The organism is Nocardia sp. NPDC004860 (assembly GCF_040609015.1).
Classification (GTDB): Bacteria; Actinomycetota; Actinomycetes; order Mycobacteriales; family Mycobacteriaceae; genus Nocardia.
In genome coordinates, this window is record NZ_JBEXJI010000006.1 from 226917 (window position 1) to 284587 (window position 57671).

25 protein-coding genes (2 of these 25 cut by a window edge) are annotated in these 57671 nt (G+C 69.8%); 8 read left to right on the plus strand and 17 right to left on the minus strand.

Annotated features, from left to right (window positions below):
• The 5 genes from ABZV44_RS15580 to ABZV44_RS15600 all read right to left on the minus strand — a co-directional run.
• Positions 1–34945, minus strand: the 5' portion of a protein-coding gene (locus ABZV44_RS15580; protein WP_354836403.1) for a non-ribosomal peptide synthase/polyketide synthase. It extends 9320 nt beyond the left edge of the window; the window shows 34945 of its 44265 coding nt (coding positions 1–34945); the start codon lies at positions 34943–34945; its stop codon lies off the left edge, out of view.
• A 303-nt stretch (positions 34946–35248) separates the two neighbouring features.
• Entirely contained in the window at positions 35249–36007 is a 759-nt protein-coding gene (gene cobM, locus ABZV44_RS15585; protein ID WP_354836405.1) for a precorrin-4 C(11)-methyltransferase, read from the minus strand.
• A 57-nt stretch (positions 36008–36064) separates the two neighbouring features.
• Complete coding sequence (locus tag ABZV44_RS15590) at positions 36065–36490, minus strand: PPOX class F420-dependent oxidoreductase (protein WP_354836407.1); 426 nt, start codon at positions 36488–36490, stop codon at positions 36065–36067.
• Positions 36491–36508: 18 nt separating this feature from the next.
• Positions 36509–37144 (minus strand): response regulator transcription factor, encoded by a 636-nt coding sequence (locus tag ABZV44_RS15595; RefSeq protein WP_033090529.1) that lies wholly within the window; start codon positions 37142–37144, stop codon positions 36509–36511.
• Complete coding sequence (locus tag ABZV44_RS15600; protein WP_354836410.1) at positions 37141–38319, minus strand: sensor histidine kinase; 1179 nt, start codon at positions 38317–38319, stop codon at positions 37141–37143. The genes ABZV44_RS15595 and ABZV44_RS15600 overlap by 4 nt, the downstream gene beginning before the upstream one ends.
• A 130-nt stretch (positions 38320–38449) precedes the next feature.
• On the opposite strand from ABZV44_RS15600, the gene ABZV44_RS15605 reads away from it, so the two are divergent.
• Complete coding sequence (locus ABZV44_RS15605; RefSeq protein WP_354836412.1) at positions 38450–39499, plus strand: ABC transporter permease; 1050 nt, start codon at positions 38450–38452, stop codon at positions 39497–39499.
• Positions 39500–39534: 35 nt separating this feature from the next.
• Positions 39535–40260 (plus strand): ABC transporter ATP-binding protein, encoded by a 726-nt coding sequence (locus ABZV44_RS15610; RefSeq protein ID WP_354836414.1) that lies wholly within the window; start codon positions 39535–39537, stop codon positions 40258–40260.
• A gap of 385 nt (positions 40261–40645) precedes the next feature.
• On the opposite strand, the gene ABZV44_RS15615 is transcribed toward ABZV44_RS15610, so the two are convergent.
• Positions 40646–41614, minus strand: a complete 969-nt coding sequence (locus ABZV44_RS15615; RefSeq protein ID WP_354836416.1) for a YafY family protein — start codon at positions 41612–41614, stop codon at positions 40646–40648.
• A gap of 92 nt (positions 41615–41706) precedes the next feature.
• On the opposite strand from ABZV44_RS15615, the gene ABZV44_RS15620 reads away from it, so the two are divergent.
• The 4 genes from ABZV44_RS15620 (at position 41707) to ABZV44_RS15635 (ending at position 44884) form a co-directional block, all read left to right on the plus strand.
• Positions 41707–42861, plus strand: a complete 1155-nt coding sequence (locus ABZV44_RS15620) for an epoxide hydrolase (protein WP_354836418.1) — start codon at positions 41707–41709, stop codon at positions 42859–42861.
• Between the two features lie 33 nt (positions 42862–42894).
• Positions 42895–43476 (plus strand): TetR family transcriptional regulator, encoded by a 582-nt coding sequence (locus ABZV44_RS15625; RefSeq protein WP_354836420.1) that lies wholly within the window; start codon positions 42895–42897, stop codon positions 43474–43476.
• An 81-nt stretch (positions 43477–43557) separates the two neighbouring features.
• Positions 43558–44319 (plus strand): SDR family oxidoreductase, encoded by a 762-nt coding sequence (locus ABZV44_RS15630; RefSeq protein WP_354836422.1) that lies wholly within the window; start codon positions 43558–43560, stop codon positions 44317–44319.
• 136 nt (positions 44320–44455) lie between these two features.
• Positions 44456–44884 (plus strand): DUF4254 domain-containing protein, encoded by a 429-nt coding sequence (locus tag ABZV44_RS15635; protein ID WP_354836424.1) that lies wholly within the window; start codon positions 44456–44458, stop codon positions 44882–44884.
• A 6-nt stretch (positions 44885–44890) separates the two neighbouring features.
• On the opposite strand, the gene ABZV44_RS15640 is transcribed toward ABZV44_RS15635, so the two are convergent.
• Genes ABZV44_RS15640 through ABZV44_RS15665 form a run of 6 tightly spaced genes read right to left on the minus strand, consistent with a single transcriptional unit; the run spans position 44891 to position 52943 of the window.
• Positions 44891–46825 (minus strand): acetoacetate--CoA ligase, encoded by a 1935-nt coding sequence (locus ABZV44_RS15640; protein WP_354836426.1) that lies wholly within the window; start codon positions 46823–46825, stop codon positions 44891–44893.
• A gap of 11 nt (positions 46826–46836) precedes the next feature.
• Positions 46837–47670: a CoA ester lyase gene (locus ABZV44_RS15645; protein ID WP_354836428.1), complete on the minus strand. Its 834-nt coding sequence runs from the start codon at positions 47668–47670 to the stop codon at positions 46837–46839.
• A complete protein-coding gene (locus ABZV44_RS15650; RefSeq protein ID WP_354836430.1) occupies positions 47667–48191 on the minus strand; it encodes a MaoC family dehydratase in 525 nt (174 codons plus the stop codon). Before ABZV44_RS15650 ends, ABZV44_RS15645 begins: the two co-directional genes overlap by 4 nt.
• The gene (locus tag ABZV44_RS15655; RefSeq protein WP_354836432.1) at positions 48188–49348 is read right to left on the minus strand and encodes an acyl-CoA dehydrogenase family protein; all 1161 of its coding nucleotides are present in this window, start codon (positions 49346–49348) and stop codon (positions 48188–48190) included. The genes ABZV44_RS15650 and ABZV44_RS15655 overlap by 4 nt, the downstream gene beginning before the upstream one ends.
• Positions 49345–51363: an acetyl/propionyl/methylcrotonyl-CoA carboxylase subunit alpha gene (locus ABZV44_RS15660; RefSeq protein ID WP_354836577.1), complete on the minus strand. Its 2019-nt coding sequence runs from the start codon at positions 51361–51363 to the stop codon at positions 49345–49347. The genes ABZV44_RS15655 and ABZV44_RS15660 overlap by 4 nt, the downstream gene beginning before the upstream one ends.
• A gap of 17 nt (positions 51364–51380) precedes the next feature.
• Positions 51381–52943, minus strand: a complete 1563-nt coding sequence (locus ABZV44_RS15665) for a carboxyl transferase domain-containing protein (RefSeq protein ID WP_354836434.1) — start codon at positions 52941–52943, stop codon at positions 51381–51383.
• A 112-nt stretch (positions 52944–53055) separates the two neighbouring features.
• Between ABZV44_RS15665 and ABZV44_RS15670 the strand changes: the two genes are divergently transcribed.
• Positions 53056–53646, plus strand: coding sequence for a TetR/AcrR family transcriptional regulator (locus tag ABZV44_RS15670; RefSeq protein ID WP_354836436.1), 591 nt, complete (start codon positions 53056–53058; stop codon positions 53644–53646).
• A gap of 221 nt (positions 53647–53867) precedes the next feature.
• Here the strand turns inward: ABZV44_RS15670 and ABZV44_RS15675 are convergent, their stop codons facing one another.
• Positions 53868–54632: an enoyl-CoA hydratase gene (locus ABZV44_RS15675; protein ID WP_354836438.1), complete on the minus strand. Its 765-nt coding sequence runs from the start codon at positions 54630–54632 to the stop codon at positions 53868–53870.
• 21 nt (positions 54633–54653) lie between these two features.
• Complete coding sequence (locus ABZV44_RS15680; RefSeq protein ID WP_354836440.1) at positions 54654–55097, minus strand: SRPBCC family protein; 444 nt, start codon at positions 55095–55097, stop codon at positions 54654–54656.
• Between the two features lie 95 nt (positions 55098–55192).
• Between ABZV44_RS15680 and ABZV44_RS15685 the strand changes: the two genes are divergently transcribed.
• A complete protein-coding gene (locus tag ABZV44_RS15685; protein ID WP_354836579.1) occupies positions 55193–56413 on the plus strand; it encodes a TetR family transcriptional regulator in 1221 nt (406 codons plus the stop codon).
• 3 nt (positions 56414–56416) lie between these two features.
• On the opposite strand, the gene ABZV44_RS15690 is transcribed toward ABZV44_RS15685, so the two are convergent.
• The 3 genes from ABZV44_RS15690 to ABZV44_RS15700 form a co-directional block, all read right to left on the minus strand.
• Positions 56417–56620 (minus strand): hypothetical protein, encoded by a 204-nt coding sequence (locus ABZV44_RS15690; RefSeq protein WP_354836442.1) that lies wholly within the window; start codon positions 56618–56620, stop codon positions 56417–56419.
• Between the two features lie 524 nt (positions 56621–57144).
• Positions 57145–57333: a hypothetical protein gene (locus ABZV44_RS15695; protein WP_354836444.1), complete on the minus strand. Its 189-nt coding sequence runs from the start codon at positions 57331–57333 to the stop codon at positions 57145–57147.
• Between the two features lie 115 nt (positions 57334–57448).
• Positions 57449–57671: the end of an acyl-CoA dehydrogenase gene (locus ABZV44_RS15700; protein ID WP_354836446.1), read on the minus strand. It continues 1547 nt past the right edge of the window; 223 of the gene's 1770 nt are visible here — the last part of the coding sequence; the start codon falls outside the window, past its right edge — the gene reads right to left on this strand; its stop codon occupies positions 57449–57451.

The following is a 57671-nucleotide window of genomic DNA, read 5'->3' on the forward strand; positions in this document are numbered from 1 at the left end:
CGTCGATGCGGATGTCGATCTTGCCGCCCGCGAAGGTCTGCACCGCCGGGCGCGGCCGGTCGGCCGGGAGGTCCAGCTGATCCGGCAGGCCGGCGAGCGCCTGCGACCAGTAGGCGACCTGCTTCGACGCCAGCGATTCCGGATCGTCCTCGCTGCCCAGCAGTTCGCGCTGCCAGATGGAGTAGTCCGCGTACTGCACCGCCAGCGGGGTCCAGCCCGGCTTCTGCTTGATGGAGCGCGCCGCGTAGGCGGTCATCAGGTCGCGGGTCAGCGGGGCCACCGAGGAACCGTCACCGGAGATGTGGTGGATGACCAGGGCCAGTACGTATTCCGCGGGCGCGGGGCCGTCCGGGTCCACGACCGGGAACTGGCCGGTGGGCTCGATATCGGCGAAGTCGAAGGTGTAGGCCGCCGCGTGCGCCGCCGCCTCCGACGGCCCGCGCGTCGCGGGACCGGACTCGGCCGCGGGAGCCGGGACCTCACCCTCGATCTTGAACAGCGCCACCTTGATCGGCACCTCGACGGTCACGTCGAAGGCGGTGGAGGTCAGCTCGACCACCGCGCCCACCACCTCGTCGGCGGTGACGGTGCGCACCTCGAGCTCCGGCACGGCCTGCGCCGGCGGCAGGATGACCTGCACCGGCCCGTCCTCGGTCTGCGGGTAGATGGTCCGCAGGATCTCGTGGCGGGCAACCACATCCGCGATGGCGGCACGCAGCGCGTCCTCGTCCAGCAGGCCCGACAGCCGCACCGCGACCGGCACGTTGTAGGCGGCCGAGGCGGTGTCGAAGCGGTTGAGGAACCACATGCGCTGCTGGGCCAGCGACAGCGGAATGTTGTCCGGCCGCGGTCCGGCGGTGAGCGCCTTGCGGCCGCCCGCGCCGGCGTCGCGTTCCACGCGGGCCGCGAGTGCGGCCACCGTGGACGCCTCGAACAGCAGTCGCACCGGCACCCGGGTGTTGAGCGCCTCGCCGAGGCGCGCGGCCACCTGGGTGGCGAGCAGCGAGTTGCCGCCCCACGCGAAGAAGTCGTCGTCCAGGCCGATGCGGCCGGATTCGACGCGCAGCACCTCCGCGAACACGCCCGCCACGATCTGCTCGATCGGGCTGACGGGGGCGCGGAAGACCGCCTTCTCGAAGGTGGGCTGCGGCAGCTCCTTACGGTCCAGCTTGCCGTTGGCGTTGAGCGGCAACGCGGTCAGCGGCATGAAGACCGACGGGATCATGTACGACGGCAGTTCAGCGGCCAGCGCCGACTGCAGCTGCTGCTTGTCGGGGTCGCCGTCGCTGCCGACGATGTAGGCCACCAGGCGGTCGCCGAGCACCGGATCGGTGTGCGCGACCACGGCCGCCGAGGCGACGGAATCCAGGCGCAGCAGCGCGGATTCGATATCGCCGAGCTCGATGCGGAAACCGCGGATCTTCACCTGGAAGTCGGTGCGGCCCCGGTACTCCAGCTCCCCGTTCTCCTGCCAGGCCACCAGGTCACCGGTGCGGTACATGCGGGAACCATTGCCGGCGAACGGATTCGCCACGAACCGGTCGGAGGTGAGGTCCGGGCGGCCGTGGTAGCCGCGCGCCAGCTGCGCGCCGGCCAGGTACAGCTCGCCGGAGACGCCCACAGGCACCGGCCGCAGGCGTGCATCCAGCACGTACACCTGGGAGTTCCACTCGGGCGAGCCGATGGACACCGACAGCTCGTCGCGGGCGGTGACCCGGTGGTTGGTGATGGACACCGCGGCCTCGGTCGGGCCGTACAGGTTGAACAGCTCGGTGCGCGGCCGCTCCCGCAGCACGCGCTGCGCCAGCGGGCCGGGCAGCGCCTCACCGATGGCCAGGATGCGCCACAGCGAATCCGGCAGCCCGTCGGCGAGCAGCGCGTCCAGCATGGACGGCACCACGTGCAGGGTGGTCACCCATTCGCGGGCCATGAGCTCGTTCAGGTACGCCGGGTCCTTGTGGCCGTCCGGCGCCGCGATGACCATGCGGCCACCGCAGGCGGCGGCGGACCAGAACTCCCAGACCGAGAGGTCGAAGGTGGCGGCGGTCTTGAGCAGCACCGCGTCGGCCGGGTCGAGGCCGAATTCGGTGACCTTCCACAGCAACTGGTTCACGACCGCGCCGTGCGGCAGCGCCACACCCTTGGGACGGCCGGTGGAACCGGAGGTGAAGATGACATACGCGGTGTTCGCGGCCGTCAGCTCGCGCACCCGCTCGGCGGCCCCGATCGGCTTGGCCGAGTGGCCGGACAGGTCCAGCTCGTCGATGCGCAGCACCTCGGCCAGCTCGGATTCGAAACCGACTGCGGCCGTGGTGAGTACGGCCTTGGGCGCGGCCGTCTCCAGGATGTAGCCGACGCGCTCGGCGGGCTGATCCGGATCGATCGGCACGTAGGCGGCACCGGACTTGGCGACCGCGTACATGGCGACCACCAGGTCGGTGGACCGCCGAATGGCCAGGGCCACCCGGTCTTCCGCGCCGATGCCGCGTGCGATGAGCTCGCGGGCGAGCTGGTTCACGCGGGCGTCGAGCTCGGCGTAGGTCAGCTGCTCGGTGCCCTCGGCGGTGTCGGCGACGATGGCCACGGCCTTCGGGTCGTCGGACACCGCCCGGTCGAGCAGCGAGACCAGGGTGGCCTCGGAACCGCCGTCCATGACCGACTCCACGTCCTGCGCGGTGTTGTTCCACCGCTGCAGGATTCGCGCGTTCTCGTCCTCGTCCAGCAGGTCGAGGTCGCCGACCGCGACGGTGGTGTCGGCCAGGATGGCGTCCAGCACCCGCACGAACCGGTCGGCGAAGGACCGCACGGTCGATTCGTCGAACAGGTCGGTGGCGTAACCGAATTCGGTGAGGATCTCGGCCGGGGTGCCGTCCTCGGTGTACCGGTCGTAGAGCGTGACGTGCAGGTCGGTCTTGGCCAGCTGCGAGTCGAATTCGACCGCGGCCACGTGCAGGCCCGGCAGCTCGAAGGCGGTCTCGGCCAGGTTCTGGAACGACAGACCCACCTGGAACAACGGGTTGCGCGCGGTGGAGCGGACCGGGTTGAGCACCTCGACCAGGCGCTCGAACGGCACGTCGGCGTTGGCGAAGGCCTCCAGGTCGCGCTCGCGCACCTCGGAGAGCAGGTCGGCGAAGCTCGCGGCGCCGTCGACCTGGGTCCGGAACACCAGGGTGTTCACGAACATGCCGATCATGTCGTCGAGTTCGCGTTCACCGCGGCCCGCGATCGGGGTGCCGACCGCGATGTCGTCGGTACCGGACAGGCGGGCCAGCAGCACCGCCAGCGCGGCGTGCACGACCATGAACAGCGAGGCGTTGCTGGCCCGCGCCAGCTCGTGCAGCTTGGCGTGGCGCTCGGCGTCGATATCGAAGCGCAGCGCCTTGCCGTGGAACGACTGCGCCGGGGGACGCGGCCGGTCGGTGGGCAGCTCCAGCTGGTCCGGCAGCCCGGTCAGGGCGCGGGTCCAGTACGAGACCTGCTTGGCGGCAAGCGATTCCGCGTCGTCCTCACGGCCGAGCACCTCACGCTGCCACAGCGCGTAGTCGGCGTACTGCACCGGCAGCGGAGCCCACTGCGGCACATCGCCGTTCACCCGGGCCACGTAGGCGGCCATGATGTCGCGCGCCATCGGGCCCATGGAGGAGCCGTCGGCGGAGACGTGGTGGACGGTGAAGGCCAGCACGTGCTGGGTGGTCTCACTGTCCGCGATGCGGAACATCTTGACGGCGAGCGGCACCTCGACGGTGACGTCGAAGGTGGTCATGGCGAATTCGATGACCTTGCCGAGCAGTTCGCCCTCGGTGACCTCCTCAGGCACCAGCGACAGATCGGTCTGCGAGGCGGGCAGCACAACCTGGTGCGGGCCCTCCGCCGACGCTCCACCTCCCTGCGCTTGCGGGTACACCGTGCGCAGCACCTCGTGGCGGGCGATCACATCGCCGATGGCCTGCTTCATGGCGTACAGGTCCAGGGCGCCGGTGAAGCGCACCGCCAGCGGAATGTTGTCGACCGCCGAAGTGCTGGTGTCGAACTGGTTGAGGAACCAGTAGCGCTGCTGCGCCGGGGACAGCGGCAGGTGCGCGGGACGCTCACCGGGGATCAGGCGCGGACGCGCCCCGGAACCGGCATTGCGCTCCACCCGCGCGGCCAGCGCCGCGACCGTGGACGCCTCGAACAGATCGCGCACCGCGAGCTGGGTGTCCAGGGCCGCGCCGAGGCGAGCGGTGACCTGGGTGGCGATCAGCGAGTTGCCGCCGAGCTCGAAGAAGTCGTCGTCCAGGCCGACCCGTCCGACGCCGAGCACGTCGGAGAAGGTGCCCGCCACGATCTCCTCGATCGGGGTGGACGGGGCGCGGAAGACCTTGGCCTCGAACACCGGCGCGGGCAGCTGCTTGCGATCCAGCTTGCCGGAGGCATTGAGCGGGAAGGCGTCCAGCACCACGAAGGCGGTCGGAACCATGTAGCCGGGCAGGCCGTCCTGGAGTTCGGCACGCACGGCGTCGAGGTCGACGCTGTGGCCGGCGGTCGGGATGACATAGCCGACCAGCTGCTCGCCGAGCCGCTCGTCGCTGCGGACCACGACCACCGACTGGGCGATGGCATCGATGGCGGTGAGCGCGGACTCGATCTCGCCGAGCTCGATGCGCAGACCGCGCAGCTTCACCTGGAAGTCGGTGCGGCCCAGGTACTCCAGCTCCGCTCCGCCTCCCCACGCTTCGCGACCGGTCCACTTGACGAGGTCGCCGGTGCGGTACATGCGCTCGCCGTCGTGGAACGGGTCCGCGACGAAGCGATCGGCGGTCAGCTCCGGACGGGCGACGTAGCCGCGCGCCAGCTGGACGCCCGACAGGTACAGCTCACCCGCGACACCCGGGGCGACCGGGTGCAGGCGCGAATCCAGCACGTACACACGGGTGTTGAAGACCGGCGCGCCGATCGGCACCGACAGCGTGTCGGTGTCCTCCACCTCGTGGTAGGTGACATCGACGGCCGCTTCGGTCGGGCCGTACAGGTTGTGCAGCCGCGCACCGGTGAGCTCGCGCAGCTTCTGCGCGGTCGGCGCGGGCAGCGCCTCACCGGAGGCGAAGACCTGCTGCAGCGAAACACATTCGGCGGCCTTCTCCTCCGCCACGAACACCGACATCATCGACGGCACGAAGTGCGCGGTGGTGACACCGGTCTCGATGATCAGGTCGGCCAGGTAGCCCGGATCGCGGTGGCCGTCCGGCTTGGCGATGACCAGGGCAGCGCCGATCTGCAGGGGCCAGAAGAACTCCCACACCGACACGTCGAAGGTGGCCGGGGTCTTCTGCAGCACGACATCGTCGTCGAACAGGCCGTACTCGGTCTGCATCCACACCAGGCGGTTGACGATGGCGGTGTGGCTCACCGCCACGCCCTTCGGACGGCCGGTCGAACCCGACGTGAAGATCACGTACGCGACATTGTCGCCGCGCAGCGGGGCGGTCCGGTCGGCGTCGGTGATCGGGGCGTCGGAGTAGCCCGACAGGTCCAGCTCGTCGATCAGCAGGGTGCGCGTGGTGGTTTCGAACCGGTCCCCGCGGGTGCTGAGCACGCACACCGGCCGCGCGGTGTCGAGCACGTACTGGTTGCGCTCGGCCGGGTGGTCCGGGTCCAGCGGCACGTACGCGCCACCGGCGACCGTGACGGCGTACATGCCGACCAGCAGCTCGAAGGAGCGGCGCATGCCCAGGGCCACATAGGTGTCCGGTCCGACGCCCTCGGCGATGAGGTGGCGGGCCAGCGTGTGCACGCGAGACGCGAACTCGCCGTAGGACAGACTCGTCCCCTCGAACACCAGCGCGGTGAGGTCGGGGGTCTGTTTCAGCTGGGTCTGGAACATCGACGCGAGGGTGACCTCGGCGTCGATCTTCTTGCCGCCCAGGGCGACGCGCTCGACGTCGTACTCGGTGGCGTTCCAGGTGCGCAGCACCTGGCGGCGCTCGGCCGCGTCCAGCAATTCGATATCGCCGACCAGTGCGGTCGGCTCGGCGACCACGGCCGACAGCATGCGCAGCAGGCGCTCACCGAAGGCGGCGATGGTGGCCGGGTCGAACATGTCTGTGGCGTAGGCGAATTCGGCGGTCATGCCGTCGCCGTCGGCCCGCTCGGTCACGTTGAGGTGCAGGTCGAACTTGGCGGTGACCACGTCCAGCGGCACACCGGCCACTTCCAGCCCGGGCAGGGCGAAGGTCGCCGCGCCGGTGTTCTGGAACGACAGCATGACCTGGAACAGCGGGTGCCGCGCCTGCGAGCGGGCCGGGTTGAGGATCTCGACCAGGCGCTCGAAGGGCAGGTCGGCATGGCCGAACGCGGCCAGGTCGGTGTCCTTGGTGCGGGCCAGCAGCTCGGCGAACTTCTCCCCCGAGTCGACGGCCGTGCGCAGCACCAGGGTGTTGACGAACATGCCGATGGCGTCGTCGAGCACCTGCTCGCCACGGCCCGCGACCGCGGTGCCGATGGCGATGTCGTCGCCGCCGGACAGGCGCGCCAGCAGGGCCGCGAAGGCCGCGTGCACGACCATGAACAGCGAGGCGCCGTGCTCACGGGCCAGGCCGTTGAGTCCGGCCAAGAGGTCGGCGTCGATCGAGAACTCGTGCACCCCACCGGCATTGGATGCCACCGCGGGGCGCGGGCGATCCGTGGGCAGGTCGATCTGGTCGGGCAGCCCGGCCAGTTCACTGCTCCAGTAGGAGACCTGCTGGGCGATCAGCGAGTCCGCGTCGTCCTCGTCGCCGAGGGTTTCGCGCTGCCACAGCGCGAAGTCGGCGTACTGCACCGGCAGCGGCGCCCAGTGCGGCGCTTCACCGGTGGCGCGGGCCGCGTAGGCGACCATGACGTCGCGAGCCAGCGGGCGCACCGACCAGCCGTCGCCGGAGATGTGGTGCACCACGAAAATCAGTACGTGCGTGGGCTGTCCGGCATCCGAGACCCGGAACAGTCCGGCGCGCACGGGGGCCGCGGCGGTCACGTCGAAGCCGGTGAGGACCAGCTCGGCGATGCGCTCGCGCAGGTCGGCCTCGGCCACCTCGACCGGGGCCAGGCCGGTGCCGCCGCCGTGGATGCCGGCATTGGCGGCCGAGTCCAGGCGGACCTGGCCGGCGGGCAGGATGACCTGCACGCCACGGCCTTCCGCGTTCTCCGGGTAGACGGTGCGCAGCACCTCGTGCCGCTCCAGCACGTCGCCGACGGCGGCCAGCAGGGCGTCCACATCGAGGTCGCCGGTCAGGCGCACCGCGAGCGGGATGTTGTTGACGGCCGAGGCGGTGTCGAAGCGGTTGAGGAACCACATGCGCTGCTGGGCCAGCGACAGCGGGATCTCGTCCGGCCGGGCCTGGGCCACCAGCGCACGGCGGCCACCGATGCCCGCCTGCGTTTCCACGCGCGCGGCCAGGGCGGCCACGCTCGGGGCATCGAACAGGGTGCGGACGGGGATGCGGGTGTCGAGCGCCGCGCCCAGTCGCGCCACGACCTGGGTGGCGATCAGCGAGTTGCCGCCCAGCTCGAAGAAGTCGTCGTCCGCGCCGACCGGGTTCTCGAGTCCGAGCACCTCGGCGAAGACGCCGGCCACGATCTCCTCGGCACGCGTTGCGGCGGACCGGAATTCGCGGGCGGCGAACTCCGGCTCGGGCAGTGCGCGGCGATCCAGCTTGCCGTTGGCACTGAGCGGGAACGCGCCCAGGGCCACGAAGGCGGCGGGGACCATGTAGGACGGCAGCTGCGCGGCCAGGTGCTCGCGCACGGCCTCCACGTCGAGGGCGTCCGCGCCGAGCGCGACAGGTTCGGTCGAAGCCGATTGCGCCGGAACCACGTACGCGACCAGCTGGTCACCGGTGCGGGCATCCGAACGCAGCACCACGACGGCCTGGGCGACCGACTCGTGGGCGGTCAGCGCGGCCTCGATCTCGCCGAGCTCGATGCGCAGACCGCGCAGCTTGACCTGGAAGTCGGTGCGGCCGATGTACTCCAGCTCGCCGTCCGCGGTCCAGGTGACCAGGTCACCGGTGCGGTACATGCGCTTGCCCGGCGTGAACGGGTTGGCCACGAAGCGATCCGACGACAGGTCGGGGCGCGCCACGTATCCGCGCGCCAGCTGCACGCCGGCCAGGTAGAGCTCGCCCGCCATGCCGGGCGCGACCGGGTGCAGGCGCGAATCCAGCACGTACACCTGGGTGTTGAACACCGGGCGGCCGATCGGCACGGTCTCGGTGTCGGCGTCGGTGACCTGGTGATAGGTGACGTCGACGGCCGCTTCGGTCGGGCCGTACAGGTTGTGCAGGGCGGCGCCGGTGACCCGGCGCAGCTGCTGGGCGGTGGTCGCGGGCAGCGCCTCACCGGAGGCGAAGACCAGGCGCAGGCTCGTGCAGTCCGCGGCGGCCGGTTCCGAGACGAACACGGCCAGCATCGACGGCACGAAGTGCGCGGTCGTGACGCCTGCGCGGGCAATGGTCTCGGCCAGGTACACCGGATCCCGGTGCCCGTCGGGCTTGGCCACGACCAGCTTCGCGCCGATCTGCAAGGGCCAGAAGAACTCCCACACCGACACGTCGAAGGTGGCCGGAGTCTTCTGCAGCACCACGTCGGCGGCGGTCAGGCCGTACTCGGCCTGCATCCAGACCAGGCGGTTGACGATCGCCGAGTGCGGCACCGCCACACCCTTCGGGCGACCGGTCGAACCCGAGGTGAAGATGACGTAGGCGGTATTCGAAGCCCGCAGCGGCGCACTGCGATCCGCGTCGGTCAGCGGCGCGTCGGAGTAGCCCGACAGGTCAACGCCGTCCACGGCCAGCACCGGCACGCTCGGGTGGGTGAACCCGTCGCGCTCGGTGGTGAGCACGCACACCGGAGCAGCGGTCTCGAGCACGTAGTCGATGCGGTCGGCGGGCTGGTCCAGGTCCAGCGGCACGTACGCGCCACCGGCCTCGACGATCGCGTACATCGCGACCACCAGGTCCACCGAACGGCGAATGCCCAAGCCCACCAGGCTCTCCGGGCCGACCCCGGCCTCGATGAGGTTGCGTGCCAGCTGATGCACCCGTGCGGCGAACTCACCGTAGGACAGACCTGTCCCCTCGAAGCTGACCGCGGTCGCCTCGGGGGTCCGCTCGGCCTGGGCCTCGAACAGCGCGACCAGGGTCTCGCCCGCGTCGCCGGAGGCGCTGCGCACGATCTCGCCCTCGGCGGTGGTCTCGCCCGAGAGGGTGCCCGAGGTCAGTTCCGCCAGCACCGAGTAGACGTCGGCGGTGGTGCGGTTCCAGTCGCGCAGCACCCGGGTGCGCTCGCCGGAGACCAGCAGGTCGATATCGCCGATGGCCCGTTCCGGCTGCGCGGCAATGGCCTTCAGCAGACGATCGAACCGGTCGGCGAAACGCTCCATGGTGGCCGCGTCGAACAGGTCGGTGGCGTAGATGAGTTCGGCGGTGATGCCGGAGGGGGTCGCACCGTGGCCGTTGCCCACGACATCGCTGGTGCCGAGCTGCTCGGTGAGGACCATCTGCAGGTCGAACTTGGCGGTGTCGATCGGGAGATCGACGGCGCTCACGGTCAGGCCGGGCAGTTCCAGTTCGGTGATGCCGGTGTTCTGGAACGACAGCATGACCTGGAACAGCGGGTGCCGCGCCTGCGAGCGCGCCGGGTTGAGGATCTCGACCAGGCGCTCGAAGGGCAGGTCGGCGTGGCCGAAGGCCTGGATGTCGGTGGCGCGCACCGTGTCCAGGAGCTCGGTGAAGCCGGCGCCGCCGTCCACCTCGGTGCGCAGCACCAGGGTGTTGACGAACATGCCGATGAGGTCGTCGAGGGCGCGTTCACCACGACCGGCGACCGGGGTGCCGATCGCGATGTCCGCCTCACCCGACAGCCGCGACAGCAGCGCCGCCAGGGCGGAGTGCATGACCATGAACAGCGTCGCGCCGCGGGTGCGGGCCAGTTCGGTCAGCTTGGCGTGGGTGTCGGCATCGACGGTGAAGACGTGCGTCGCACCGCGGCCCGACGCGACGGCCGGACGCGGCCGGTCGGCGGGCAGGTCCAGCTGGTCGGGCAGGCCGCGCAGCGAGTCGCGCCAGTACGAGATCTGCTGGGAGATCACGGATTCGGCGTCGGTCTCGTCGCCGAGCACCGCGCGCTGCCACAGCGCGTAGTCCGCGTACTGGACATCCAGCGGCTGCCAGCCGGGCTCGCCGCCCTCGACGCGAGCGCCGTAGGCGGTCATGACATCCCGGGTGAGCGGGCCCATGGAGAAGCCGTCGGCCGAGATGTGGTGCACCACCAGCGCGAGCACGTGCTCGGTGGGGCTGACTTCGAACAGGCGGGCCCGGAACGGCACGTCCACGGTGACGTCGAAGCCGCTCAGCACCAGCTCCGAGAGTGCCTGCGGCAGTTCGGCTTCGGAGACCTCGACCGGGGTCAGGTCCGGAATGACCTGTGCCGTGGGAACGATCTCCTGGAACGCCTGCGCTCCGCCTCCCCGCGCTTCACCGATCTCCGGGTACCGGGTGCGCAGCGACTCGTGCCGCGCCAGCACGTCGGCGACGGCGATCTGCAGGGCCTGACGGTCCACCAGACCCGACAGGCGCACGGCCGCCGGGATATTGTCCACGGCCGATTCGGGATCGAACCGGTTGAGGAACCACATGCGCTGCTGGGCCAGCGACAGCGGCAGCCGCTCCGGCCGCTGCTGCGCGATCAGCGCCTGGCGAGTGCCGGCGCCGGAATGGGTTTCGGCGCGCGCCGCCAGGGCGGCCACGGTCGACGCCTCGAAGATCTCGCGCACACCCAGGTGGGTGTCCAGCGCGGCCGAGAGGCGCGCCGCCACCTGGGTGGCGATGAGCGAGTTGCCGCCGAGCGCGAAGAAGTCATCGTCGAGGCCGACCCGCTCCAGGCCGAGGATCTCGGCGAACACGCCTGCCACGATCTGCTCGACCGGGGTCACGGGCGCGCGGAACACCGCGGCCTCGAACACCGGCGCGGGCAGCGCCTTGCGGTCCAGCTTGCCGGAGGCATTGAGCGGGAACTCGTCGAGCGCCATCAGGACCGACGGCACCATGTACGCGGGCAGGCTCTCGCCGATCTCCAGGCGCACCTTCTCGACGTCCACGGTGTGGTCCGCCGCCGGGATGACATAGGCGACCAGCTGATCGCCGGTGTGCACGTCGCTGCGCACCACGACCACCGACTGCGCGATGGAATCCAGTGCGGTGAGCGCGGATTCGATCTCGCCGAGTTCGATGCGCAGACCGCGCAGCTTGACCTGGAAGTCGGTGCGGCCGATGTACTCCAGCTCGCCGTCCGCGGTCCAGGTGACCAGGTCACCGGTGCGGTACATGCGTTCGCCGTCCCCGAAGGGGTTGGCCACGAAGCGATCCGACGTGATGTCCGGGCGCGCGACATACCCCGTCGCGAGCTGATCGCCCGCCAGGTACAGCTCACCCGCGACACCCACCGGAACCGGACGCAGACGCGAATCCAGCACGTACACCTCGGTGTTGAACACCGGGCGGCCGATCGGCACGGTATCGACGTCCGCGTCCACGACCTGGTGGAAGGTGACGTCGACCGCGGCCTCGGTCGGGCCGTACAGGTTGTGCAGCTCCGCGCCCGTCAGCTCACGCAGCTTGTGCGCGGGCTTGGGCGACAGCGCCTCACCGGAGGCGAAGACCTTGCGCAGGCTGGTGCACCGCGCGGCGGCCTCCTCGGCCACGAACACCGCGAGCATGGACGGCACGAAGTGGGTGACCGTCACACCCTCGCGGGCAATGAGATCCGCGAGATACGCCGGGTCACGGTGGCCTTCGGGCTTGGCCACGACCAGCGTCGCGCCGATCTGCAAGGGCCAGAAGAACTCCCACACCGAGACGTCGAAGGTGGCCGGGGTCTTCTGCAGGACGACGTCGGCGGCGGTCAGCCCGTAGGCCGCCTGCATCCAGACCAGGCGGTTGACGATGGCCGAGTGCGGCACCGCCACGCCCTTCGGGCGGCCGGTCGAACCGGACGTGAAGATCACGTACGCGTTGTTCGACTCCCGCAGCGGCGCACGGCGATCCGCATCGGTGAGCGGAGCGGCCGAGTAGCTGGCCAGCTCCAGCATGTCGATGCGGACCTGCGCGGTATCGATCGGCAGATCCTCGCCGGAAGTCAGCACGGTCACCGGGTCGGCGGTCTCGAGAATGTACTCGATGCGCTCGGCCGGGTGATCCGGGTCCAGCGGCACGTAGGCGGCACCGGCGACGGTGACGGCGTACATGCCGACGACCAGGTCGATGGAACGCCGCATGCCCAGGGCCACGAACGATTCCGCTCCGACACCACGCTCGACCAGCCAGCGCGCCAGGCGGTGCACCTGGTCGGCGAACTCGGCGTAGGACAGAGTCGTCCCCTCGAAGCTGAGCGCGGTCGCGTCGGGCGTCCGCTCCACCTGCGCCTCGAACATCGCGACCAGGGTCGCGGCCTCGGCCTTGTGCTCGGTGAGCACGGCCTCGACGTCGAAGGCGGTGTCGTTCCAGCGCTCGACGACCAGCTCGCGTTCGGGCGCGTCCAGCAGTTCGATATCGCCCACGGCCGCAGCGGGTTCCGTGGTGATGGCGGTCAGCACGCGCACCAGGCGATCGGCGATGCGGTGAACGGTGTCCTCGTCGAACAGGTCGCGCAGGTAGCCGGCGCGGATGCGCAGGCGGGTGTCGAGCTGGGCGATGAGGGTCAGCGGGTAGTGGGTGGCGTCCGCGGCGTCCAGGCCGGTGACAGCCATGCCGTCGATATCGGCGGCCTGGGACCGGATACCGTCGGCGTCCACGGGATAGGACTCGAAGACGACCAGGGTGTCGAAGAGTCCGCCGATGCCCGCCGCCGTCTGGATGTCGGCCAGGCCCACGTAGTGGTGGTCGAGCAGATCGGCCTGCTCGCCCTGGGTGCGGGTGAGCAGCGCGCTCGCCGGCTCGGCCGGGTCGAAGGCGACCCGCACCGGCACGGTGTTGATGAACAGACCCACCATGGACTCGACGCCCGACAGCTGGGCCGGGCGGCCGGACACCGTGGTGCCGAAGAGCACGTCCTCGCGGCCGGTGAGGCGGCCGAGCAGGATGCCCCAGGCGACCTGGAGCACGGTGTTCGGGGTGACGCCGAGGTCGGCGGCCAGCGCGGTCAGGCGCGCGGTCGCGGCCTCGTCCAGGTCGAAGAAGTACTCGCCGGACAGGGCGGTGATCTCGCGGCCCGCGTCGGGGCGGGTGAGCAGGGTCGGCTCGGAGACGCCGTGCAGCGACCGCTGCCACGCCGCCAGCGAGGCCGGACGGTCCTGCTGCGCAACCCATTCCAGGAAGTAGCGGTAGGAGCGCACCGGCGGCAGCACCGCGGTGTCGGAGTGCGTGGCGTACAGCACCAGCAGGTCCTGCATGAGCAGCGGCATGGACCAGCCGTCGAGCAGGATGTGATGGTTGGCCACGGCCAGCTGGTAGCTGTTCGCGGCGGTCCGCACCAGCGTGTAGCGGATGAGCGGCGGCGCGGTCAGGTCGAAGCGCTGCACCCGGTCGGCGGCGATGATCTCCGCGGCGCGTGCCGCGCGGGCTTCCTCGTCGGCGATGTCGGTCAGGTCGTGGTTGGTCCACGCCACCTGCACGCCGTCGATGACCACCTGCACCGGAACACCCGACGCGTCGTTCACGTAGGCGGTGCGCAGGATTTCGTGGCGTTCGATGAGCGCCTGCGCGGCCGACCGCAGCCGGTCGGCGTCGACGCGGCCCTCGAGGGTGAGCACCGCCTGCGCGGTGTACACATCGACCGAGGCGGCGGCCAGCTGCGCGTGGAACAGCAGACCGGCCTGCAGCGCGGACAGCGGCCACACCTGGTTCAGCGCACCGTACTGCTTCTCCCAGCCGTCGATATCGCGCTGGGTGACGCGCACCAGGCCGAAGTCGGACGGGGTGTGCCCGCCGGTCTGCGCGGAATCGGCATGCCGGGCAACGGCTTCCAGCGCCGAGGTCCACAGCGCCGCGAATTCGGCGATCTCCTGCGCACCGATCAGCGTGCTCGGGTAGCCGATATTGGCGGTCAGCTTCTCCCCGACCACGATGGCGTTGATGTCGATCGGGGCCATGGCGGGCATGTCGGCGTCGTAGGCGCCGGCCAGATCCGCCAGCTCGGGAGCCGGGATCCAGCCGAAGCCGCGCAGCGCCTCCGGCACATTGCCGTCGTTGACCCGGCCCAGGTAGTTGAAGCTGACCTGGCCCGGCAGCTGCTTGGGCAGCTGCGAGGCGGTGTCGGAGTTCATGTAGCGCAGCAGGCCGTAGCCGATGCCCTTGTCCGGCACCGCGAGCAGCTGCTCCTTGACGGCCTTGATGGCCCGGCCCATGGCGGGCCCGCCGGTGAGGGCGGCGTCCACGTCGATGCCGGACAGATCGAAACGCACCGGGAAGATGGCGGTGAACCAGCCGACCGTGCGGGACAGGTCGGCACCGGGCACGACCTCTTCCTCGCGGCCGTGGCCCTCGAGGCGGACGAGGGTTGTGTCCTGCCCCCCGGCCTTCTCCCCCAGTCCCTTGGCGGCGCGGAACTTGGCCACCGCCAAGGCGAGTGCGGTCAGCAGACCGTCGTTGACACCGCCGTGGAACAGCGCGGGGACGGTGGTCAGCAGCGCCTTGGTGGCCTCGGCCGACAGCTCGACGCGGTGCTTCTCGATGGTGGCGGTGACGTCGACGGCCGGATCCATGGGGCGCTCGGTGAGCAGCGGGTCCGGGCCCTCGACGACGGTGCGCCAGAATTCGAGTTCGGCGACGCGCTCGTCGGTGGCGGCCTCACGCTCGAGGGCGTGCGCCCAGGTGCGCATGCTGGTGGCGGGCGCTACCAGCTCGGGAGTCTGTCCGGCGGACAGCTGACCCCAGGCGGCGACGAAGTCCGGCACCAGGATTCGCCAGGTGACGCCGTCGACCACGAGGTGGTGCGCGGCGACGACGAGACGTCCGGCACGAGCGGTGCCCGATGCACGGCTCGCCGTGGCGTCGGACGGCTCCAGCCACACGAACCGGATGACCTGTCCCGCAGCCGGATCCAGCTTGTCGAGGGTGGCATCCAGTGCGGCCGTGGCGATCTCGACCAGCTGCGCGTCGGTGACGCTCGCGTCGAACTCGGTGCGATCGATCAGCGCATCCGCGTCGATCGTCCCGGGAGCGGCGGTTTCGACGATCCAGTCCGCGTCCGGCACCCGGCGCAGGCGCGCCCGCAGCATGTCGTGGCGGTCGATGACCGCGCCGACGGTGGCGGCGATGCCCGCGCGATCGATGCCGATCGGCAGCTCCAGCGCCATGGTCTGGTTGAAGCGGCCGAACTCGCCCGGCCGGCCCGCCATGAAGCGCACGACAGGGGTCAGCGGCATGACGCCCACGCCGCCGCCCGGCAGCTCGGTCAGCTGCGGGGTCGAATCACCCTGGCCGTCCATGGATACCGTCGCGACGGCGGCCAGACCGGAGACCGTGCGCTGTTCGAACACGTCGCGCGGGCTGAACACCACCCCGCGCGCCTTGGCCCGCGACACCAGCTGGATGGAGACGATGGAGTCACCGCCCAGGGCGAAGAACGAGTCGTCGATACCGACCCGCTCCAGGCCCAGCACCTCGGCGAAGACCTCGGCGATGGTGTGCTCGAGGGCATTGCGCGGCGCGCGGAAGACCACCTCGGTGGCGAAGACCGGCTCGGGCAGCGCCCGGCGGTCCAGCTTGCCGACCGGCGTCAGCGGCACCCGGTCGATGACCATGACCGCCGACGGCACCATGTACGCGGGGAGGCGCGCCTCGACGTGCGCCGTCACGGCCGCCACGTCGATCGAATGACCCGGTGTGGCAACCACGTACGACACCAGCGACGTCGCGCCCGCGGCGTTCTTGTGGCCCACGGTGACCGCGAAGTCGACGGACTCGTGCGAAGCCAATGCGGCGTCGATCTCGCCCAGCTCGATGCGGAAACCACGCACCTTGACCTGGAAGTCGGAACGGCCGACGTACTCGACCAACGCTCCGCCCCCCCGCGCTTCGTCCGGGGTCCAGCGCACCACGTCACCGGTGCGGTACATGCGCTCGCCCGCCACGTACGGGTTGGCGACGAACCGGTCGGCGGTCAGGCCCGGCCGCGCGTGGTAGCCGCGCGCCAGCTGAATGCCCGACAGGTACAGCTCACCCGCGACACCCACCGGAACCGGGCGCAGGCGGTTGTCGAGGATCAGCGACTGCATGCCCCGGATGGGACCGCCGATGGTGACCAGATCGCCCGGCACCAGCGCATCGCTGATGTTGGTCATGATCGTGGTCTCGGTGGGGCCGTACCCGTTGTGGAAGGCACGAATGGTGCCGTCCGACTCCGTCCCCTCTCCGATCGGCACCGCCCACTTCTCGACCAGATCGGCCGGGACGGCCTCACCACCGGCGACCAGCACACGGAGCGAGTCCAGGCCCGCCGGTCCGAAGGTGGACAGCGCGGCCGGGGTGATGAAGGCGTGGGTGGCCTGCTCGCGGCGGATCAGCTCGGCGAGCTCCTCACCGCCGTAGGTGCCCGGCGGGACGACCACGAGGGTGCCGCCCCTGCCGATGGCGAGCAGGAACTCCAGCATGGACGCGTCGAACGACGGCGACGCGAAATGCAGTGCGCGCGAAGAGGAGTCGAGTGCGTACCGCTCGGCCTGCTCAACGCTGAAGTTGGCCAGACCCGCGTGGGTGACCACGACGCCCTTGGGCACACCGGTGGAACCGGAGGTGTAGATGACGTAGGCCGGGTGCTCCGGACGCAGCGGGCGCGCCCGCTCGGCGTCGGCGATCGCGGTGTCCGCGAAGGCATTCAGTTCCAGCTCGTCCAGCACCAGCCACTCGACCGAGTCCGGCATGTCCGCGCGCACCGATGCCACGGTGAGGCCGACCGGCGAACCGGAGTCGGTGACCATGTGGGCGATGCGGTCGGCCGGATAGTTCGGGTCCACCGGCACGAAGGCCGCACCGGTCTTGGACACCGCCCATTCGGCGAAGTAGGAGTCGTCCGACCGCGGCACGGCCACGGCGACCAGATCCTCGGCGCCGATGCCGCGCTCGATGAGCAAGCGCGCCAGACGGTTCGAGCGGGCATCCAGCTCGCCGTAGGACAGACTCCTGCCCTGGAACACGACCGCGGTCGCGGCCGGATCGATGGCGACAGCGTCGGCGATGAGCTCGGGCAGCGTGCGCGCCGGAACGGCGGGCAGGCCGAAACGGGCCACCAGATCGGCGCGTTCGTCCTGGTCCAGGATGTCGATCGCGCCGACGCCGACCTCCGGGTCGGCCGCGACGGCCTCGAGCACCCGCACCCAGCGCTGCGCGAATCCGGCCGCGGTGGCCTCATCGAACAGGTCGGTGGCGTAGGTCAGCGCCAGCGCCATCCCGGAGTCCTGCTCCGACAGCGTGAACTGCAGGTCGAAGCGGGAGATGTTCTCGTCGAGGTCGAGCGTGGAGACGGTCAGCCCCGGCAGCTCGATGCTGGTGCGATCCAGGTTCTGGAACGCCAGCATGACCTGGAACAGCGGGTTGCGGGCCTGCGAGCGCTCGGGCGCGAGCAGTTCCACCAGCCGCTCGAACGGCACGTCGGCATTACCGAAGGCGTCGAGGTCGGTGTGCCGCACGCGGTCCAGCAGGTCGGTGAACGACTCGGCCGGGTCGATGCCGGTGCGCAGCACCAGGGTGTTGACGAACATGCCGACCAGGTCGTCCAGCGCGGCCTCACCGCGACCGGCGACCGGGGTGCCGATCGCGATGTCGTCGCCGCCGGACAGCCGGGCCAGCAGCACCGCGAGGGCGCTGTGCATGACCATGAACAGCGACGAACCCCGGCGGCGGGCAACGTCTTCCAGCGCCGCGACGAGCTCCGGCGACAGCGTGCGCTGCAGCGTCGCGCCGCGGTGCGAGGCGATGGCCGGGCGCGGGCGGTCGGTGGGCAGGGCCAGCTCGTCGGGCACGCCGCCGAGCACGCGCTGCCAGTAGGCCACCTGGCGGGCCATGATCGAGGACGAGTCCTCTTCGGAGCCCAGCACTTCGCGCTGCCAGACGGCGAAGTCGGCGTACTGGACGGCCAGCGGGGCCCAGCCCGGGACCGCGCCCTGGTTGCGCGCGGTGTAGGCGACCATGACGTCGCGGGCCAGCGGGGACATCGAGAAGCCGTCGCCCGCGATGTGGTGCACGACCACCACGAGCACGTGCCCGGTGGCGTCCTCGCCGCCGACGCGGAACAGGCGGGCGCGCAGCGGAACCTGTTCGGCCACATTGAAGCCCAGTGTGGCGAAGGCGGTCACGGTGGCGGTCACGTCCTCGGCCGCGACGGTGACCGGCCGCAGGTCGAGGGCGATCTCCTCGGCCGGGACGACCACCTGCATCGGGGTGCCGCCGTGCTCCGGGTACCGGGTGCGCAGCGACTCGTGCCGGCGGACCACGTCCGCGACCGCGAGTTCCAGTGCGGCGGTGTCGAGTTCACCGGTGAGGCGGATGGCCAGCGGCAGGTTGTAGGCCGCCGAGGAGGTGTCGTACTGGTTCAGGAACCACATGCGCTGCTGCGCGAACGACAGCGGCGCCAGCTCCGCTCCACCTCCCTGCGCTTCGGGAGTCCTCGTCCGGGCCACCAGCTTGGCGCGCGAGGCGCCGTCGGCGTGCGATTCGATGCGGGCGGCCAGGGCCTCGACCGTGGTGGCCTCGAACAGGGTGCGCACCGCGACCGTGGTGTCCAGGGCCGCGCCGATGCGCGACACCACCCGGGTGGCGATGAGCGAGTTGCCGCCCAGATCGAAGAAGTCGTCGTCCAGGCCGACCCGCGGTAGATCCAGGACCTCGGCGAAGACGGCGGCGACCGTCTCCTGCACCGGGGTCTCCGGGGCGCGGAAGGCCCGCGCCTGCGCGGCCGGAGCCGGAAGCGCCCGGCGGTCCAGCTTGCCGTTGACGGTCAACGGGATTCGGTCCAGCACCACGATGGCCGACGGGACCATGTAGGACGGCAGCAGCTCGGCCGCGCCGTCGCGGACCGCGTCCACGGCCGGCGCGACGCCGTTCTCCGGCACCACGTAGGCCACGATGCGCTGATCGCCCGGCTGGTCCTCGCGCACGATGACCGCGGCCTGCGCCACGCCCGGCTGGGCCAGCACGGCGGACTCGATCTCACCGAGCTCGATGCGGAAGCCGCGCACCTTGACCTGGTCGTCGGCGCGGCCCAGGTATTCCAGCTCACCGAAGCGGTTCCAGCGGGCCACGTCGCCGGAGCGGTACAGCCGCTCGCCCGCGATACCGAAGGGACTGGCCACGAAGCGGGCCGCGGCCAGGTCCGGGCGGCCCAGGTAGCCGCGCGCCAACTGCGGTCCGGCGACATACATTTCGCCCGCGACACCGACCGGCACCGGGTGCAGGCGGTCGTCGAGGACGTAGACGCGCAGGCCCGCGATGGCCCGGCCGACCACGGAGCCGGTGGCGGCGGCGATGGTGTCGGCATCGAGCACGCGCACGGACACGTGCACGGTGGTCTCGGTGATGCCGTACATGTTCACCAGGTACGGCGTGGAATCACCGTGGCGGGCAACCCAATCCGACAGGCGGCGCAGCTCGAGCGCCTCACCGCCGAAGACGACGTAGCGCAGTGCCAGCGACTGCTGGTCACCGGCGGCGGTATCCGATTCCCGGCTCGCCGAGGTAGCGATCCGGTCCGCCTCGGCCAGCTGGTAGAAGGCCGACGGGGTCTGGTTGAGCACCGTGACCTGTTCGCGGCGCAGCAGTTCCAGGAACTGCTCGGGCGAGCGGGAGACGTAGTAGTCGACCACGACGAGCTTGCCGCCGTAGAGCAGCGGGCCCCACAGCTCCCACACCGAGAAGTCGAAGGCGTAGGAGTGGAACAGGGTCCACACGTCGTCGGGGCCGAAGCCGAACTCGCGATCGGTGTTCGCCATGAGCCGCACCACGTTCCGGTGCGCCACGGCCACGCCCTTGGGGCGGCCGGTGGAGCCGGAGGTGTAGATCACGTAGGCGACGTGGTCCGGGCGCAGCGCGGACCGGCGTTCGGCGTCGGTGACCGGCCCGTCGGCCGCGTCCACGATATTGCCCGCCTCCAGCGAGAACCCGTCCAGCAGTATGGTGTTCAGCCCGGCCGCCGCTCCGCCTCCCCGCGCTTGCTCCACCTGCACGGTCGAGTCGGTGATCACGCTGGTCGGCCGCGCGTCCGAGAGCACGTAGGCGATGCGGTCGGCCGGGTAGGTGGGATCGATCGGCACGTAGCCCGCACCGGTCTTGATCACGGCCAGCAGCGCCACCACCAGATCCGCCGAACGCGGCAGCAGCACCGCGACCAGCGATTCCGGTCCCGCGCCCTCGCCGATCAGGCGGCGCGCCAGCACATTCGCGCGGCGGTCCAGGTCGAAGTAGGTGAGTTCCTCGTCGCCGAAGCGCACCGCGACGCGCTCCGGATTCGCGGCCACCGCCAGGTCGAACAGGCTCGACAGGGTGGCGTCGGCCGCCACGAACGGGCTGGCCAGGGCGGCCAGCGGGTTGGCCAGGCGCTCGGCGGACGCGCCCAGCGCCTGCAGAGCGGCGGCCTCGGGCGCGATGCCCGAGGTGCCCTCGGCGACAGCGCGTTCGGCGTCGGCGACCGCGGCCCGCGCGGTCTGGGCCAGGGCGACGATGTCCTCGCCCGCGGAGACCCAGTGCTCGGCCACATTGTGGCGCTCGCCCTCGCCCAGCAGGTCGATATCCCCGATGAGCGCGGCCGGATCCTCGGCGACCGCGCGCAGGATGCGGACCAGGCGCTCGGCGAAGGAGATGACGGTCTCGGCGTCGAACAGATCGGCGGCGTAGTTCCAGGACAGGCCCAGCGAGCCGTCGGCGCGCTCGCTCACGGTGAGCTGCACGTCGAACTTGGCGGTGCCCGGATCGAATTCGACGACCTCGAGTTCCAGGCCGGGCAGCGCGACCGCCGCCGCGTCCTTGGCCCCGGCGGCCTCGAAGGTCAGCGCCACCTGGAACAGCGGGTGGTGCGCCTGCGAGCGGACCGGGCTGAGCACGTCGACGAGACGCTCGAACGGTACGTCGGCGTGCGCGAAGGCGGCCAGATCGGTGCGGCGCACCTGGGCCAGCAGGTCGCGGAAGGCGGCGTCCGGCCGCACCTCGCTGCGCAGCACCAGGGTGTTGACGAACATGCCGACCAGGTCGTCCAGCGCACGTTCGCCGCGGCCCGCGATGGGGGTGCCGATGGCGATGTCGGTGGCGCGGGACAGGCGCGCGGCCCAGGTGGCCAGGGCGGCGTGCACCAGCATGAACAGGGTGACGTCGTGCTCGCGGGCCACGCCGGTCAGGGCGCGGTACAGCTCGGCGTCGATCGAGAAGTCGTAGGTGCCACCGGCATTGGTGGCGATCTCCGGCCGCGGACGGTCGGCGGGCAGCTCGATCTGCTCGGGCAGGTCGGCCAGCCGGTCGGTCCAGTAGGCGATCTGCTGGGCCGCCAGGGACTCGGAATCGGTTTCCGCGCCGAGGATCTCGCGCTGCCACAGCGTGTAGTCGGCGTACTGCACCGGCAGCGGCGCCCACGCCGGGGCCTCGCCGGTGCTGCGGGACAGGTAGGCGGCCACCACATCCCGCAGCAGCGGGCGCAGCGAGACGCCGTCCGCGCTGATGTGGTGCAGCACCAGCACGACCACGTGCTCGTTTTCGCTGAGGCTGAGCACGGTGGCGCGGAACGGCAGTTCGCGGGTGACGTCGAAGAACACGCTCGCGAGCTGGGTGATGCGGTCGGTCAGGTCGGCCGCGGTGACGGTCTCGGTCCGCACCTCGAAGTCGACCTCGGACAGCGGCAGGATGCGCTGGTACCCGTCGCCCTCGACCTCGGGGTAGATGGTGCGCAGCGACTCGTGGCGGGCCAGCACGTCGCCGATGGCGGCGGTGAAGGCGGCCGGGTCGATCGCGCCGGTGAGCTTCAGCGCCACCGGGATGTTGTTGACCGCGGTGCGGTTGTCGAAGCGGTTCAGGAACCACATGCGCTGCTGGGCGAGCGACAGCGGCACCAGCTCCGGGCGCTCCTGGGCGGCCAGCGCCGCGCGGGCGCCGGTGCCGACGCGCGATTCCAGTTGCGCGGCAAGGGAAGCCACGGTGGTGGCCTCGAACAGCGCGCGCAGCGGGATGTCGGCGTCCAGGGCGGCCGACAGGCGCGCGATCACCTGGGTGGCGATGAGCGAGTTGCCGCCGAGCTCGAAGAAGTCGTCGTCCAGGCCGACCCGGTCCAGGCCGAGCACGTCGGCGATGGTGCCGGCGACCGTCTGCTGCACCGGCGTGGCCGGGGCGCGGTAGGTCTTGGCGGCGAAGGTCGGCGCGGGCAGCTGCTTGCGGTCCAGCTTGCCGGAGGCATTGAGCGGGAAGGCGTCCAGCACCATGAAGGCGGCCGGGACCATGTAGGCCGGAAGCTGCTCGGACAGTTCGTCCTTGACCGCGTCGAGGTCGAGATGACCGTCGGCGGCGATCAGGTAGGCGACCAGCTGATCGCCGGTGCGCTCGTCGGTGCGGACCACCACCACGGACTGAGCGATCGACGGCAGCGCGGTGAGCGCCGACTCGATCTCGCCGAGCTCGATGCGCAGACCGCGCAGCTTCACCTGGAAGTCGGTGCGGCCCAGGTACTCCAGCTCGCCATGCCCTGTCCAGGTGACCAGGTCACCGGTGCGGTACATGCGGGCGCCGGCGCCGAAGGGGTTGGCCACGAAACGATCCGCGGTCAGGTCGGGGCGCGCCACATAGCCGGTGGCCAGCTGATCGCCCGCCAGGTACAGCTCACCCGCGACACCCACCGGAACCGGCTTCAGACGCGAATCCAGCACGTACACCTGGGTGTTGAAGACCGGCGCGCCGATCGGCACCGAGGCCAGGTCGGCGTCGGTGACCTCGTGGAAGGTCACGTCCACCGCGGCCTCGGTGGGGCCGTACAGGTTGTGCAGGCGAGCGCCGGTCAGTTCGCGCAGCTTCTGCGCGGTCGGCGCGGGCAGGCCCTCACCGGAGGCGAAGACATTGGTCAGGCTGACGCAGTCGGCCGCGGCCGGCTCGGCCACGAAGACCGCCAGCATGGACGGCACGAAGTGGGTGACCGTGACGCCCTCGCGGACGATGATCTCGGCCAGGTAGGCCGGATCGCGGTGGCCGTCCGGCTTGGCGACGACCAGGCGCGCGCCGACCTGCAAGGGCCAGAAGAACTCCCACACCGACACGTCGAAGGTGGCGGGAGTCTTCTGCAACACCACGTCGTAGGCGGCCAGCCCGTACTGGGCGTGCATCCAGACGAGACGGTTCACGATCGCGGCGTGGCTCACGGCCACACCCTTGGGGCGGCCGGTGGAGCCGGACGTGAAGATCACGTACGCGGTGTTCTGCGGCCGCAGCGGCGAGCGGCGTTCGGCATCGGCGACCGGGGTGTCGGCGAAGCCGGACAGGTCCAGCTCGTCGATCCGGACCTGGCGCGCGTCAACGCCTTCCAAGTCGTCGCCGGAGGTCAGCACGCAGACCGGCTGTGCGGTCTCGAGGATGTACTGGGTGCGCTCGGCCGGGTGATCCGGATCCAGCGGCACGTACGCGCCACCGGCGATGGTGACGGCGTACATGCCCGCGACCAGGTCGATGGAGCGGCGCATGCCCAGTGCCACGAAGGATTCCGGTCCGACGCCCTCGGCGATGAGCCAGCGCGCGAGCTTGCGGACACGGCCCGCGAACTCGGCGTACGACAGACTTGCCCCCTCGAAGGTGACCGCAGTCGCCTCGGCGGTCAGCGCAACCTGCGCCTCGAACAGCGAAACCAAGGTCGCCGCAGCGCCTTCGGAGATCTCCGGCAGTGCGGTGTCCAGCTCGAACGCGGTCTCGTTCCAGCCGACCAGCAGCTGGCGGCGTTCGGCCTCGCTCAGCAGCTCGACATCGCCGACCAGCTGGGTCGGGTCCGCGGCCACGGCGGTGAGCATGGTGACGAAGCGCTGCGCGAACACATCGGCGTACTGCGCGTCGAAAAGGTCAGTCGCGTAGACGAGTTCGGCATCCATGGCCGCGATGTCCGATTCGCGGCCCGCCGCGGCACCATCGATGACCTCGCTCAGCGTCAGCTGCAGATCGAACTTGGCCGACTGCTGGTCGATGGCCAGCTCGGACACGCTCAGACCCGGTAGCTCCAGCGAGGTGCGACCCAGATTCTGGAACGACAGCATGACCTGGAACAGCGGGTGCCGGGCCTGCGAGCGGGCCGGGTTGAGCACCTCGACCAGCCGCTCGAACGGCACGTCCGCGTGGGCGAAGGCCTGCAGATCGCGCTCGCGCACGGTCTTCAGCAGGTCGGTGAAGCTGGTGGCGGGATCGACCGGCGACCGCAGCACCAGGGTGTTGACGAACATGCCGACGAGATCGTCGAGGGCCTGCTCGCCACGGCCCGCCACCGGAATGCCGACCGCGATGTCCTCAGTGCCGCTCAGGCGCGCCAGCAGCGCGGCGAAAGCACTGTGCACCACCATGAACAGGGTGGTGCCATTGGACTGCGCCACCCGGTTCAGCCCGGCGATGAGCTCGCCCGGCACCTGGAACCGGTGAGTACCGGCGTCGTAGGACGCGACGGCCGGGCGCGGCTTGGCCGACAGGCGCAGCTCGTCCGGCAGGCCGGAAAGGGTGCCGCGCCAGTAGTCGAGCTGCTCGGTGATGAGCGAGCGCGGATCCTCTTCCGAGCCCAGCGTTTCCCGCTGCCACAGCGCGTAATCCGCGTACTGCACCGGCAGTTCGGTCCAGCCCGGGGTCTCGCCGTTGCTGCGCGCGATGTAGGCGGTCATCAGGTCGCGCACCAGCGGGTTCATCGAGAAGCCGTCGGCGGCGATGTGGTGGGCCACCAGCACCAGCACGTGATCGTCGGCCGCGAGGCGATAGGCGCGCAGGCGGACGGCGGTCTCGGTGGTGACGTCGAAGCCGCGGGCGGCGAAATCGTAGACCGCGGCGAACAATTCGCCCTCGGTCACGTCCAGCACATCCAGCTCGGGGATGGCCCGGCCGGTGGGCAGCACCTTCTGGTAGGCGACGCCCTCGTGCGACGGGTAGAGGGTGCGCAGCGACTCGTGCCGCGCCACCACGTCGGCGATGGCCCCGCGCATGGCGTCGAGATCCAGTGCGCCGGTGAGTCTTACGGCCGCCGGGATGTTGTTGGCGGCCGACTCCGGATCGAACCGGTTGAGGAACCACATGCGCTGCTGCGCCAGCGACAGCGGCGGGTACTCCGGCCGGGACCGAACCGTGAGCGCTTGGCGCACACCGGTTCCCGCGTGCGACTCGACGCGGGCGGCCAGCGCGGCCACGGTCGGGGCCTCGAACAGCACGCGCACGCCGATCTCGGCGTTGAGCGCGGCGGCCAGGCGGGCCACCACCTGGGTGGCGACCAGCGAGTTGCCGCCCAGCTCGAAGAAGTCGTCGTCCACGCCGACGCGCTCGACGCCGAGCAGGTCGGCGAAGATCTGCGCGATGATCTCCTCGATCGGGGTCGAGGGGGCGCGGAAACGCTTGGCCTCGAAGACCGGCGCGGGCAGCGCCCGGCGGTCCAGCTTGCCGGAGGCGTTGACCGGGAAGGCGTCCAGCACCACGAGCGCGGCCGGGACCATGTAGGCGGGCAGCGAGCCGCTCAGCGCGGCCTTGATCGCGTCGACGTCCACGACCGCCTCGGCCGCACGGACCACATAGCCGACCAGCTGGTCACCGGCGTGCGCATCGGTGCGCACCACCACGACCGACTGGGCGATGGCCGGCTGCGCCAGCAGCGCGGCCTCGATCTCGCCGAGCTCGATGCGCAGACCGCGCAACTTCACCTGGAAGTCGGTGCGGCCCAGGTAGTTCAGTTCACCGTCGGCGGTCCAGGAGACCAGGTCGCCGGTGCGGTACATGCGGTCACCGGAGACGAACGGGTTCGCGACGAATCGATCGGCGGACAGGTCGGGGCGGCCGAGGTAGCCGCGCGCCAGCTGATCGCCCGCCAGATAGAGCTCACCCGCGACACCCGGCGCGACCGGGTGCAGGCGGGCATCGAGCACGTAGGTCTCGGTGTTCCAGACCGGGCGGCCGATCGGCACGAACACGGTGTCGGTGTCCACGACCTCGTGGTAGGTGACATCGACGGCCGCTTCGGTCGGGCCGTACAGGTTGTGCAGCCGCGCACCGGTGAGCTCGCGCAGCTTCTGCGCGGTCGGCGCGGGCAGCGCCTCACCCGAGGCGAAGACCTGCCGCAAACGCGGTGCGGGGACCGAGGAGTCGCCGTTCTCGTTGCCGAGGGTGGCGACGAACACCGACAGCATCGACGGCACGAAGTGGGCGGTGGTGATGCCGGTCTCGGCGATGACCTGGGCCAGGTACACCGGGTCGCGGTGGCCGTCCGGCCTGGCGACCACCAGGCGGGCGCCGGTCTGCAGGGGCCAGAAGAACTCCCAGACCGACACGTCGAAGGTGGCCGGAGTCTTCTGCAGGACAGCGTCGTTCGCGTCGATCGGGTACTCGTGCTGCATCCACAGCAGGCGGTTCACGATCGCGCCGTGCTCGACCGCGACACCCTTCGGGCGGCCGGTCGAACCGGAGGTGAAGATGACGTAGGCCGTGTGCTCCGGCCGGATCGCCTGTCCCCGTTCGGCATCCGTGATCGGCGCGTCGGAGTAGGCCTCCAGGTTCAGCGTGTCGACCTCGAGCACCGGCACATTGCGGCCGGTGACGAAATCGTCGCGGCTGGTGGTGAGGATCGCGACCGGGCGGGCGGTGTCGAGCACGTAGTCGATGCGCTCGTCCGGCTGATCCGGATCCAGCGGCACGTACGCGCCACCGGCCTCCAGCACCGCGTACATGGCGACGACCAGATCCAGCGAGCGCCGGATGGCCAGCGCCACATGCGATTCCGCGCCCACGCCCTGGGCGATGAGCTTGCGGGCCAGCTGATGCACCCGCGCCGCGAATTCGGCGTAGGACAGACCCGTCCCCTCGAATTCCACGGCAGGCGCATCAGGGCTGGTCAGAGCCTGTGCTTCGAACAGCGAAACCAGCGTCGCGGCCTCGCCCTCCGGCAGCGCGGGCAGCACTCGCGCCAGGTTGAACGCGGTGTCGTTCCAGTCGTCGAGCACCCGCTCGCGCTCGTCGGCGACCAGCAGGTCGATATCGCCGAGCGGCCGGTCCGGGTCCGCGACAACGGCCGCCAGGATCAGGTCCAGGCGGTGCGCGAAGGCCGCGATGGTGGGCTCGTCGAAAAGATCCAGCGCATAGGAGATCTCGGCGGACATACCGGCGTTCTCGCCGTGGTCGTCCTGTGCCTCCTGCAGGGTCAGCTGCAGGTCGAACTTGGCCAGGCGGGCGTCGTAGTCGATGCCGTTGACCGAGAGCCCGGGCAGTTCCAGGCTGGCCTGCCGGGTGTTCTGGAAGGTCAGCATGACCTGGAACAGCGGGTGGCGGGCCTGCGAGCGGGCCGGGTTGAGCACCTCGACCAGCCGCTCGAACGGCACGTCCGCGTGCGCGAAGGCGTGCAGGTCGGTGTCGCGGGAGCGGGCCAGCAGATCGGCGAAGGTCTCGCTGCCGTCCACCTCGGTGCGCAGCACCAGGGTGTTGACGAACATGCCGATCAGGTCGTCGAGCGCGGCCTCACCGCGGCCGTGTACCGGGGTGCCGATGGCGATGTCGCCGGTCCCGGACAGGCGGGCCAGCAGCACCGCGAGCGCACTGTGCATGACCATGAACAGCGAGGCATTGTGCCGGCGGCCCAGATCCACCAGCGCCTGCTGGGTTTCGGCGGAGATGGCGAACGGGTAGGTGCCACCCTGGTAACTGGCCACGGCCGGCCGCTGCCGGTCGGCGGGCAGCACCAGCTCGTCCGGCAGATCGGCGAGCGCGTCGGTCCAGTAGCGGATCTGCTTGGCGATCAGCGAATCCGGGTCGTCCTCGGAACCGAGCACCTCGCGCTGCCAGAGCGCGTAGTCGGCGTATTGCACCGGCAGTTCCGCCCAGGCCGGGGCCTCCCACGAAGTGCGCGCGGCGTAGGCGACCATGACGTCGCGGGCCAGCGGGCCCATGGACCAGCCGTCGGCACTGATGTGGTGGACCACCATCCCGAGGATGTACTCGGTCTCGCTGATCTCGAAAAGCGCGGCGTGCAAAGGCACTTCGTCGGTGACGTCGAAGGCCATGGTGGCCAGCTCGACCAGGTGGTCGATCAGATTCGACTCGGTGACCGGCACCGGCGTCAGGTCGGGCACGATCTGCGCGGCGTCCAGCACCCGCTGCACCGGGCCGTGCGCGGTCTCCGGGAAGACGGTGCGCAGCGACTCGTGGCGGTCGATGACATCGATGACCGCGACCTGCAGGGCCGCGATATCGAGCTCACCGGAGAGCCGGATGGCGACCGGGATGTTGTTCACCGCCGAGGCGGTGTCGAAGCGGTTGAGGAACCACATGCGCTGCTGCGCCAGCGAAAGCGGGACCTCGCTGGGCCGTTCGCGGGCCACCAGGGCCTTGCGGCCGCCGTCACCGACGTGCGATTCCACCCGGGCCGCCAGGGCTTCCACGGTGGCGGCCTCGAACAGCATGCGCACCGGCACGCGGGTGTCGAGGGCCGTGCCCAGCCGGGTAGCCACCTGGGTGGCGATCAGCGAGTTGCCGCCCAGTTCGAAGAAGTCGTCGTCGACGCCGACCCGGGCGATGCCCAGCACCTCGCCGAAGATCTGGGCGACGATCTCCTCGATCGGCGTTGTGGGAGCACGGAATTCGCGCACCTCGAAGCGCGGCGCGGGCAGCGCGCGGCGGTCCAGCTTGCCGGAGGCGTTCACCGGGAACGCGTCCAGCACCATGATCGAACCCGGCACCATGTAGGCGGGCAGGGTGCGCTGCAGCGAGGTCTTGACGCCGTCCAGATCCACCGGGCCGCCGGCCACGATGTAGGCGACCAGCTGATCGCCGGCCACGGTGTCGATGACCAGCACCACGGCCTGCTGCACCTTGGGGTGGTCCAGCAGCGCGGTCTCGATCTCGCCGAGCTCGATGCGCTGGCCGCGGAACTTCACCTGGAAGTCGGTGCGGCCGATGTAGTCGATCACGCCCGGGTCGTTGTGGTTCCAGCGCACCAGGTCACCGGTGCGGTACAGGCGCGAACCCGGCTCGCCGTAGGGATTGGCGACGAAGCGCTCGGCGCTCAGGTCCGGGCGGCCGAAGTAGCCGCGCGCCACCTGGACACCGCCCAGGTAGAGCTCACCCGGGACACCCGCGGGCACCGGGCGCAGGCCCTCGTCCAGCACATAGGTCTGCGCGTTCCACACCGGGCGGCCGATGGGCACCGAGGTGACCACGGGCGCGTCGATGGGCGCGTAGGTGGCGTGCACGGTGAACTCGGTCGGGCCGTACAGGTTGTGCACGGCCGCGGTGGAGAAGCGGCGGAAGGCGGTCACGGTGGCCGGCGGCAGCGCCTCACCGGCGACCAGCACCGCACGCAGCGACAGGCATTCGGCCGACGAGGCGCTGGAGGCGAACACGCTCAGCATGGACGGCACGAACGAGGTCATGGTGACCCGGTGCCGGCCGATGACCTCCGACAGATACATCGGATCGCGGTGGCCGTCCGGCGCGGCGATGACCTGCTGCGCGCCCACGGCCAGCGAGCCGAACAGCTCCCACACCGAGACGTCGAAGGTGACCGGCGTCTTCTGCAGGATCACATCGGTGTCGTCGATGTCGTATTCGCGGGTGATCCAGGCGATCTGGTTGAGCACCGCGGCATGCGGGATGGCCACGCCCTTGGGGCGGCCGGTCGAGCCGGAGGTGAACAGCACGTAGGCGGCATTGGCCGGCCGCAGCGGCGCCAGCCGGTCCGCGTCGGTGACCGGGGCGGCGCTGTAGTCGCCCAGATCCAGCGAATCCAGGTGCAGCACCGGGCAATCCGAGGTTTCCACCGCATCGTCGGCGGTGGTGAGCAGCACCACCGGTTCGGCGGTGCGCAGCACGTAGTCGGTGCGCTCGGCCGGGTGGTCCGGGTCGATCGGCACGTAGCCGCCGCCCGCGGTGAGGGTGGCGTAGATGGCGACCAGCATGTCCACCGAGCGGCGGATGCCCACCGCGACCAGGGACTCCGGACCCACGCCGGCGTCGATCAGCCTGCGCGCCAGGCGATTCACGCGCGCGGAGAACTCCGCGTAGCTCAGCTCCTCGGCGGGGCCGAACATGCTGCCGCTGCGCTCGCCCGGATCGAAGATCAGCGCGGTGGCGTCCGGCCGGATCCGCACCTGCCGCTCGAACAGGTCGAGAACGGTTGCGGCGGAGGGGAGTTCGCGCGCGGTGTGGTTCCACGCGTGCAGCACGGTCTCGCGCTCATCGGCGTCGAGGACGTCGATGTCACGCACCACGGTGTCCGGTGCGGCGACGGCGGTTTCGAGCACGCGCAGGTAGCGCTGCCCGAACTCGGCCACGGTCGAGGCGTCGAACAGATCGGTGGCGTAGGACAGCACCACCGCCAGCCCGGCCGGCTCACCGGCCAGGCCGCGCTGCTCGGTCAGCGTCCACTGCAGGTCGAACTTGGCGATGTCGACCTCGAGCTCGTCCGCGGAGACGGTGAGGCCGGGCAGCTCCATGGAGCCGTGCGACATCTCCTGGAACGACAGCATGACCTGGAACAGCGGGTGCCGGGCCTGCGAACGGGTCGGGTTGAGCACCTCGACCAGCCGCTCGAACGGGACATCGGTATTGGCGAAGGCCGCCAGGTCGGTCTCCCGGGTGCGGGCCAGGAAGTCGGTGAAGCGCTGGGCCCCATCCACCTCCGAACGCAGCACCAGGGTGTTGACGAACATGCCGATCAGGTCGTCGAGCGCCTGCTCACCACGACCGGCGACCGGGGTGCCGATGGCGATGTCGCTGGTGCCCGAGAGCCGGGCCAGCAGCACGGCCAGCGCGCTGTGCATGACCATGAACAGCGAAACGCCCTGGGCGCGCGCCAAACCCGCCAGCCGGGTGTGCAACTCGGCCGGAATGTCGAAGGTGACGCGGGAGCCGTGGAAGCTCTGCACCGGCGGACGCTGCCGGTCGGCCGGCAGGTCCAGCTGGTCCGGCAGCCCGGCCAGCGCCCCACGCCAGTAGGCGATCTGACGGGCGGCCATGGACTCGGCATCGGATTCCGAACCGAGCACCTCGCGCTGCCAGATGCTGAAGTCCTGGTACTGCACCGGCAGCGGCGCCCACGCGGGTTCCTGGCCGGCCACGCGGGCCAGGTAGGCGGCGGTCATGTCGCGCGAGAGCGGCCCGAACGAGAAGCCGTCCGCCGCAATGTGATGCACCACGAAGGCGACGGCGAGATCGACCTCGCCGGCATCGAGCACCGCAGCACCGGCGACCCGGAACACGCGCACGCGAATCGGCAGCTGGGTCGAGACATCGAAACCGGTGGAGGCGAATTCCGCCAGCGCGGACGGCAATTCGGCCTCGGCGAGATCGATGACCTCGATGCCCAGCTCCACCTCGGACATCGGCAGCACCTGCTGGAAGCCGCCGTCGCCGGACTCGGGGAAGATGGTGCGCAGGGACTCCTGGCGCGCGACCACATCGGCGAGCGCCAGCTGCAGGGCCTCGATATCGACCTGCCCGCGCAACCGCACCACGAACGGCAGGTTGTAGGTGGGGACGTTCGGGTCGAACTGGTTGAGGAACCACATGCGCTGCTGCGCCAGCGACAGCGGCACCCGGTCCGGGCGCTCCTGCGCCACCAGCGGAGTACGCGAAACATCGGCCGGCCCAGCGGCTTCCACCCGCGCGGCGAGGCCCGCAACGGTGGGGGTCTCGAACAGCGCGCGCACACCCAGGCGGGTGCTGAACGCGGCCGAGATGCGGGCCACCACCTGGGTGGCGACCAGCGAGTTGCCGCCCAGATCGAAGAAGTTGTCGTCGACGCCGACCCGGTCGTGGCCGAGCACATCGGCGAACACGCCCGCCACGATCTCCTCGGCGGCGGTGCGCGGCGCGCGGTAGCCGGCGGCATCCGCGCTGAACACCGGCTCCGGCAGGGCCTTGCGGTCCAGCTTGCCGGAGGTGTTGAGCGGGAAGGCGTCCAGCACCATGATCGACGCCGGAACCATGTAGGACGGCAGCTTCTCGGCGGCGAAACGGGTCAGCTCGGCCGGATCGATGGACAGCCCGGGGACCGGGACCACGTACGCGACCAGCTGCTGACCGGTGGCCGTGTCCATGACCAGGACGGCGGCCTGGCTGACGGTCGGGTGGGCCAGCAGGTCGGTCTCGATCTCACCGAGCTCGATGCGCTGACCGCGGAACTTCACCTGGAAGTCGGTGCGGCCGATGTACTCCAGCGCGCCGGACTCGTTCCACCGCACCAGGTCACCGGTGCGGTACATGCGTTCGCCCTTGGGCGACAACGGGTTCGCGACGAAGCGATCCGAGGTCAGATCGGGACGGCCCTTGTACCCGCGTGCCAGCTGACGGCCCGCTAGGTAGAGCTCACCCGCGGCGCCGATGGCGGCGGGCCGCAGCCGCGAATCCAGAACGTAGACTTCGACATTCCACTCGGGCAGACCGATCGGCACCGTGACGGTGTCGGCGGCGGTGTTCTCCCAGTAGGTGACCGAGACCGCGGCCTCGGTGGGGCCGTACAGGTTGTGCAGCCCGGCCGAGGTGATCTCGCGGAAGCCCGCGCCGGTCTCCGGCGGCAGCGCCTCACCGATCACGAAAACGTACTTCAGCGAGGCACACTGGGCCCGGGTGGCGTGCGCGACGAAGACCGTCAGCATGGACGGCACGAAGTCGGTGACCGTGACGCCGTGGCGCTCGATCATCTCCGCCACGTACAGCGGATCGCGGTGGCCGTCCGGGGTCGCCACGACGAGCTTCGCGCCCACCAGCAGCGGCATGAAGTAGCCCCACAGCGACACGTCGAAGGTGGTGGCGGTCTTCTGCAGGTAGACATCGTCTTCGGTGAGCGGATACTCGTCGAGCATCCACAGCTCTTGATTGACGATGGCGTGGTGGGTGACGGCGACGCCCTTGGGGCGGCCGGTCGAACCCGAGGTGTAGATGACGTAGGCGGTGTTGTCCGGGCGCAGCGGGGCCAGGCGATCCGCATCGGTCACCGGCTCCGCGGAGAAGCCGGAGACGTCGAGCGTGTCGATCTCCAAGCGGCGCACGGACTCCGGGAGCTCGAGCTCGTCGCGAGCGGTGGTCAGCACACAGACCGGTGCCGCGGACTCGAGGATGTAGGCGGTGCGGTCGGCCGGGTGATCCGGGTCGATCGGCACGTAGGCGCCACCGGCGCGCAGCACCGCGTGCATGCCGACGACCAGGTCGAGCGAGCGGCGCATGCCCAGGGCGACCAGCGATTCCGGGCCGACGCCGTCCGCGATGAGGAAGCGGGCCAGGCGATTGACGCGCGCACCGAACTCGGCGTACGTGAGCTGCTCGCCCTCGAACTCGACGGCGACATTGTCCGGGGTCAGCGGAATCTGCTTGTCCAGCAACGCCGGCAGCGTGGTGACCGGCACCTCGTGCGCGGCGGAGTTCCACTCCACCAGGGTGCGGGCGCGCTCGGCCGCGGTGGTGATGGGCAGGCCCCAGACGGGCTGCTCCGCCCCCGCCGCCAGGAAGCGGTCGAAGAACTCCAGGAACCGCGCGTGGTGACGCTCGGTCTCGTCCGCGGAGTACAGGTTGGGGTTGGTCTCGAAATCGATGTGATTCCGGGTGCCCTTCACCGACTGGTAGAAGTTGACGCCCAGATCCTCGATGGAACCGGTGGACAGCACGCTGTATTCACCGGTGATGTCACCGAGTACGACCTCGTTGTGGAACAACATGATGTTGACCCACGGGCCGAAGAACTGCGAGCCCACCTCGCCGCCGGTGAACTCGCCACTGGAGTCGCGGCGAATGTCCTCGGCGCGGTAGCGCTGGTGACGCAGCGCACCCGACACCTCGACCTGCACCTGCTTGAGCAGATCGGTCACGGTTACGCCGTGGCCGACGCGCAGGCGCAGCGGCACGATGTTCGAGGCGGCGCCGCCGGAGCGGCGCATGATCGCGGTGGTGCGCGCGGTCACCGGGAGGCTGAGGATGACGTCCTCGCTGCCGGTCCACTGCGCGAGATAGGCGGCGAACCCGGCGATGAGCAGACCCGCGGGCGACGACTCGTGACGCGCCACGGCGTCGTCCAGCAGCGAGCTCTGGTCCTCGCTGAGCGCGCCCGTGGCGATCCGGTTGATGGCGGCCGGCGGCGCGGAGCGGCCGACCAGGCTGGTGCCGTCCTCGAGCCCGGCGACCCGCTCGGCCCAGTACTCCTTGTCCGACTTGAAGCGGCTGCTCTCGCGGTAGGCGAATTCCTGCTCGACCAGGGTGGGCAGGTCGGTCAGCTTGTGCGGCGCGGGCTCGACGCCCCGCACGTACGCGGTGTACAGCTCGGCGACCCGAGTCATGTAGGTCACCGCGCCGAAGCCGTCCAGCACGATGTGGTGGATGCGCGCGTACCAGTAGTAATGGCCGTCGGCCAGCTTCAGCATGGCCGTGCGGATGAGGCGGTCCCGGGTGAGGTCCAGCGGGGCGCTGTAGTCGGCGCGCATCCAGGCCTGGGCCGCGGCGGCCGGATCGGCCTCATCGGTCAGATCGACGTGGTAGATGGTGCGGTCCAGCGAGTGGTCCACCATCTGCACGGGCTCGCCGTCACGCTCGACGATGCGCAGGAAGCCCGACCCGAACTCCTCCGAGCCGTGGACCATGGCGCGTTCCAGCAACTCGAGGTCGAGTTCGCCGCGCAGTTCCACGTACTGGGCGATATTGATCGGGACCTGCGGGTCCAGGTGCTGGGCATACCAGATGCCGAGCTGCGCCGGCGACAGCGGGAAAAGTTCGCCCGATCCCGGTGCGATTTCGCTGCCAGCTTCGCCGATGCCGCCGAAATCCAGCCGGTCCAACCCAAACCTCGCTTCCGGAACACCACGACACGCAGCGCTCCCCGCCGAAAACCCGAACAGGACGCCACGCCTGCTTCAGCGTGGCGTCCGGTGTTCGGGGCTCACTTCACCGTAAATTGAGACTCCCTGGGGTATCCCCCCAGCTGGCCGATCTTGTTACATGGGCGCGACCACACCCGCCGGCCGCTGCAGGGCAGCCACAGTCGCAAACTTGGTGACGGACACTCGGTCCAATCTACCGTCAGCGCGCAAGCGACAATAAGAAAGGGCCATAGCCCTTAACTATCATCGCATTTCGTATCTTCAGCCAGTGATGTGCGACCTATCGCGAGCAGGATCGTACAGATGCGACTGGGCACAGTTCAGGGTTTCGGCCAATGCGCGACCGACGAGAATCACGGCCGCCTGCCGCAGTCCGGCCGCCTCCACGCGATCGGCGATATCGGCCAGGGTGCCCCGGAGAACCTGCTGTTCAGGCTGGGTCGCGCGGTAGACCACCGCGACCGGGCAGTCCGCGCCGTAGTCGGGAACCAGTTCCTGCGCGAGGGTCCGGATCCGGGTGATGGCGAGATGCAGGATCAGGGTCGCCCGGGTGCGCGCGAAATTTGCCAGCGCCTCCGATTCCGGCATGGCGGTCGAACGCGCCTGTGCGCGGGTCAACACGACCGACTGCACCTGCTCGGGCACCGTGAGCTCAGCACCCAGCAGCGCCGCGGCGGCCGCGTACGCCGGCACCCCGGGCGTCACGTCCCAGGGGATTCCCAGGGCGTCGAGCCTGCGCTTCTGCTCGGTGAGCGCCGAATATAAGGACGGATCGCCCGAGCACAACCGCGCGACGTCCTTGCCCTCGGCGTGCGCCCGCGCACAGTGCGCGATGATCTCGTCCAGATCCAGCCGCTGGGTATCGATCAGCTCGGCATCCGGCGCGCAGTGCCCCAGCACCTCGGGATCCAGATAGGTCCCCGCGTACAGGCACACCGGCGACCGCCGCAGCAGCTCGACCGCCCGTACGGTCAGCAGATCCGCCGCCCCCGGCCCGGCCCCGATGAAGTGCACTGTCATCGGCCGAGTCTCGCACACCCACTCAGGCGGATTGCCCGGCCGCCACCAGCACCGCGATCAGCCGCTGACCGAGAAGTCGGTGACGATCTTGGTGGGGCGGAGGCGGACCACGAGTTCGCCGGGGACGGCATTGCGCTTGCCGAATTCGTCGGCGCGGTCGGGACCCATGTAGCGGGCGGCGATGTCGGTGGCGGTACGGAGGAGTTCGTCCGGGTCCTCGGAGATTTCGGCCACACCCTGGACCTGAACGAAGGAGTACGGGGGTGCGGAGACGTCCACGCAGAGGCTCAGGCGGCCGTCGCGCCGGATCGAGCGGCCCTTGGCCGTGTCCTTGCCGGTGTTGAAGACGATCTCGTCGCCTTCGAGGATGAACCAGACGGGCGCCACCAGGGGGCGGCCGTCGCTCGCCACGAAGGCGAGCTTGCCGGTCCGGGTGCCCTCGGTCAGGAAGTCGCGTACACGCTGATCGGACAGTGAGGCCATGGGCGACACCGTACGACCTCAGATGGCCCCGCGCTCACGAGCCCGGGCCACGGCGGAGGTTCGGGATTTGACGCCGAGCTTCGAATAGATGTGGACCAGGTGGGATTTCACGGTGGTCTCGGAAAGGAACAGGCGCTTGCCGATCTCCCGGTTGGAATGGCCGTCGGCCACCAGGCGGAGGACCTCGATCTCGCGCGGACTCAAGGTGGTGTCGGGCTTGCGGACTCGCGTCATGAGACGCGAGGCAACCGAGGGCGACAGCACGCTCTCGCCCTCGGCGGCCGAGCGGACGGCGGCCAGTAGTTCGGCGGGCGGGGTGTCCTTGAGGATGTAACCGACCGCGCCCGCCTCGATCGCGCCCAGGATGTCGGCGTCGGTGTCGTAGTTGGTGACCACCAGGACATTCGGCGGATTCGGGAGATCGCGCAGGGCCGCGGTGGCGTCCGCGCCGGACTTGCCGGGGCCGAAGCGCAGATCCATCAGGACCAGGTCGACGGGGGTGGTCGAGCAGAAGGCCACGGACTCTTCGGCGGTCGCCACCTCGCCCACGACTTCGATGTCGTCGCAATCGGTTTCGGCGACGCTGGAGTCCAGCAGCGCGCGCAGGCCCGCGCGGACGATGGCGTGGTCGTCGGCGAGGAGGATGCGGATCATCTCTGCTCCGAGGGGAAGGTGGGCTGCTCCTCCAAGGGGAAGGAGACGGTGACCGCGGTGTGGCCGGGCTCGGATTCGACATCCATGGTGCCGCCCTGCTGCTCCACCCGGCTGCGCATGGCATTGAGACCGAAACTGCCGGAAGGGGATTCGGCCAGCACCGCGGGATCGATGCCGACGCCGTCGTCGACCACGTCCAGATGCACGGCGTCATCGGCGTAGGTGAGAGTGACCCGCATGCGCTGAGCGTGGGCGTGCCGCACCACATTCGAGACCGCGCCCTGGGTGATGCGGACCAGGGCGGCCTCCATGGACATGGGCAGCGCCTGCGGCTCCCCCTCGACGAGCACCTGGGCATCCAGGCCGGGCGCGGCGGCCCGCTCGGCAATGCGGTGCAGCGCACCGGCGAGGGACTGGCCCTCGAGTGCGGCGGGCGTGAGTTCCGCGATGAGCTGGCGGGTTTCGACCAGGCTGTCGGCGGCGGTCTCGCGGGCCAGCCGGATCTTCTCCAGCGCCGGATGCTCCGGAGCGGCGCGCTCGACGGCGTGCAGCAGCAGCTGAATACTGCTGAGGCCCTGGGCAACCGTGTCGTGGATCTCCTGGGCCAGGCGCTCCCGCTCGGCCATCTTGCCCGCGGTGCGTTCCTGTTCGGCGAGAGTGTTTCTGGTGGCGAGCAATTCGTCGATGAGGCGCTGACGATCGGCGGCCTCCCGGAACAGCGCCTGGTAGCCGAGCCCGATGGCCACCGCCACCAGGGCGCCGAGCAGCGGGCCGATCACACCCGCCACCGTCCAGCCGCGGTGCGCGGCGAACCCGACCACCGACACCACCGTGGCCGCGGTCACCGCGAGCAGCCCCCAATTGCGCGGCAGCAGATGGAGATACAGGAAGAACAGTCCGAACACCAGGTACACCGCCAGCGGAGCCACGATCACCAGGCCCAGCCACAGCAGCGTCAACAGGCCCAGCCATACCCGGGCCGCGGGAAGATCGCGACGGAACCGGCCGCCGGCGAAGTAGACGCCGAGAAAGACGCTCGCGAGCACCACGACCAGCAACCGATGCGAACCCGTCAGGAACTCCTGCACCGCCACCACGATGGTGAGCACCACCACCATGACATGCAGTCCCGCCTGCAGGGCGGAGAAGACCGGGGTGAGTGGCGAGCGGTGCACGCGACCAGCTTATGCCCGGCTATTGGCGCGGCATCCATCGAAAGTAGGAAACGCCGCCCCACCCTTGGCTGGTCCGGGAACCGTCCTGCTCGACGATGGTTTCCGGGGTCCGCGAAGACACAGTGGAATCATGTTCGTCGCACTCAGAGATCTGCGGGCCGCCCGCGGCCGCTTCCTCCTCATTTCCCTGGTGGTCACGCTGGTCGCGCTGCTGGTGAGCTTTCTCAGCGGCCTGACGGCCGGATTGGCGCACCAGAACATTTCCGCCATCCAGTCCCTCGAGACCAGCACGGTCGTCTTCTCCGACACCGGGTCCTCCCCCTCCTTCGACGCCTCCACCTTGAGCACCGAGCAGGTGCAGACGTGGCAGGCGGCGGGCGGCACCGTCGATCCGATCGGCATCAGCCGCACCCGCGCCACCCTCGACGGCGCGTCGCCCACCCAGGTGGCACTGTTCGGCGTCCAGGGCACGCCATTCGGCAAGCGCGTGGCAACCGATCCGGGCTCGGTGATCCTGTCCAAGGCCGCCGCCAAGGACCTCGACGCCAAGACCGGCGACACCGTCGAGCTGGGCGCGGCCTCCTACACCGTGCAGGGCGTGACCGATGACGACTGGTACGCGCACACCCCCGTGGTGTGGATGACGTTGGCGGACTGGCAGTCCCTCAACCCTCACGCGGGCGCGGCCACCATCCTCGCGGTGTCCGGCGTGAGCGATCAGTCCGCGGTGAACGCGGCCGCGCACACCACCACGACCAGCAGCAAGGACTCGCTGTCCGCGATGTCGTCGTACCAGGCCGAGAACGGGTCGCTGACCCTCATGACCGTCATGCTGTTCGCCATCTCGGCGCTGGTGATCGGCGCGTTCTTCACGGTGTGGACCGTGCAGCGGCAGCCGGACATCGCGACGCTGAAGGCGCTGGGCGCGACCACCGGCTCCCTGATCCGGGATGCCCTGAGCCAGGCGCTGATCGTGTTGCTGCTCGGCGTCGGCGTCGGTGTCGGACTGACGGCCGTGGCGGGCGTATTCATGGGCGGCGCAGTGCCGTTCGTGCTCAGCGCGAGCACCACGCTGTTCCCGGCCGCGGCGCTGATCGCGCTCGGCCTGCTCGGCGCCGCCTTCGCACTGCGATTCCTCGTCACCACCGATCCCCTCACCGCCCTCAACCAGGCCCGCTGATGACCACACTCCCCCTGCCTCCCAGGAGCATTGCGATGACCAACGCACTGACCGTCTCCGATCTGACCCTCACCTTCCCGGACGGCACGGACCGCATCACCGCCCTCGACCACGTGAACCTGCGCGTGGGCGGCGGCGAGATCGCGGCCATCACCGGGCCGTCCGGCTCCGGCAAGTCGACCCTGCTGGCCACCGTCTCCACCCTGCTGCGCCCCGATTCAGGCCGGGTGGAGCTCGAAACCGTTACGGGCACCATCGATCTCGCCTCGCTGAGCCGACGCGACGCCGCGACGCTGCGTCGCAGCTCGATCGGCATCGTGTTCCAGCAGTCCAATCTGGTCCCGGCGCTGACCGCCGTCGAGCAGCTCGAGGCCATGGTGCACCTGGGGCAGAACTGGTTCGTCTCGCCCGCCAAGCGGCGCACAGCCCGTTCGCGCGCACGGGATCTGCTGGCGGCCGTGGGACTCTCGGGGCAGGAGAACAAGCGGCCGGCTCAGCTCTCGGGCGGGCAGCGGCAGCGGGTGAACATCGCGCGCGCCCTGATGAACGACCCGTCGCTGCTGGTCATCGACGAGCCGACCAGTGCGTTGGATCAGGAGCGCGGGGCGGCCATCATCGATCTGATCGTCGGGATCGTTCGGGAGCATGGAGCGTCGACGTTGCTGGTGACGCACGATCTGTCGCATCTGGATCAGATGGACAGCGTGTATCGAATGGTGGATGGCGTTCTTACACAACATAATACGGCATTGGCGGCTTGAAATATTCAGGGATGCCGGACAATTCAGGTTCCTATGTTATTGCGACAGCAATAGAATAGAGGTTTGAATTCGAAGGGGGGAAGCGCTGGAGAGCTGCGGATCGATCCCTGCACGAAACCAGCGGGGCGGGGGACCTGGTGCCGTTCCTGCGCCGGACGTTGGGATTGTCGAAGTATGACGCATCGGTGCGAGTGAAGATCACCCGCACCGCCACCGCCGGTGTCATCGACTCGAAGACCCTCGAGGCCGCCGCCCGCCGCGACGCCGGTCAGCGCACCCACGACGCCCTGTTCGCGCTGCTGCAGCCCGGAGTCGCCCCCGCCGAGCTCGGCTCCCACCGCGGTCTGCCAGTCCAGGGCATCCTGACCCACGCGGGGTTGGTTTTTTATCTTTTGGCTTCTATTGCACGGACGGCGCGATCACGGATTTTTCGCAGCTCGTCTGCTAGTTGCTGGGGGCTGTGCACTTCGAATTCGACGCCCAGCTCCAGGAGGCGGTGTGCTACCCATGCGGGGAGGTCGTCTCGGGACATGTTCAGGGCGCAGGTGTTTGGTCCGTGCGGGACGATGTCGCCGGGGGCTTCGCCCAGGCGGCCGATCACGGCTTCGGCGGGGGCGGCGATGTCGACTTGGAAGTGCAGGGTTGGGGTGCCCCAGTCGGTTCGCTCGCCGGTTACGTAGGCGGCGGGGTTGGCGGCGGGGAGGTCGCGTGGGGTGAAGCGGGCGCCGGTGGGGTGGAGGCGGTGGATTCGGTCGGCGCGGAAGACGCGCCAGTCGTTGCGGTCTCGGTCGAAGGCGACCAGGTACCAGCGGTGCCGGTGGGGGACCAGCCCGACGGGCTCGGTGTTGCGGCGGGTTTCGGTGCCGTTGGCCGCTTCGTAGGCGAAGCGGATTCGCTCCCTGTTGGTCACGGCCGCGGCCAGGGCGGTGAGGAGCTCCGGGTCGACGGGGGTCGCGCCGGAGCGGGGCGGGACGGTGGCGGCTCCCAGGACTCGCACCCGGCGGCGCAGTTTGGCGGGGAGTACCTGTTCGATCTTGGCGAGCGCCCGGACCGACGCTTCCTCGATGCCGGCGATGGCGGAGCCCGCGGCCGCCCGGAGACCGACCGCGATGGCGACGGCCTCCTCGTCGTCGACCAGCAGTGGCGGCATGGCGGCCCCGGCGACCAGGCGGTACCCGCCGGTGGCGCCCATGGTGGCCGCGACGGGGTAGCCGAGGTCGCGGAGCCGGTCGATGTCGCGGCGGACGGTGCGATCGGTGACGCCGAGACGTTCGGCGAGTTCGCTGCCGGGCCATTCACGCGGGGTCTGCAGCAGGGACAGCAGCCGCAGCAGTCGTGCCGACGTGTCGCTCATACCCGCCATCCTCCGCTCGAAATAGGACGAGAATAGTCCTATATGGCTCCTACCGTGGTCAGCGGATCGCCCGCCCGACGTCAGGAGTCACGATGACCAGCACCGATATCCGCCCGTTCCGCATCGCCATCCCGCAGTCCGATCTCGATGACCTCCTCGACCGGCTGGCACGAACCCGCTGGACCCGGCAACTCCCGGGACAGGGCTGGGAGCGCGGCGTCCCGGTGGCCTATCTGCGCGAGCTGGCCGAATACTGGCGCACCGAATTCGACTGGCGCGCACAGGAAGCGGCGCTCAATGAATTCCCGCAGTTCCTGACCGAGATCGACGGGCTGGACGTGCACTTCCTGCACGTACGCTCGGACGCCCCGGACGCGCTGCCGCTCATCCTCACTCACGGCTGGCCGAACAGCTTCGTGGAGTTCACGAAAACCATTCCCCTGCTGACGAATCCGCGAGCGCACGGCATGGAGTCGGCGCAGGCGTTCCATGTGGTGATCCCTTCGGTGCCGGGTTTCGGATTCTCGGCGGCGCCACGCGAACCGGGCGTGCGGCCACGGCAGGTGGCCCGCATGTGGGTGGAGCTCATGGCCCGCCTGGGTTACGACCGCTACGGCGCGCAGGGCGGGGATCTGGGTGCGTACGTGGTGCAGGAGATGGCGATCGCCGCCCCCGGCCACCTGATCGGCGTGCACATCGACGGCGGCATCGGCTTGCCCACCGAGGCGGACGTCCCGACCATGACGGCCGAGGAACGCGCCGAGTGGGAGTTCATGCAGAAGTGGCAGTCCGGCGTGAATCACCATGTCCTGCTCCGCCAGGCGCCGCAGACCTTCGCGCACGCCTGGACCGATTCCCCCGTCGGCCTGCTCGCGTGGCTGGTCCACAAGTTCGACGAGTTCTCCCCACTGGCCGACCGGCTGGAGGACGCCGTGGACCGCGACCAGCTGCTGACCAATGTCAGCGTCTACTGGTTCTCCGATACCGCCGCCACCTCGTCCTGGCCCATGTACAACGGACTGGGCGACCATGGTTTCGCATGGCCGACCGGCCAGAAGCTGGTCCCGGTCGGCGTGTACGCCGGGGGCTCGCCGCTCATGCGCCGGCTCGCCGACCGCGACAACACCATCGTGCACTGGCCCGAGGGCAACACGGGCAACCACTTCCTGGCCATGGACGTTCCCCGGGCGCATGTGGCCGATATTCAGGCCTGTTTCGGCAAGATCCACCGAGCCCGCCATATTTGACCGATTGGTCTTGAAAGTCGTAGTGTCCTCGCCATGGCGAGGACCAAGGAGTTCGATCCGGACACCACGCTGCGCCGCGCTCTCGAATTGTTCTGGGAGCGCGGCTATGAGGCGACGTCCATGTCGGATCTGGTTGAGCATCTTGGGATTGCCAGGGCGAGCATCTACTCGACCTTCGGCGGCAAGCGCGACCTCTACCTGAAGGCCCTCCAGCGCTACCTCGAGACCACCGATCCGGTGATCATGAACGAGCTGTCGCAGCCGGGTCCGGTGCTGCCCGCGGTACACGGGCTCGTGCAGCGGTTCGTGCGCGAAGCATCAAGTCCCGATTCATCTCTGGGCTGCCTGGTCGTGAACAGCGCCGTCGAGTTGGCGCACTGCGACGAGGCGGTGGCGCGGCTCGTGGAGTCCAGCTGGGCGCACCTCGAGACGACATTGACTTCCGCGCTGCTGCGCGCCCGCGCGCAGGGCGAGCTGGCCGCGGACGCGGACCCGCGCGCACTCGCCCGATTCCTTCTCGTCTTCTTCCAGGGAGTCCGCGTCATCGAGCGCACGCCGGATTCGGCTGCACGCCTGCAGGATGCGGCCCGCGTGGCCGTATCCGTTCTCGGCTGAACAGGTTTCCCATTCATCCACAGCCTTCCCCACTGCCCACATTCGGGAACGATCATTCCTAAAAAGGAGTTGCGAACCGTCATGACCACCCGATTCGATGACAAAACTGTGCTGATCACCGGCGGCGCGGGCACGATCGCGGGCGCGACCGCCCAGGCCTTCGCCGATCTCGGCGCCACGGTGGTGCTGGCGGGCCGTGATGCACAGCGGCTGGCCGACGCGGCCGGACGAGTTCGGCCGGCGGGCGGCGCGGTGGACCACCTGGTCGCCGACGTCACCGACGGCTACCAGGTGGCGGCCATGGTCGAGGAGGTCGTGCGCCGGCACGGCGGCCTGCACGTGGCCTTCAACAATGCCGGAATTCTGGGCACGCCCGCCCCGGTCGGCGAGCTGGAGGATGCCGACTGGCACCGGGTGCTCGATGTCAACCTGACCGGCATTTTCCTGTCGATGAAACACGAGATCGCCCATATGCGCGGCAATGGCGGCGGCGTCATCGTGAATATGGCCTCGAATATCGGCACGCACGGCCGCCGTCCGGGTCTGGCGGCCTACGCGGCATCCAAAGCGGCGGTCAGCGTGCTGACCCAGACCGCGGCGCGTGACCATATCGGTGACGGTATTCGCATCAATGCGGTCAGCCCGGGTGCGACCGATACGCGAATGTCCTTCCGCCCGGGCGAAACACGCGCGGATCGCGATGCGCGCGTGGCGTCGGCAATTCCGCTGGGCCGGGTCGGGGATCCGGCGGAGATCGCGGCGGCCGTGGTGTGGCTGGCCTCCCCGGAATCCGCTTTCGTCATCGGCCACGATCTGGTGATCGACGGCGGCGCTACGGCGTGATCTCACCGTTTGTCCAACGGGTACGGCGAGCTTCCAATAGCGGAATCGAAGTGGGGTGTTGAACCGGCAGACACGTCCCTGTCATCTGCGCTGACTAATGTGCTGGGAATTCGCAGGTCGCGTTATAGGAGTCGCGATGAGGGACACACTGCCATCCAAGAACCAGGTCCTCGAGGCTTGCCGAGGTTCTGGTCAGCCCGGTCATCCACTACTACGCGCGGCGCAGGATCTGACCGCGCTGCACGAGCGCCTGCTCAGTGCCGAACCGGCCCAGCTGATCGAACTCGACACCATCCGGACGGATCTGGTGCATCAGATCGACTGCTGGGTGACCGCGCAATTGCCGCCGTCACATGGCGCGGCCCGGGTGCACACCGAAACCCTGGGCGCGGTCATCGATCGGCTGGCCCGGTTCACCGCCACCGCCTATGCGGCGCTGGCGCGCGAATCCGGCGGCCGGGAACTCACGATTGCCTGGGAGCACCTGGCCGAATTGGCGGTCGGATATGAGGACTTGGCGTCGGAAGTGCGCACCGGGCGTCGTCGTCTACCCGGTGCACACTGATCCACCTCACTTCGGCTTGCGCGCGGCGTACCAGTCCAGGAGTTCGGGGACGTCGACGGCCGTGGGGGCCACCACCGTGGACACCTCCGCGCCCTGGAACAGTTTCTTGATCGGCACTTCCAGTTTCTTACCGGTGCGAGTATGCGGAATACCGGGGGCCGCGATGATTTCGTCCGGCACATGTCGCGGGGACACTTCGGCGCGAATGGTCGCATTGATGCGGGACCGCAGCTCGTCGGTCAATTCGGTCCCGGGGGTCAGCACCACGAACAACGGCATCCAGTAGCCGCCGTCCGGTTGTTCGGCGCCGATGACCAGTGCCTCGGCGATTTCCGGTATACGTTCCACCGCCTGATAGATATCGGCGCTGCCCATCCGGATGCCCTGCCGGTTCAGGGTGGAGTCGGAGCGGCCGTGCACCACGATGCTGCCGTGTTCGGTAATGGTGATCCAGTCGCCGTGCCGCCACACACCGGGGAACATCTCGAAATAGGCGTCGCGATAGCGGGCGCCGTCGGGATCGTTCCAGAAGGACACCGGCATGGACGGCATCGGCTTGGTGATGACCAGTTCGCCGACCTCGTCGCGCACCGGATTGCCCTGCTCGTCCCAGGCGTCCAGGGCCACGCCGAGGTACGGGGCGGACAGCTCGCCGGGCCAGACGGGCACGGTGCGGACGCCGCCGACGAAGGCGGACACCACATCGGTGCCACCGCTGATCGAGGCCACCGGCACCTGCTCGCCGACATTGTCGCGCAGCCACAGCGAGGACGACGGGGGCAGCGCGGAGCCGGTGATGCCGACCAGCCGCAGGGCGGACAGGTCGTGGTCGGTGCGCGGCACGGATCCGGCCTTGGCGCAGGCCAGCACATAGCCGGGGCTGGTACCGAGGACCGTCGCGCCGGTACGGGAGGCCAACTGCCACAGCGCATCCGGCGTCGGCGCGGCGGGGCTGCCGTCGTAGCAGACGATGGTCGCGCCCACCAGCAGTCCGGCGACCTGGAAGTTCCACATCATCCAGCTCGGGCTGGTGTACCAGAAGAACGTGTCGTCCGGACCGATATCCGATTGCACGGCAACGGCTTTGAGGTGCTCGAGCAGCACGCCGCCGTGCCCGTGCACGATGCCCTTGGGCTTGCCGGTGGTGCCGGAGGAGTACAGCACCCACAGCGGGTGCGCGAAATCCACCTCCTCGATCGGGAGCACGACGAACTCGTCACCGGGATCGACGCTCTCCCAGGGCAGGGTGCCGGGCACCTCGAGGCCGAGGCGCGGCACCAGCACGGTCGCCGCCAGCGAGGGCAGTCCGGCGCGCAGGGCGGCGATATCGGCGCTCTTGTCGTGTGCCTTGCCGCCGAACCGGTAGCCGTCGGCGGTGACCAGTACCTTCGGTTCCAGCTGCCCGAGCCGGTCGAGCGCGGCCTGGGCGGAATAGTCCTGGCCGCAGGCGCTCCAGACGGCCCCGATGCTGGCGGTGGCCAGGAAGGCGATGACGGCCTCGGGGATGTTCGGCAGGTACCCGGCGACCCGGTCGCCGGGTCCGACGCCCTGCGCGCGCAGGGTGTGGGCGAAGGCGGCGGCGGTGGCGATCAGTGCGGCCCAGGAGATCTCGGTGATCTCGCCGGTCTCGTCGACGGACAGGATGGCGGGCCGGTCGTCGCGGACCTGCCGCATCACCTGCTCGACGTAGTTCAGCGTGGTGCCCGGGAACCACTGTGTGCCGGGCATTTCCGTGCTCCCGAGCACCTCGTCGGAGCGCTCGCCGAGATCGAAGTAGTCCCAGATCGCGCCCCAGAAGCCGGGCAGGTCGTCCACCGACCACTGCCACAGGGCTCGATAGTCCGGCAGGGACAGCCCGGTGCGCTTCTCGACGAACAGCGCGAAGCTGGTCACCTGTGCCTCGGCGATGTCCTGATCGCTCGGCACCCACTGTGGTTCCACCGCAATACCTCCTACGACGCGAATCCCGCGCTGCCGGCCGTGGCGGCCCGCTGCACGATTCGCTCGGCATGCCGGATGACCGGCATGTCCACCATGCGCCCCTCGAAGGTGAAGACACCCCGATGGTTCGGCGCTTCCGCCAATAGTCTGCGCGCCCAGTCGACTTCGCCGGGCGTCGGCGCGTAGGCGGTCCGGATGACCGGTACCTGGCTGGGGTGGATGGCCACCTTGGCGTCGAAGCCGATGGCGACCGCGTCCTCCGATTCGGCCGCCAGCCCGGTCAGATCCGGAATATCCAGGTACACCGAGTCCAGCGCGAACTTGCCGTACGCCTTGGCGGCCAGCAGGGATTGGGAGCGCACGTGCCGCGCTACATCCCGGTAGCCGCCGTCGGCGTGCCGGCTGGAGTTGCCGCCGAGCGCCGCGACCAGATCCTCCGCGCCCCACATGACGCCGATGGCATTGCGCACCATGACCGCCCGCCCGACTGCGAGCGCGCCCAGCGGGGATTCGATGAGCGCGATCACCTCGTAGTCGGTCAGCCGCGTGATCTGTTCGGCCGATTCGCATTTGGGCAGCATGATGCGCCGGTACTCGGTGCGCGCCAGGGCGTCCAGGTCGAGCATGTGCTCGAAGGTGCCCGCGGCATTGACGCGGACGACGGTGCGTTCGGGGTCCAGCGGGGTGGCGATGAGCGCCTCGCGGGCCGCCGCCTTGTCGGCCTCGGCGACGCCGTCCTCGAGGTCGAGGATGACCACGTCGGCCGCGGCGAGGGCCTTGCCGTAGCGCTCGGGCCGGTCCGCGGGGCAGAAAAGCCAAGCGGGGCCGGGCATTTCCCAACTCATGCCGGTTCCTCCAGCGGGCTGGATGTCGGGCTCCGTCTCACCAAGGTTTTCCGGGCGGCGGTGGCCACGATGTCGCCGTGCTGATTGCGCCCGGTGTGCGCGAAGGTCACGATGCCCTCGCCCGGGCGGCTCTTGGACTCCCGCAGGTCGGTCACCACGGTCTCGGCGTACAGGGTGTCGCCGTGGAAGAGCGGCTTGGGGAAGGCGATCTCGGAGAAGCCGAGGTTGGCCACGATGGTGCCCTGGGTCAGCTGCGCCACCGACAGGCCCACCAGCGTGGACAGCGTGAACATGGAGTTCACCAGCCGCTGATGGAACGGCGGCAGCGCGTCGGAGAACGCCGCGTCCAGGTGCAGGGCCTGGGTGTTCATGGTCAGCGTCGTGAACAGCACGTTGTCGGCCTCGGTGATGGTACGGCCGGGCCGGTGCTCGTACACCACGCCGATTTCGAACTCGTCGAACCACAAGCCGCGCTGGACGACCCGCTTCACCTCGGCGGTGCCCGTTTGTCGCTCGCTCACAGGCCGAGCTCCCGACCGATCAGCATCAACTGCACCTCCGTGGTGCCCTCACCGATTTCCAGGATCTTGCTGTCGCGATAGTGCCGCGCCACAGCATATTCGTTCATGAAGCCGTAGCCGCCGAAGATCTGCGTGGCGTCGCGGGCATTGTCCATGGCGGCCTCGCTCGCGACCAGCTTGGCGATGGCGGCCTGCTTCTTGAAAGGCTTGCCGGACAGCATGAGCGCGGCCGCGTCGTAGTAGGCGGTGCGGGCCATGTGGGCGCGCGCCTCCATGCGGGCGATCTTGAAGGCGATGGCCTGGTTGCTGCCGATGGCGCGGCCGAAGGCCTCCCGCTCCTTGGCGTAGCGCACGCTCTCGTCCACGCAGCCCTGCGCCGCGCCGACCGACAGTGCCGCGATGGCGATCCGGCCCTCGTCGAGAATGCGCAGGAAGTTGGCGTAGCCGCGGCCGCGCTCGCCGAGCAGGTTCTCGGCGGGCACCCGGACGTCGTCGAAGCTGAGCGGGTGGGTGTCGGAGGCGTTCCAGCCGACCTTGTTGTAGGCGGGTTCGGCGGTGAAGCCGGGAGTGTCGGTCGGCACGATGATCGTCGAGATCTCCTTCTTGCCGTCCACTCCCCCGGTGACCGCGGTGACCGTCACCAGCCGGGTGATGTCGGTGCCCGAGTTGGTGATGAACTGCTTGGAGCCGTTGATGATCCAGGTGTCGCCGTCCAGCCGCGCGGTGGTGCGGGTGCCGCCCGCGTCACTGCCCGCGCCGGGCTCGGTGAGGCCGAACGCGCCCAGCGCGCGCCCGCTGGCCAGCAGCGGCAGCCACTCCGCCTTCTGCTTGTCGTTGCCGAAGCGGTAGATGGGCATGGCGCCCAGGGAGACACCGGCCTCCAGGGTGATGGCCACGCTCTGGTCGACCTTGCCGAGCTCCTCGAGGGCCAGGCAGAGCGCGAAGTAGTCGCCGCCCATGCCGCCGAACTCCTCCGGGAACGGCAGGCCGAACAGGCCCATGTCGGCCATGCCCGAGACCACCTCGTAGGGGAAGCTGTGCTCGGCGTCGTGCTTGGCGGCGACCGGGGCCACCACCTGGTTGGCGAAATCGCGGACGGTGAGGGCGAGTTCGCGGTACTCGTCCGGCAGCGTTCCGGTGGACAGGAAATCGGTCATGACTGGGTGTTCTCCTCGGCGATGATGCGAGCCAGCGGCTGTTCGAGTTTCACCTGCGCGCCGGGCTCGACCAGCAGTTCGACGCGGCCGGCAACGGGTGCGGTGAGGGTGTGTTCCATCTTCATGGCCTCCACGACCACGATGGGCGTGCCCGCGGCGACGAGCTCGCCGTCGGCGGCCGGGGTGGCGATGACCGAACCCGGCATGGGGCTCTGGATCTCGGCGTCGCCGACATGGGCGTCGCCGCCGCGGACATCGGCCTCGGCGACCTCGCGCAGCAGCGCGGTGCCGGTGCGGTCGGCGACCCAGATCTGACCGGACCCGGTGGCGACGCGGAAGCGGGTGCGCAGGCCGTCGAGGGCCAGCATCAGCGAATCACCGTCGGATTCCACTGTCAGGGCGTGCTTTTCGCCGCCCTCGACCCAGGCCGTCGCCTGCTCCGGGGTCCCGGACAGGTACACGTGGGCGGTGCGGTCGCCACCGATGAGGCGGATGCCGACGGGCGCGTGCGCGCCGACCCGCCAGCCGGTGGGCTGCTGCCACGGATCGACCGGGGCGGCCGGCCAGCGGCGCAGCCAGAGTTCGGCCGCGGCCGCGATGAACTGCTCGTCGCTGACCGGTTCGGGCGTGAAGTCCACGGCGCGGCGGTCCAGCAGACCGGTATCCAGCTGTCCCGCACGGACATCCGGGTCGGCGAGCAGGAAGCGCGCGAAATCGGTATTGGTGCGCACGCCGAGGATCTGCGTGTCCCGCAGGGCCGCATCGAGTTTGGCGATAGCGGCGGTGCGGTCGGCGGCGTGGGCGATGACCTTGGACAGCATCGGGTCGTAGTCGCTGCCGACCACGGTGCCGGCGCGCAGGCCCGAATCCACCCGCACGCCTGGGCCTTCCGGCTCCGACAGTGCGAGCACGGTGCCGCCGGTGGGCAGGAAGTCGCGGCCCGGGTCCTCGGCGTAGACGCGCGCCTCGATGGCGTGGCCGGTGAGCCGGATGTCGTCCTGCGCGGCCGCCAGCTTCTGCCCGGCCGCGATGCGCACCTGGCACTCCACCAGATCGACGCCGGTGACCAGCTCGGTGACCGGGTGCTCGACCTGCAGGCGGGTGTTCATCTCCATGAAGAAGAACTCGTCCGGCTGGTCGGCGGAGACGATGAACTCGACCGTGCCCGCGCCGACATAGTCGACACTGCGCGCGGTATTGCAGGCGGCCGCGCCGATCCGGGCGCGGGTCTGCGGATCCAGCAGCGGCGAGGGGGCCTCCTCGATCACCTTCTGGTGGCGGCGCTGCAGGCTGCACTCGCGCTCGCCCAGGTGCAGCACGTGGCCGAACTGGTCGGCCAGGATCTGCACCTCGATGTGTCGGGGGCGGGTGACGAAGCGCTCCAGGAACAGGGTGTCGTCGCCGAAGGCCGCGCCGGCCTCGCGGCGGGCGCTGACCAGGGCGGCGGGCAGGTCGGCCGGATCGTCGACCCGGCGCATACCCTTGCCGCCGCCACCGGCGGACGGCTTCACCAGCACCGGGTAGCCGATCTCGGTTGCGGCGTCGATCAATTCGGCGTCGGTGAGGCCGGGCTTGGCGATGCCGGGCACCACCGGCACGCCGTATTCGGCCACCGCGTTCTTGGCGGTGATCTTGTCGCCCATCACCTCGATGGCGCGGGCGGAGGGGCCCAGGAAGGCGATGCCCGCGGCCTCGAGTGCGGCCGCGAAGGCCGAATTCTCCGACAGGAAGCCGTATCCCGGGTGCACGGCCTGCGCACCGGAGCGCACGGCGGCCGCGACCACGTTGTCGATGCAGAGATAGGACTCGCGCGCGGGGGCCGGGCCGAGGCGGACCGCGGTATCGGCCTCGCGCACATGGCGGGCGTCGGCGTCGGCGTCGCTGTAGACCGCGACCGATCGAATCCCCATGGCGCGCAGGGTGCGAATGACCCGCACCGCGATCTCGCCGCGATTGGCGACCAGCACGGTGTCGAAGGCGACGGGTTGCGCTTTGTCGGAGACAAAGGAGGACATCGTGTTCATCAAGGTCATCACATCCGGAAGACGCCGTAGGAGACGGGCTCGAGCGGGGCCTGCGCACAGACCGAGAGGGCCAGGCCGACAACGGTTCTGGTGTCGGCGGGGTCGATGACGCCGTCGTCCCAGAGGCGGGCCGTGGAGTAGTACGGGTTGCCCTGGTGTTCGTACTGCTCCCGGATCGGGGCCTTGAACGCCTCGAGATCCGCCTCGGACTGGTCACCGCGGACGGTGGCCAGCACGGAGGCCGCCTGCTCGCCGCCCATGACCGAGATACGGGCATTGGGCCACATCCACAGGAAGCGCGGCGAATACGCGCGCCCGCACATGGAGTAGTTGCCCGCGCCGTAGGAGCCGCCGACGACCACGGTCAGCTTGGGCACGCGGGCGCACGCCACCGCGGTCACCATCTTGGCGCCGTGCTTGGCGATGCCGCCCGCCTCGTAGTCGCGCCCGACCATGAAGCCGGTGATGTTCTGCAGGAACAGCAGCGGGATCTGGCGCTTGTCGCACAGTTCGATGAAATGCGCGCCCTTCATGGCGGATTCGCTGAACAGCACGCCATTGTTGGCGACGATGCCGACCGGGTGGCCGTGGATGCGGGCGAAGCCGGTGACCAGCGTCTTGCCGTATTCGGCCTTGAACTCCTGGAATTCGCCGCCGTCCACCATGCGGGTGATGACCTCGCGCACGTCGTACGGGGTGCGCAGGTCCACCGGGACCACGTCGTACAGCTCGTCCTGCGGCGCGATGGGATCCACGGTCGGCGCGACATCCCACGGGGTCGGGGTCTTCGGGCCGAGGGTGGCCACGATATTGCGCACGATGCGCAGCGCGTCCTGATCGCTCTCGGCCAGGTGGTCGGTGACACCCGAGGTGCGCGAGTGCAGGTCGCCGCCGCCGAGCTCCTCGGCGGTGACCACCTCACCGGTGGCCGCCTTCACCAGCGGCGGACCGCCCAGGAAGATGGTGCCCTGATTGCGCACGATGACGGTCTCGTCGCTCATGGCGGGCACGTACGCGCCGCCGGCGGTGCAGGAGCCGAGCACCGCGGAGATCTGCGCGATGCCCTTGGCGCTCATGTTCGCCTGGTTGTAGAAGATGCGGCCGAAGTGCTCGCGATCGGGGAACACTTCGTCCTGACGGGGCAGGTAGGCGCCGCCGGAGTCGACCAGGTAGATGCACGGCAGGTTGTTCTGCAGTGCCACCTCCTGGGCGCGCAGGTGCTTCTTGACCGTCATCGGGTAGTAGGTGCCGCCCTTGACCGTCGCGTCATTGGCGATGATCACGCACTCGCGCCCGGAGACGCGGCCGATGCCGCCGATGACGCCCGCGCCGGGTGACTCGTCGTCGTACATGCCGTTGGCCGCCAGCGGCGACAGCTCCAGGAACGGGCTGCCGGTGTCCAGCAGCTGGTCCACCCGCTGGCGCGGCAGCAGCTTGCCGCGCGCCAGGTGCCGCTCCCGCGCCCGCTCCGGTCCGCCCAGCGCGCTGACGGCCAGCCGCTCCCGCAGCTCGTCGACCAGCGCCAGATGCGCGGCCCGGTTCCCGGTCCGTGTGCCTTCGGTCAGCGTCATCCGCTCCGCCTCCCCGTTCGGCCGATCCGGCCGCTCGGTTAGTCACCAATAACTGGAAAATAAGATAATCTTCACTAACTGAGTTGTCCAGCACCGACGAGAGGGAGCCACGGTGAACACTGCGGAAACCGTCACGCTCACCCGTCGTGAGCAGCTCAAAGCCCAGCGTAGGCAGCAGCTGCTGGAGGCGGGGGCGCGGCTCATCGCCGATCGCGGCTTCCTGGGCATGCGGCTCGACGACCTGGGCGCGGCGGCCGGAATCAGCGGACCCGCGGTGTATCGGCACTTCCCCAACAAGGAGGCGCTGCTGGTCGAGCTGCTGGTCGGCATCAGTCAGCGGCTGCTCGACGGCGGCCGGGCCGTGGCCGAGCAGGCGGCGTCGCCGCAGGAGGCGCTGAGCGGGCTGGTGGATTTCCACCTCGACTTCGCCCTCGGCGAGCCCGAGCTCATCCGAATCCAGGATCGCGACCTGGAGAACCTGCCGGAGTCCGCGCGCCGTCAGGTGCGGCGCACCCAGCGGCAGTACGTGGAGGTCTGGGTGGCGGTGTTGCGTGAACTGCGGCCGGAGCTACCCGAGCAGGCGGCGCGCGTACAGGCGCACGCGACCTTCGGCCTGATCAACTCCACGCCGCACAGCGCGCCGGCCAGCGCGACCCGCGCACGGCCGGTGCTGCGGCAGATGGCGCTCGCGGCTCTGGAGTGAGGTCGGCACTTGGGCTGAATTGCCCTGGCGCGGTAGGGATGTGGCGCGGGCGGAGATGATCCGCCCGCGCGGAGCGGGGTCGGGCGAGGTGACCCCGCAGCCCGACGAGCCGGCGACCACGCCACGGCACCGGGCACTCGCGGCGGCGGGCCGAATCTCCCCGAGCGCGGTCGGGGACGGTGGCGCGGGCGGATGTGAATCCGCCCGCGCCACCGTGTTTCTCAGTTCTTCGAACCCGTGATCCGGGTCTGGGCCGCGGCCAGGCGGGCGGCGAATTCCGGGGATTCGAGGGAGGCCAGCTGCGGCACCACCTCGGTGTTCACCGCCTCGGCGTGGGCGGCCAGGGCGCGGGTGGCGCGCATGGTGCGCTTGGTGGTGATGAGCAGCTCGCGCGGGACTTCCGCGGTGGCAGAGGCGAATTCGACGGCGGCGGCCACCAGGGCGGCATGATCGCCGTCGACGACGCGGTGCACCAGACCGGCCTGCGCGCCGGCCTGCGCGTCGAGCACCTCACCGAACAGCGTCATGGCCGTGGCCTGCTGCGGACCGACCGCGCGCTGCAGCATCCAGGTCATGCCGCCGCCCGGGTGGATGCCCAGGCGCAGGAAGCGAGCGTCGAAGCGCGCCTTGGGATTCGCGAATCGCACGTCCGCGGCCAGGGCGAGGTTCAGGCCCGCGCCGACCGCCGCGCCGCCGACCGCCGCGACGGTGGGCAGCTTGCAGCGCGCCACCGCCAGGAAGCCCTCGTAGATGGCCCGCAGGCCCTCCTCTTTCGCCTCACCCAGGGCGGTCAGGTTCGCGCCGGCGCAGAAGGCCGGGGGCGTGCCGGTGACCACCAGCGCGTGTACCGAGTCGTCGGCCTCCGCGTCCGCCACCGCGTCCGCGAGATCGGCGGACAGGTCCAGAGTCAACGCATTCCGCTTGTCGGGGTCGTGCACCGTTACGAGCGCCACTGAGTTCAGGCGCTCCACCTTGATCTCCGCCATGGCCCCAGATGGTAACCCGCGTCACCGCCCGCCCAACTCGCGCTCCGCGGTTCGCAGCACCATGACGAAGCCGCCGCGCACCACCGGCAGGAAGATCCGCGTCCACAGCGGCGCGAGCACGGGCGCGGCGATCTCGAAGGTGGACGACCAGCGCACCCGGGTGCCGGACGCGACCGGCGCGCAGGTGATGGAACCCTCCTGATGCCGTAGCGGCGGAACGGAATTCAGCAATCGGTAGCGCATGAGGCGGGGCGGATCGTATTCCACGATCTCCTCGGTGAGGCGCAGCAGCGGGGTCACCACCAGGCGCACCGCGCCCGCACCGTTGCCCGCGGTATCGCCGGGACGCACCAGGGTGACGCGGCGAACCATCGGAACCCGTTGGTAATTGGCGACATCGGTGAGCCAGTCGAAGACGTCGGGCGGTGCTGCCGCGATGGTGCGTTCGACATCGACCGTGCGCATGCCGGCTCCGTTCTGGTGGACGCGGATCCTGTGGGCAGCCTACGAGATCGGCGGCGCGGCGTCGACGGAAATGCCTGGTGACTACCATTGCGAATATGACCGTCGAGGAGCAGCCGCAGCGCGTGATCCGCCGCCGCCCGAAGAACCGGCGCGCCCAGATCGCCGCCACCTCGGCCGCCGCCTTCGGTTCGCTGGGCTATCACGGCGTCAGCATGGAGGACATCGCCGCGCGGCTCGGCATTTCCTCGGCCGCACTGTATCGCCACTATCCGAGCAAATACGCGCTCTTCCGCGAGGAGTTGCTGCGGCTGGCGCGACTGACCGCGGAGGCCGCCACGCCGCCCGACGAGTCCGAGGGCCTGTCCCCGCGCGAACGGCTGGACCGCGTACTGGATCGGTTGATCGCCGAGACCATCGCCAATCGCGCCACGGTCACCCTGGTGCGCTGGGAGCGCCGCTACCTCGACGACACCGACCGGCAGACCCTCGAGGAGCAGTTCACCGCGGCGCTGACCACCCTGCGCGGGCTCATCGCGGATGTGCGGCCCGAACTGGACGGGCACAGTCGCGCGGTGCGGGCGGTATCGATACTCAGCGTCATCTCCAGCATTGGCGACCATCACGCCACGCTGCCCATGAAATCGCTGACGGCCCTGCTACATTCGGCCTGCGACGCCATCATCGCGACCGAGCTGCCGCCCGAGGGCACCGTCGCCGAGCCGCCGCGGGCGGTGGAGATTCCGCAGAGCTTCAAGCACGAACTGCTGCTCAAGAAGGCCGTCGAGCTGTTCCACGCGCGCGGCTATCCGAACGTGAGCGTGGAGGACATCGCGGCGGCGGCGGATCTGTCGGCGGCCTCGGCGGTGTACCGCTACTACCGCAGCAAGGGCGATCTGCTGGCCGCCGCGTTCCGCCGGGCGGCGGATCGGGTGTCGGGGGCGATCGGGCCGGCGGTGGCGTCCTCGTCGAGTCCGACCGAGGCGATGAGCAAGCTGGTGGAGCTGTATGTCGCGGGGTCGTTCGCCGAGCGCGAGTTGACCTTCGTGTACTACGCCGAGTTCGGGCACGTCGCCGCCGAGGAGCGCACCATGCTGCGCAATGTGCAGCGGCTCATCGTGACCGAGTGGGTGCGGCTGCTGGTGGCGGTGCGCCCGGAACTGTCCGAGGGCGAGGCGCGCATCCTGGTGCAGGCCGCCTTCGGTCTGGTGGTGGACCTGGGCCGGGAGTTCGGCGGGTATCCGGCGATCTGCCCGCAGCCCAGGGTGATCCGGCTCATGGAGGTCACCCTCTTCGGAGCCGGGACGCCGGAGTCCTGAGGGCTAACCGGTCAGGGTTTTCAGCGGGGTGAACGGCGCGTAGTCGCACACGTGCCCGTTGTCCCAGTCCCACAGCGAGATCGGATCGACGGCGACGCCGCTCTGCAGGATGAGCCGCCAGCCGGCGTCCTCCCGCTGCCAGATGTCGCCGTCGCGGTCCCAGTAGAGGCCGATGGTGTTCGGTTCGACCGTGTCACTCCGACTCATGGTCTTCCTCTCATAGCTACCCGTCAGCGATTGCGTGACTTCGGGCGGCCGGGCTGCGGCGCGCATGATCGCCGCCAGGCACGGCCTCGTAGTCCTCGCTCCTGCTTATTGCGGTCACCATTGGCAATCCCGGTGTAGCGGTCATGCCGAAAAGTATTCGCCGCCACGCTTCCGAGACTCTTTCGTGGTGATTAGGGCTTCTCTTCTGAGCAAATATATTTGCCAAACATTCGCCGATGGTTGAAGCTGCACGCGCGAGTCGAATTCACTCACCGGTTTCCGCCGTTTGCGGCCGCGTCGCGGCGGAATAATTGCTGTCCTATGGTCGAACCGATTCACGTACTCGGCCCGATCCAACTCAGCATAGAAGACCAGTCGGTTGGTTTGGGGGCCATCATGTTACGGACTGCGCCGGCCCGCCTCGCCGCTGCGAGCGGCCGCGCCACCAGCGCCGATCGGCTCATCGACGATCTGCGGGAAGGCAATCCGCCGCCGACCACCCTGCTGATGCCGCAGAGGCACATTCACAATACGAGGGGCTCACAGATCTCCGGCTCACCGCGGCGGAAATGCACGCGGCGGTGGAACTGGAACGCAATCGGCTCACCGAGATAGCCATCGAACTGCGCACCCGCTTCTGTGCGCATCCCGAACGCGAGAAAATCGCCCGGCTGCGCACTACCGCGCGAGTATCCGGGCGCCGAATACAGCATCGACCCCAGTCCGGCACGGTGGGCGAGACCTCGCGGGCCGCGGCCCACCAGGCCGACGGGTCCTACCGGACAGGACACCTCGAGCGGCGCCCTATCCGGACCTGCCTGGGCAGGATCAGGGACGTCGCCGATCGTTGATGCGGGATACCCACGCGGCCGGTAGATCGTCGGAAAGGACCGGCGCGCCGAGAATTTCATCGTCGAGACCGAACGCGTCCAGCAGCGTCGGTAGGTTGTCGGCGAGGTTGTCGAGGGCAAGGCGGAGCTGCTGCTTGATCGTCTTCACAGCGTCGATGTCGAGCAGGCCGCGAGTGAGGTACCAGGTGGCGTGCTGATCC

What these genes read in the sequence shown, in the direction of transcription:
- cobM (WP_354836405.1), bottom strand. Translation starts at nt 36,007, where the DNA reads ATGACAGTGCACTTCATCGGGGCCGGGCCGGGGGCGGCGGATCTGCTG.
- ABZV44_RS15590 (WP_354836407.1), bottom strand. Translation starts at nt 36,490, where the DNA reads ATGGCCTCACTGTCCGATCAGCGTGTACGCGACTTCCTGACCGAGGGC.
- ABZV44_RS15595 (WP_033090529.1), bottom strand. Translation starts at nt 37,144, where the DNA reads ATGATCCGCATCCTCCTCGCCGACGACCACGCCATCGTCCGCGCGGGC.
- ABZV44_RS15605 (WP_354836412.1), top strand. Translation starts at nt 38,450, where the DNA reads ATGTTCGTCGCACTCAGAGATCTGCGGGCCGCCCGCGGCCGCTTCCTC.
- ABZV44_RS15610 (WP_354836414.1), top strand. Translation starts at nt 39,535, where the DNA reads ATGACCAACGCACTGACCGTCTCCGATCTGACCCTCACCTTCCCGGAC.
- ABZV44_RS15615 (WP_354836416.1), bottom strand. Translation starts at nt 41,614, where the DNA reads ATGAGCGACACGTCGGCACGACTGCTGCGGCTGCTGTCCCTGCTGCAG.
- ABZV44_RS15620 (WP_354836418.1), top strand. Translation starts at nt 41,707, where the DNA reads ATGACCAGCACCGATATCCGCCCGTTCCGCATCGCCATCCCGCAGTCC.
- ABZV44_RS15625 (WP_354836420.1), top strand. Translation starts at nt 42,895, where the DNA reads ATGGCGAGGACCAAGGAGTTCGATCCGGACACCACGCTGCGCCGCGCT.
- ABZV44_RS15630 (WP_354836422.1), top strand. Translation starts at nt 43,558, where the DNA reads ATGACCACCCGATTCGATGACAAAACTGTGCTGATCACCGGCGGCGCG.
- ABZV44_RS15635 (WP_354836424.1), top strand. Translation starts at nt 44,456, where the DNA reads ATGAGGGACACACTGCCATCCAAGAACCAGGTCCTCGAGGCTTGCCGA.
- ABZV44_RS15645 (WP_354836428.1), bottom strand. Translation starts at nt 47,670, where the DNA reads ATGAGTTGGGAAATGCCCGGCCCCGCTTGGCTTTTCTGCCCCGCGGAC.
- ABZV44_RS15655 (WP_354836432.1), bottom strand. Translation starts at nt 49,348, where the DNA reads ATGACCGATTTCCTGTCCACCGGAACGCTGCCGGACGAGTACCGCGAA.
- ABZV44_RS15660 (WP_354836577.1), bottom strand. Translation starts at nt 51,363, where the DNA reads ATGTCCTCCTTTGTCTCCGACAAAGCGCAACCCGTCGCCTTCGACACC.
- ABZV44_RS15665 (WP_354836434.1), bottom strand. Translation starts at nt 52,943, where the DNA reads ATGACGCTGACCGAAGGCACACGGACCGGGAACCGGGCCGCGCATCTG.
- ABZV44_RS15675 (WP_354836438.1), bottom strand. Translation starts at nt 54,632, where the DNA reads ATGGCGGAGATCAAGGTGGAGCGCCTGAACTCAGTGGCGCTCGTAACG.
- ABZV44_RS15680 (WP_354836440.1), bottom strand. Translation starts at nt 55,097, where the DNA reads ATGCGCACGGTCGATGTCGAACGCACCATCGCGGCAGCACCGCCCGAC.
- ABZV44_RS15685 (WP_354836579.1), top strand. Translation starts at nt 55,193, where the DNA reads ATGACCGTCGAGGAGCAGCCGCAGCGCGTGATCCGCCGCCGCCCGAAG.
- ABZV44_RS15690 (WP_354836442.1), bottom strand. Translation starts at nt 56,620, where the DNA reads ATGAGTCGGAGTGACACGGTCGAACCGAACACCATCGGCCTCTACTGG.
- ABZV44_RS15695 (WP_354836444.1), bottom strand. Translation starts at nt 57,333, where the DNA reads ATGCTGTATTCGGCGCCCGGATACTCGCGCGGTAGTGCGCAGCCGGGC.